Origin of the sequence: Pseudomonas sp. B21-010 (genome assembly GCF_024749325.1) — a bacterium.
Taxonomy (GTDB): domain Bacteria; phylum Pseudomonadota; class Gammaproteobacteria; order Pseudomonadales; family Pseudomonadaceae; genus Aquipseudomonas; species Aquipseudomonas kilonensis.
In genome coordinates, this window is sequence record NZ_CP087198.1 from 6,255,858 (window position 1) to 6,312,413 (window position 56,556).

53 protein-coding genes and 2 pseudogenes (2 of these 55 running past the window's edge) are annotated in these 56,556 nt (G+C 61.8%); 28 read left to right on the forward strand and 27 right to left on the reverse strand.

The window, feature by feature from the left end; all coding sequences use genetic code 11:
* Together rep and LOY50_RS28045 are read left to right on the forward strand one after the other, a co-directional pair.
* Positions 1-653, forward strand: the end of a protein-coding gene (gene rep, locus LOY50_RS28040; protein WP_014340843.1) for a DNA helicase Rep. 1,357 nt of this gene lie to the left of the window's left edge; only the last 653 of its 2,010 coding nucleotides appear in the window; its start codon lies off the left edge, out of view; it ends in the stop codon at positions 651-653.
* Positions 654-720: 67 nt separating this feature from the next.
* The gene (locus LOY50_RS28045) at positions 721-1,293 is read left to right on the forward strand and encodes a xanthine phosphoribosyltransferase (protein ID WP_253470372.1); all 573 of its coding nucleotides are present in this window, start codon (positions 721-723) and stop codon (positions 1,291-1,293) included.
* Between the two features lie 107 nt (positions 1,294-1,400).
* Here LOY50_RS28045 and LOY50_RS28050 read toward each other — a convergent pair whose 3' ends face one another.
* The 6 genes from LOY50_RS28050 to dadA form a co-directional block, all read right to left on the reverse strand.
* Positions 1,401-3,335 carry an acetyl-CoA hydrolase/transferase C-terminal domain-containing protein gene (locus tag LOY50_RS28050; protein ID WP_258689858.1) on the reverse strand — a complete coding sequence of 645 codons (1,935 nt, stop codon included), beginning with the start codon at positions 3,333-3,335 and terminating at the stop codon, positions 1,401-1,403.
* Between the two features lie 136 nt (positions 3,336-3,471).
* Positions 3,472-3,885 (reverse strand): cytochrome c5 family protein, encoded by a 414-nt coding sequence (locus LOY50_RS28055; protein WP_003206840.1) that lies wholly within the window; start codon positions 3,883-3,885, stop codon positions 3,472-3,474.
* A gap of 182 nt (positions 3,886-4,067) precedes the next feature.
* Positions 4,068-4,616: a cupin domain-containing protein gene (locus tag LOY50_RS28060; RefSeq protein ID WP_003206841.1), complete on the reverse strand. Its 549-nt coding sequence runs from the start codon at positions 4,614-4,616 to the stop codon at positions 4,068-4,070.
* A 128-nt stretch (positions 4,617-4,744) separates the two neighbouring features.
* The gene (alr, locus tag LOY50_RS28065; RefSeq protein ID WP_253470376.1) at positions 4,745-5,818 is read right to left on the reverse strand and encodes an alanine racemase; all 1,074 of its coding nucleotides are present in this window, start codon (positions 5,816-5,818) and stop codon (positions 4,745-4,747) included.
* Between the two features lie 97 nt (positions 5,819-5,915).
* A complete protein-coding gene (locus LOY50_RS28070; protein ID WP_003206844.1) occupies positions 5,916-6,269 on the reverse strand; it encodes a RidA family protein in 354 nt (117 codons plus the stop codon).
* On the reverse strand, positions 6,241-7,545 hold the full coding sequence (dadA, locus tag LOY50_RS28075; RefSeq protein WP_024618128.1) for a D-amino acid dehydrogenase: 1,305 nt from the start codon (positions 7,543-7,545) through the stop codon (positions 6,241-6,243). The genes LOY50_RS28070 and dadA overlap by 29 nt, the downstream gene beginning before the upstream one ends.
* Positions 7,546-7,700: 155 nt before the next feature.
* On the opposite strand from dadA, the gene LOY50_RS28080 reads away from it, so the two are divergent.
* Entirely contained in the window at positions 7,701-8,189 is a 489-nt protein-coding gene (locus LOY50_RS28080) for an Lrp/AsnC ligand binding domain-containing protein (RefSeq protein ID WP_003206849.1), read from the forward strand.
* 154 nt (positions 8,190-8,343) lie between these two features.
* On the opposite strand, the gene LOY50_RS28085 is transcribed toward LOY50_RS28080, so the two are convergent.
* On the reverse strand, positions 8,344-8,697 hold the full coding sequence (locus tag LOY50_RS28085; protein ID WP_092442997.1) for a YkgJ family cysteine cluster protein: 354 nt from the start codon (positions 8,695-8,697) through the stop codon (positions 8,344-8,346).
* 145 nt (positions 8,698-8,842) lie between these two features.
* Between LOY50_RS28085 and LOY50_RS28090 the strand changes: the two genes are divergently transcribed.
* Positions 8,843-10,156 carry an FAD-binding oxidoreductase gene (locus tag LOY50_RS28090; protein WP_258689874.1) on the forward strand — a complete coding sequence of 438 codons (1,314 nt, stop codon included), beginning with the start codon at positions 8,843-8,845 and terminating at the stop codon, positions 10,154-10,156.
* 133 nt (positions 10,157-10,289) lie between these two features.
* Here LOY50_RS28090 and LOY50_RS28095 read toward each other — a convergent pair whose 3' ends face one another.
* Positions 10,290-10,535: a DUF1127 domain-containing protein gene (locus tag LOY50_RS28095; protein WP_018602562.1), complete on the reverse strand. Its 246-nt coding sequence runs from the start codon at positions 10,533-10,535 to the stop codon at positions 10,290-10,292.
* Between the two features lie 179 nt (positions 10,536-10,714).
* Between LOY50_RS28095 and LOY50_RS28100 the strand changes: the two genes are divergently transcribed.
* Entirely contained in the window at positions 10,715-12,148 is a 1,434-nt protein-coding gene (locus tag LOY50_RS28100) for a PLP-dependent aminotransferase family protein (RefSeq protein ID WP_214510110.1), read from the forward strand.
* 61 nt (positions 12,149-12,209) lie between these two features.
* Positions 12,210-13,775 carry a phospholipase D family protein gene (locus LOY50_RS28105; RefSeq protein WP_258689877.1) on the forward strand — a complete coding sequence of 522 codons (1,566 nt, stop codon included), beginning with the start codon at positions 12,210-12,212 and terminating at the stop codon, positions 13,773-13,775.
* Between the two features lie 155 nt (positions 13,776-13,930).
* Here LOY50_RS28105 and LOY50_RS28110 read toward each other — a convergent pair whose 3' ends face one another.
* Both LOY50_RS28110 and LOY50_RS28115 read right to left on the reverse strand, forming a co-directional pair.
* The gene (locus LOY50_RS28110; RefSeq protein WP_258689879.1) at positions 13,931-15,073 is read right to left on the reverse strand and encodes an MFS transporter; all 1,143 of its coding nucleotides are present in this window, start codon (positions 15,071-15,073) and stop codon (positions 13,931-13,933) included.
* Between the two features lie 190 nt (positions 15,074-15,263).
* Positions 15,264-16,757 (reverse strand): aldehyde dehydrogenase, encoded by a 1,494-nt coding sequence (locus LOY50_RS28115; protein ID WP_057449428.1) that lies wholly within the window; start codon positions 16,755-16,757, stop codon positions 15,264-15,266.
* 234 nt (positions 16,758-16,991) lie between these two features.
* Between LOY50_RS28115 and LOY50_RS28120 the strand changes: the two genes are divergently transcribed.
* Positions 16,992-17,354 carry a cupin domain-containing protein gene (locus LOY50_RS28120; RefSeq protein ID WP_253470391.1) on the forward strand — a complete coding sequence of 121 codons (363 nt, stop codon included), beginning with the start codon at positions 16,992-16,994 and terminating at the stop codon, positions 17,352-17,354.
* A 174-nt stretch (positions 17,355-17,528) separates the two neighbouring features.
* On the opposite strand, the gene rpmG is transcribed toward LOY50_RS28120, so the two are convergent.
* The gene (gene rpmG / locus LOY50_RS28125) at positions 17,529-17,684 is read right to left on the reverse strand and encodes a 50S ribosomal protein L33 (protein ID WP_003177274.1); all 156 of its coding nucleotides are present in this window, start codon (positions 17,682-17,684) and stop codon (positions 17,529-17,531) included.
* Between the two features lie 11 nt (positions 17,685-17,695).
* Positions 17,696-17,929, reverse strand: coding sequence for a 50S ribosomal protein L28 (rpmB, locus tag LOY50_RS28130; RefSeq protein ID WP_003177273.1), 234 nt, complete (start codon positions 17,927-17,929; stop codon positions 17,696-17,698).
* Between the two features lie 437 nt (positions 17,930-18,366).
* On the opposite strand from rpmB, the gene LOY50_RS28135 reads away from it, so the two are divergent.
* Positions 18,367-19,953 carry an ABC transporter substrate-binding protein gene (locus tag LOY50_RS28135; RefSeq protein ID WP_258689888.1) on the forward strand — a complete coding sequence of 529 codons (1,587 nt, stop codon included), beginning with the start codon at positions 18,367-18,369 and terminating at the stop codon, positions 19,951-19,953.
* A gap of 207 nt (positions 19,954-20,160) precedes the next feature.
* On the opposite strand, the gene radC is transcribed toward LOY50_RS28135, so the two are convergent.
* Positions 20,161-20,835: a RadC family protein gene (gene radC, locus LOY50_RS28140; protein ID WP_013694555.1), complete on the reverse strand. Its 675-nt coding sequence runs from the start codon at positions 20,833-20,835 to the stop codon at positions 20,161-20,163.
* Between the two features lie 145 nt (positions 20,836-20,980).
* On the opposite strand from radC, the gene coaBC reads away from it, so the two are divergent.
* From coaBC to argB, 4 genes and pseudogenes are all read left to right on the forward strand, one after another.
* Entirely contained in the window at positions 20,981-22,189 is a 1,209-nt protein-coding gene (coaBC, locus tag LOY50_RS28145; protein WP_003206865.1) for a bifunctional phosphopantothenoylcysteine decarboxylase/phosphopantothenate--cysteine ligase CoaBC, read from the forward strand.
* A gap of 4 nt (positions 22,190-22,193) precedes the next feature.
* Complete coding sequence (gene dut, locus LOY50_RS28150) at positions 22,194-22,649, forward strand: dUTP diphosphatase (protein ID WP_003206867.1); 456 nt, start codon at positions 22,194-22,196, stop codon at positions 22,647-22,649.
* A 251-nt stretch (positions 22,650-22,900) separates the two neighbouring features.
* Positions 22,901-24,304, forward strand: a pseudogene (locus LOY50_RS28155) (phosphomannomutase/phosphoglucomutase); the annotation flags it as partial.
* 27 nt (positions 24,305-24,331) lie between these two features.
* Positions 24,332-25,237 carry an acetylglutamate kinase gene (gene argB / locus LOY50_RS28160; RefSeq protein ID WP_003206871.1) on the forward strand — a complete coding sequence of 302 codons (906 nt, stop codon included), beginning with the start codon at positions 24,332-24,334 and terminating at the stop codon, positions 25,235-25,237.
* Between the two features lie 195 nt (positions 25,238-25,432).
* Here argB and pyrE read toward each other — a convergent pair whose 3' ends face one another.
* Positions 25,433-26,077, reverse strand: coding sequence for an orotate phosphoribosyltransferase (gene pyrE / locus LOY50_RS28165; RefSeq protein WP_003206873.1), 645 nt, complete (start codon positions 26,075-26,077; stop codon positions 25,433-25,435).
* Between the two features lie 83 nt (positions 26,078-26,160).
* Between pyrE and LOY50_RS28170 the strand changes: the two genes are divergently transcribed.
* Positions 26,161-26,940, forward strand: coding sequence for an exodeoxyribonuclease III (locus tag LOY50_RS28170; RefSeq protein ID WP_013694557.1), 780 nt, complete (start codon positions 26,161-26,163; stop codon positions 26,938-26,940).
* Between the two features lie 95 nt (positions 26,941-27,035).
* Here LOY50_RS28170 and gltS read toward each other — a convergent pair whose 3' ends face one another.
* The 3 genes from gltS to rph form a co-directional block, all read right to left on the reverse strand.
* Positions 27,036-28,244, reverse strand: a complete 1,209-nt coding sequence (gene gltS, locus LOY50_RS28175) for a sodium/glutamate symporter (RefSeq protein WP_258689895.1) — start codon at positions 28,242-28,244, stop codon at positions 27,036-27,038.
* Between the two features lie 362 nt (positions 28,245-28,606).
* Entirely contained in the window at positions 28,607-28,975 is a 369-nt protein-coding gene (locus tag LOY50_RS28180; protein WP_013694558.1) for a DUF4870 domain-containing protein, read from the reverse strand.
* A 31-nt stretch (positions 28,976-29,006) separates the two neighbouring features.
* The gene (gene rph / locus LOY50_RS28185; protein ID WP_003177262.1) at positions 29,007-29,729 is read right to left on the reverse strand and encodes a ribonuclease PH; all 723 of its coding nucleotides are present in this window, start codon (positions 29,727-29,729) and stop codon (positions 29,007-29,009) included.
* Positions 29,730-30,004: 275 nt separating this feature from the next.
* Between rph and LOY50_RS28190 the strand changes: the two genes are divergently transcribed.
* The 6 genes from LOY50_RS28190 to LOY50_RS28215 all read left to right on the forward strand — a co-directional run bounded on the left by LOY50_RS28190 (position 30,005) and on the right by LOY50_RS28215 (position 35,297).
* Positions 30,005-30,868: a YicC/YloC family endoribonuclease gene (locus LOY50_RS28190; RefSeq protein ID WP_253470400.1), complete on the forward strand. Its 864-nt coding sequence runs from the start codon at positions 30,005-30,007 to the stop codon at positions 30,866-30,868.
* Positions 30,869-30,878: 10 nt separating this feature from the next.
* The gene (gmk, locus tag LOY50_RS28195; RefSeq protein ID WP_003206877.1) at positions 30,879-31,499 is read left to right on the forward strand and encodes a guanylate kinase; all 621 of its coding nucleotides are present in this window, start codon (positions 30,879-30,881) and stop codon (positions 31,497-31,499) included.
* Positions 31,500-31,666: 167 nt separating this feature from the next.
* Complete coding sequence (gene rpoZ, locus LOY50_RS28200) at positions 31,667-31,930, forward strand: DNA-directed RNA polymerase subunit omega (RefSeq protein WP_003177259.1); 264 nt, start codon at positions 31,667-31,669, stop codon at positions 31,928-31,930.
* A 60-nt stretch (positions 31,931-31,990) separates the two neighbouring features.
* The gene (gene spoT / locus LOY50_RS28205) at positions 31,991-34,096 is read left to right on the forward strand and encodes a bifunctional GTP diphosphokinase/guanosine-3',5'-bis pyrophosphate 3'-pyrophosphohydrolase (protein ID WP_053190083.1); all 2,106 of its coding nucleotides are present in this window, start codon (positions 31,991-31,993) and stop codon (positions 34,094-34,096) included.
* 24 nt (positions 34,097-34,120) lie between these two features.
* Positions 34,121-34,501, forward strand: a complete 381-nt coding sequence (locus LOY50_RS28210) for a RidA family protein (protein ID WP_003206880.1) — start codon at positions 34,121-34,123, stop codon at positions 34,499-34,501.
* A 55-nt stretch (positions 34,502-34,556) separates the two neighbouring features.
* Positions 34,557-35,297: a hypothetical protein gene (locus LOY50_RS28215; RefSeq protein WP_253470402.1), complete on the forward strand. Its 741-nt coding sequence runs from the start codon at positions 34,557-34,559 to the stop codon at positions 35,295-35,297.
* Positions 35,298-35,348: 51 nt separating this feature from the next.
* Here LOY50_RS28215 and LOY50_RS28220 read toward each other — a convergent pair whose 3' ends face one another.
* Positions 35,349-36,248, reverse strand: coding sequence for a DMT family transporter (locus tag LOY50_RS28220; protein ID WP_253470404.1), 900 nt, complete (start codon positions 36,246-36,248; stop codon positions 35,349-35,351).
* Between the two features lie 64 nt (positions 36,249-36,312).
* Here LOY50_RS28220 and LOY50_RS28225 point away from each other — a divergent pair, with 64 nt between their 5' ends.
* Positions 36,313-36,438 (forward strand): hypothetical protein, encoded by a 126-nt coding sequence (locus tag LOY50_RS28225; RefSeq protein ID WP_258689901.1) that lies wholly within the window; start codon positions 36,313-36,315, stop codon positions 36,436-36,438.
* A 56-nt stretch (positions 36,439-36,494) separates the two neighbouring features.
* Here LOY50_RS28225 and LOY50_RS28230 read toward each other — a convergent pair whose 3' ends face one another.
* The gene (locus LOY50_RS28230) at positions 36,495-37,352 is read right to left on the reverse strand and encodes an SDR family oxidoreductase (protein ID WP_258689902.1); all 858 of its coding nucleotides are present in this window, start codon (positions 37,350-37,352) and stop codon (positions 36,495-36,497) included.
* Between the two features lie 188 nt (positions 37,353-37,540).
* Between LOY50_RS28230 and exbB the strand changes: the two genes are divergently transcribed.
* From exbB to LOY50_RS28260, 6 genes are all read left to right on the forward strand, one after another.
* Positions 37,541-38,539: a tonB-system energizer ExbB gene (gene exbB / locus LOY50_RS28235; RefSeq protein WP_258689906.1), complete on the forward strand. Its 999-nt coding sequence runs from the start codon at positions 37,541-37,543 to the stop codon at positions 38,537-38,539.
* A 6-nt stretch (positions 38,540-38,545) separates the two neighbouring features.
* Complete coding sequence (gene exbD, locus LOY50_RS28240) at positions 38,546-38,974, forward strand: TonB system transport protein ExbD (protein ID WP_003206888.1); 429 nt, start codon at positions 38,546-38,548, stop codon at positions 38,972-38,974.
* Positions 38,971-39,726 (forward strand): energy transducer TonB, encoded by a 756-nt coding sequence (locus tag LOY50_RS28245; RefSeq protein ID WP_258689907.1) that lies wholly within the window; start codon positions 38,971-38,973, stop codon positions 39,724-39,726. Before exbD ends, LOY50_RS28245 begins: the two co-directional genes overlap by 4 nt.
* 320 nt (positions 39,727-40,046) lie before the next feature.
* Positions 40,047-40,967: a hydrogen peroxide-inducible genes activator gene (locus LOY50_RS28250; RefSeq protein WP_072343175.1), complete on the forward strand. Its 921-nt coding sequence runs from the start codon at positions 40,047-40,049 to the stop codon at positions 40,965-40,967.
* A 9-nt stretch (positions 40,968-40,976) separates the two neighbouring features.
* Complete coding sequence (gene recG / locus LOY50_RS28255; RefSeq protein WP_253470414.1) at positions 40,977-43,052, forward strand: ATP-dependent DNA helicase RecG; 2,076 nt, start codon at positions 40,977-40,979, stop codon at positions 43,050-43,052.
* A 79-nt stretch (positions 43,053-43,131) separates the two neighbouring features.
* Positions 43,132-44,529 (forward strand): aminoacyl-tRNA deacylase and HDOD domain-containing protein, encoded by a 1,398-nt coding sequence (locus LOY50_RS28260; protein ID WP_253470415.1) that lies wholly within the window; start codon positions 43,132-43,134, stop codon positions 44,527-44,529.
* Positions 44,530-44,695: 166 nt separating this feature from the next.
* Here the strand turns inward: LOY50_RS28260 and LOY50_RS28265 are convergent, their stop codons facing one another.
* Positions 44,696-45,073 (reverse strand): helicase, encoded by a 378-nt coding sequence (locus LOY50_RS28265; protein ID WP_214510123.1) that lies wholly within the window; start codon positions 45,071-45,073, stop codon positions 44,696-44,698.
* Positions 45,074-45,597: 524 nt separating this feature from the next.
* On the opposite strand from LOY50_RS28265, the pseudogene LOY50_RS28270 reads away from it, so the two are divergent.
* Both LOY50_RS28270 and LOY50_RS28275 read left to right on the forward strand, forming a co-directional pair.
* Positions 45,598-45,981: pseudogene (locus LOY50_RS28270) on the forward strand (DUF6124 family protein).
* Between the two features lie 943 nt (positions 45,982-46,924).
* Positions 46,925-47,887, forward strand: a complete 963-nt coding sequence (locus LOY50_RS28275; RefSeq protein WP_018603751.1) for an IS110 family transposase — start codon at positions 46,925-46,927, stop codon at positions 47,885-47,887.
* Between the two features lie 59 nt (positions 47,888-47,946).
* Here LOY50_RS28275 and tagQ read toward each other — a convergent pair whose 3' ends face one another.
* From tagQ to tagF, 7 genes are all read right to left on the reverse strand, one after another.
* A complete protein-coding gene (tagQ, locus tag LOY50_RS28280) occupies positions 47,947-48,885 on the reverse strand; it encodes a type VI secretion system-associated lipoprotein TagQ (protein WP_253470416.1) in 939 nt (312 codons plus the stop codon).
* Positions 48,886-48,971: 86 nt separating this feature from the next.
* Complete coding sequence (locus LOY50_RS28285) at positions 48,972-50,699, reverse strand: SUMF1/EgtB/PvdO family nonheme iron enzyme (protein WP_253470417.1); 1,728 nt, start codon at positions 50,697-50,699, stop codon at positions 48,972-48,974.
* Positions 50,692-51,888 (reverse strand): ABC transporter permease, encoded by a 1,197-nt coding sequence (locus LOY50_RS28290; protein WP_253470419.1) that lies wholly within the window; start codon positions 51,886-51,888, stop codon positions 50,692-50,694. Before LOY50_RS28290 ends, LOY50_RS28285 begins: the two co-directional genes overlap by 8 nt.
* Entirely contained in the window at positions 51,888-52,604 is a 717-nt protein-coding gene (locus LOY50_RS28295) for an ABC transporter ATP-binding protein (protein ID WP_258691280.1), read from the reverse strand. Before LOY50_RS28295 ends, LOY50_RS28290 begins: the two co-directional genes overlap by 1 nt.
* Complete coding sequence (locus LOY50_RS28300; RefSeq protein WP_309475805.1) at positions 52,604-55,699, reverse strand: serine/threonine-protein kinase; 3,096 nt, start codon at positions 55,697-55,699, stop codon at positions 52,604-52,606. Before LOY50_RS28300 ends, LOY50_RS28295 begins: the two co-directional genes overlap by 1 nt.
* Positions 55,696-56,427 carry a PP2C family serine/threonine-protein phosphatase gene (locus tag LOY50_RS28305; protein ID WP_053190086.1) on the reverse strand — a complete coding sequence of 244 codons (732 nt, stop codon included), beginning with the start codon at positions 56,425-56,427 and terminating at the stop codon, positions 55,696-55,698. Before LOY50_RS28305 ends, LOY50_RS28300 begins: the two co-directional genes overlap by 4 nt.
* Positions 56,428-56,556: the 3' portion of a type VI secretion system-associated protein TagF gene (tagF, locus tag LOY50_RS28310; RefSeq protein ID WP_003206910.1), read on the reverse strand. Its footprint extends 525 nt past the window's final position; the window shows 129 of its 654 coding nt (coding positions 526-654); its start codon lies off the right edge, out of view; the stop codon is at positions 56,428-56,430. It lies immediately after the preceding gene.

Below are 56,556 nucleotides of genomic sequence, written 5' to 3' on the forward strand. Positions count from 1 at the left end.
TGGCGCGCTTCAAGCGCTTCATGGACAAGGTTCGCGAACAGTGCGCCGGGGAAGATCCGATTTCAGCACTGCGCAGCATGGTGATGGACATCGACTACGAGAACTGGCTGCGCACCAACAGCTCCAGCGACAAGGCTGCCGACTACCGCATGAGCAACGTCTGGTTCCTGATCGAGGCGCTGAAGAACACCCTGGAAAAAGACGAAGACGGCGACATGACGGTCGAGGACGCCATCGGCAAACTCGTGCTGCGCGACATGCTCGAGCGCCAGCAGGAAGAGGAAGACGGCGCCGAAGGTGTGCAGATGATGACGCTGCACGCCTCCAAGGGCCTGGAATTCCCCTACGTGTTCATCATGGGCATGGAAGAAGAAATCCTGCCGCACCGCTCCAGCATCGAGGCCGACACCATCGAGGAAGAACGGCGCCTGGCCTATGTCGGGATTACCCGCGCCCGCCAGACGCTGGCCTTCACCTTCGCCGCCAAGCGCAAGCAATACGGCGAAGTGATCGACTGCGCCCCCAGCCGCTTTCTCGATGAACTGCCGCCGGATGACTTGGCCTGGGAAGGCAACGACGACACGCCGACGGAAGTCAAAGTCGTTCGCGGCAACAGTGCCCTGGCGGATATACGCGCGATGTTGAAGCGTTAGAATCGACTACTTTTTTCCACCAGGCTTTTTAAATCCAGACGCTGAAGGCGTCACCAGAGGAGGCTTCATGGAAGCCCTGCACCAGAAAATTCGCGAGCAAGGCATCGTGCTTTCCGATCAGGTCCTGAAAGTCGACGCGTTCCTGAACCATCAGATCGACCCGCAGTTGATGAAGCTGATCGGCGACGAATTTGCCGCGTTGTTCAAGGACTCGGGCATCACCAAGATCGTCACCATCGAAGCCTCAGGGATTGCCCCGGCGATCATGACCGGGCTGAACCTGGGCGTACCGGTGATCTTCGCCCGCAAGCAACAGTCCCTGACCCTGACGGAAAACCTGCTGTCGGCCACCGTGTATTCGTTCACCAAGAAAACCGAAAGCACCGTCGCCATCAGCCCGCGTCACCTGACCAGCAGCGACCGGGTGCTGATCATCGATGACTTCCTGGCCAACGGCAAAGCCTCCCAGGCGCTGATCTCCATCATCAAGCAGGCCGGCGCGACTGTCGCCGGGCTGGGGATCGTGATCGAGAAGTCATTCCAGGGCGGCCGCGCGGAACTGGATGCCCAGGGTTACCGCGTCGAGTCGTTGGCGCGGGTGCAATCCCTGGCTGGCGGGGTCGTGACCTTCATCGAATAACCCTGTGCCTCCTGTGGGAGCGAGCTTGCTCGCGATAGCGGTCTGTCAGACACATTTTGTGTACCAGATGCACCGCTATCGCGAGCAAGCTCGCTCCCACAAGGGTTTCAGGTGGGTCGCCAAGGCGCGGTGGCCTTGAGCCCGGCAAGCAACAACCGCTGAAACAACTCCTCCTTCAGCCCTTCAGGGCTGGCCAGCTGCATCCGCTCCAGATGCCCGGCAAACTCCCAGGGCTGCGGCGCATCGAGCGCGGCTTTGCCCAACTCCAGGATCTCGGTGAGCTTGAACTTGCTCTTGAGCCAGTTCAGCGCCCGCAACAGGTCGCGCTCGACCTCATCGAAATCACACCCCAGCGGGTACTCGGGAAACAGGTTCGGATGGCGTGCCTGGATCGCCTGCAAGCGTTCCGATGTGTTGTCGGCGAAGCGCGGGTCGAGGCGGAAATCCTTCGGCAACTTGCCGGCGGTTTGCGCCTGCTCGATCAACCCGGGCTGGAAGCGTGAATCGCTGATGTTCAGCAACGCCTCGATCACCGCAGCGTCGGTCTTGCCTCGCAGGTCGGCGATGCCATACTCGGTCACCACGATGTCGCGCAAGTGCCGGGGAATCGTGCAATGGCCGTATTCCCAGACGATGTTCGAGCTGATCTCGCCCCCGGCCTCACGCCAACTGCGCAGCAGCAGGATCGAACGCCCGCCCTCCAGCGCATGACCCTGGGCAACGAAGTTGTACTGCCCGCCCACGCCGCTGAGCACCCGCCCGTCTTCCAGCTGATCGGCCACCCCGGCCCCCATCAGGGTCATGGTGAAGACCGTATTGATGAAACGGGCGTCGAGGCGCTGCATGCGCTTGAGCTGTTCCTGGCCGTACAGCTCGTTGATGTAGCTGATGCGCGTCATGTTGAATTCGAGAAGACGGCTTTGCGGCAACTCGCGCAGGCGTTCATAAAAACTGCGCGGCCCGAGGAAGAATCCGCCGTGTATGCAGATGCCGTCGGGTTGCGCCGCCTCGTCGAGGGTGCCGGCGTTGGCCCGTTCCTGGGTCGGAACGTCGGGGTAGACCTTGCGCCGGACGATTCCAGCCTCGGCCAGCACCAACAAACCGTTGACGAACATTTCACTGCAACCGTACAGCCCTTTGGCAAACGGTTCGACCCCGCCCTCGCGCTCGATCAGTTGCGCCCACTGGCTAAGGTTCAGGTCCGCCAGCAGCGCCTGGTAACCGGCATTATCGGCCTGGCGTGCGAGCAGCGCCGCCGTCAGCGCATCGCCCATGGCGCCGATGCCGATCTGCAGCGTCCCGCCGTCGCGCACCAGGGTACTGGCGTGCAGGCCGATCAGATGGTCCTGGAAGCCCACCGGCATGTTCGGCGTGGAAAACAACGTGTGGCTGTCCTTCTCGTCGATCAACAGGTCGAAAGCGTCGATACCGACTTCCGCGTCGCCGGGCATGTAGGGCAAATCGCTGTGCACCTGGCCGACCAGGAGGATGGTCTCCCCGGCCGCCCGCCGCTTGGCGATCATCGGCAGCAGGTCGAGGGTGATGTCCGGATTGCAGCTCAGGCTCAGGCGATCCGGATGCTCAGGATCGCTCGCCACCAACTGCGCCACCAGGTTCAAGCCGGCAGCATTGATGTCCCGGGCAGCATGGCTGTAGTTGCTGCTGACATAGTTCTGCTGGGCCGAGGCGCTGTGCAGCAGGCTGCCGGGCTGCATGAAGAACTGCTCGACCCGTATGTTGGGTGGCAGGCTGTCCTGATGCAGGTCGGCCAGGTAATCCAGTTCGGGATAGTCACCGAAGACCTGTTCGACAAAGGGCTCGAGGAAGCGCTTCTGCAGACCATCACCCAGTTTCGGTCGGCCCAGGCTCAGGGCCGTGTAGATGGTCAACTGTCGCTCGGGCAGTTGTGCAATGCGCCGGTACAGCGCGTTGGCGAACAGATTGGGTTTGCCTAGCCCCAGTGGCATGCCGAGATGAATATGCGCGGGCAGGCGCTCGAGCACGTCATCCACCGCCTGTTCGATTGAACACAACTGCACCATCGGACCCTCCTGGACACTCCATGAATGTGGGTTGGACCGAGCTTGCCGCGTCTTGGTTGCGATGAACAGCCCTGGAGAAACCCCAGGCACAAAAAAGCCGCTCGTAAGCGGCTTTTTTACGCAAGATATCGGCGTATTACAGGCCGGACATCTCTTTGATGGCGCCCTTGAGGTCGTCATCCGAGCAATCGGCGCAGGTGCCTTTAGGCGGCATGGAGTTGATGCCGGTAATGGCCTTGGCCAGGATGCCGTCGAGGCCGCCCTGGTGATCGGCGCGCTCTTTCCAGGCTGCCTTGTCACCGATTTTCGGCGCACCCAGCAGGCCTGTACCGTGGCAAGCGTTGCAATGCTTTGCAATCACGTCAGCCGGCTTCTTGGCACCACCCGCGCCGCCAGCGGCAGTGGCAACTTCCATGCCTTTGCATTCTTTCCCCTGGACGCAGACCTGGCCAACGGGTTCGAGGCGCTTGGCGATTTCGTCGGTGGTCGCCGCTTGGGCACTGACTGCCCATAGGGCCAATACGGTTGCTGGTGCAGCCAGCATTTTCATAATTAGGTTCACGCGTACACCCTCAATGGTGGCTAGTCACGCCTGCGGCCACGGTTTGCAGGCGGGCGCAAGTATAGCGGTAAGCCCGTCACTCTGAAACAACCCCAAAGTCGCAAGGGTCTTGTTTGCAATGACGGTTCCTTCCCTGGGCGCCTTTGCCGTACGGGCCGGCGCCGCTTTTTCTAGAAATTGGCCGGTGTGGCTGCGCTGATCAGTCGCGCCGGCACGTCGAACGGATTACGGAAACGGTGGGGCTTGGTGCTTTCGAAATAGTAGCTGTCGCCCGCTTCGAGCACGAAGGTTTCGACACCGACCACCAGTTCCAGCCGCCCTTCCACCAGGATCCCGGTTTCCTCGCCCTCATGGGTGAGCATCTCTTCACCGGTGTCGGCGCCAGGCGGATAGATTTCGTTGAGAAAGGCAATCGCCCGGCTCGGGTGTGCCCTGCCCACCAGCTTCATGGTCACGGCGCCGTCGGAGATGTCGATCAGTTCGTTGGCTTTATAGACGATCTGAGTCGGTTTCTCCTGAAGGATTTCTTCGGAGAAAAACTCGACCATGGACATGGGAATCCCGCCAAGGACCTTACGCAGCGAGCTGATCGAGGGGCTGACGCTGTTCTTCTCGATCATTGAAATAGTGCTGTTGGTGACGCCCGCACGCTTGGCGAGCTCACGCTGGGAAAGGCCTTTGAGTTTACGAATGGATTGCAGTCGTTCACCGACGTCCAATGCAGGAGCCTCCAGGGAATCAGGTTGTGAGGAAAGTGAGCGTTATCATGGCGACAGCGTTCAGTATTTACAACACTTTGACCCGAATCCTGTGCGGTGAAGCGACTTTCGGTAGCCGACGCCGTACGTCAATGCCCGGAATAGAGGCGTGGCACCCGCCGCAGGTTGCAGAAAATCTGATAGGGGATCGTGTCGGCGGCCTTGGCAACGTCGCTGGCCAGGATGTTCTTGCCCCACAACTCCACGGTCGAGCCGAGCCCGGCCTGGGGGACATCGGTCAAGTCGACACACAGCATGTCCATCGACACCCGTCCGACCAGTTGGCTGCGCTGCCCATCCACCAGCACCGGCGTACCGGTGGGCGCCTGGCGTGGGTAGCCGTCGGCATACCCCATGGCGACCACGCCGACCCGGGTTGGTTGCGAGGTCACAAAACGGGCACCGTAGCCCACCGGCTCGCCAGCGGGCAATTCGCGTACGCTGATGATCTTCGACTCCAGGGTCATCACCGGTTGCAGGCGCGAGGCGACGGCGTTGGGCTCGTCAAAGGGCGTGGCGCCGTAGAGCATGATGCCCGGGCGCACCCAGTCACTGGGTATCTGCGGCCAGCCCAATACGGCCGGCGAGTTGCGCAGGCTGATCTGCGCTACCAGGCCCTGGCGGGCCTTGTCGAATACCGCTAGTTGCTCGGTGCTGCTGGGATCGTGCAGTTCATCGGCACGGGCGAAGTGGCTCATCAAGACAATCTTCGCCACCTTGCCGCTGGCGAGCAGGCGACGGTAGGCCGCCTGGTAATCCGCCGGATGCAGGCCGACCCGGTGCATGCCGGAATCGAGCTTGAGCCAGACCGTGATCGGCTGGCTCAGCGCGGCTTTTTCAATCGCTTCGAGCTGCCACAACGAATGCACTACGCACCAGAAATCGTGCTCGACGATCAACGGCAGCTCACTGGCCTCGAAAAAACCCTCCAGCAGCAGGATCGGCCCACGGATCCCCGCGGCCCGCAGCTCCAGGGCTTCTTCGATACAGGCGACGGCGAACCCGTCCGCCGTGTCCTGCAGCGCCTCGGCGCAACGCACCGCGCCGTGCCCGTAGGCGTCGGCCTTGATCACCGCAAGGGCCTTGGCCCCCGTGACTTCGCGGGCCAATTGGTAGTTGTGACGCAGGGCTTGGAGATCGATCAGGGCACGGGCAGGACGCATGGCGGCAGGCTTCTAGGCGGTCATGAATAAAAAACCGGTGCTGGCTGACAGCATGAACCACCAACAGCACCGGGAGAGGGATCGTTTGGGCCGGTATTTAAGGCAACGCGGCCACGACAGACAGCTCCACCAGGATCTCCGGTTCGCACAGCTTGGCTTCCACCGTGGCGCGGGCCGGGGCGACGCCCTTGGGCAACCATTTGTCCCAGACGGCGTTCATGCCTTCGAAGTGGGCCTCGATGTCCTTCAAGTAGATCGTCACCGATAGCAAACGATTCTTGTCGGTTCCGGCCAGGTCCAGCAAGCGTTCGATATTGGCCAGGCTTTCGCGGGTCTGCTGTTCAATACCGGCGTTCATGTCGTCGCCGACCTGTCCGGCCAGGTAAACGGTGCCGTTGTGTACGACAACCTGGCTCATGCGGTCATTGGTGAGCTGGCGCTGGATTGACATGTTTTGCAGACTCCTGGTGTTTGCTGCCATAACGGGAAATATCGAGGCCTTCGGCGCTGATCTGCGGCTTTTTCTTCGCCATCAGGTCGGCCAACAGGCGACCGGAACCGCAGGCCATGGTCCATCCGAGGGTGCCATGGCCGGTGTTCAGGAACAGATTCTTGAAGGGCGTGGCGCCCACGATTGGCGTTCCGTCCGGGGTGGTCGGGCGCAAGCCGGTCCAGAAACTGGCCTGGGCCAGGTCACCGCCCTGAGGATAAAGGTCGTTGACGATCATCTCCAGGGTTTCGCGCCGACGTGGGTTGAGGGACAGGTCAAAACCGGCGATTTCCGCCATGCCGCCTACCCGAATGCGGTTGTCGAAGCGGGTGATCGCGACCTTGTAGGTTTCGTCGAGAATGGTCGAAGTCGGCGCCATCGCCGGGTTGGTGATCGGCACGGTCAGGGAGTAGCCCTTGAGCGGATACACCGGTGCACGGATCCCGAGAGGCTTGAGCAGTTGCGGCGAGTAGCTGCCCAGGGCCAGGACGTAGCGGTCGGCGGTTTCCAGCTTGCCGTCGATCCAGACACCGTTGATGCGGTCACCGGCGAAGTCCAGGCGCTGGATATCCTGGCCGAAGCGGAATTGCACACCGAGCTTCTCGGCCATTTCCGCCAGGCGCGTGGTAAACATCTGACAGTCACCGGTCTGGTCGTTGGGCAGGCGCAGGGCGCCGGCCAGGATGTCGGTGACATTTGCCAGGGCCGGCTCAACCCGAGCAATGCCCTCGCGGTCGAGTACTTCGAACGGCACACCCGACTCTTTCAGCACGGCGATGTCTTTTGCCGCGCCATCGAGCTGGGCCTGGGTGCGGAACAGCTGGGTGGTCCCCAGGCTACGGCCTTCGTAGGCAATGCCGGTTTCGGCGCGCAGCTCGTCGAGGCAGTCACGGCTGTACTCGGACAGGCGCACCATGCGTTCCTTGTTGATCGCATAGCGGCTGGCGGTGCAGTTGCGCAGCATCTGTGCCATCCACAGGTATTGGTCAATGTCGGCAGTGGCCTTGATCGCCAGCGGCGCGTGGCGCTGCAGCAGCCACTTGATGGCCTTGAGCGGTACACCCGGTGCGGCCCACGGCGAGGCATAACCCGGCGACACCTGGCCGGCGTTGGCGAAACTGGTTTCCATGGCAGGCGCTGGCTGACGGTCGACCACCACCACTTCAAACCCGGCACGGGCCAGATAATAAGCACTGACGGTGCCGATGACGCCGCTACCCAAGACCAGAACGCGCATGTTGATGCCCTCATCGCGGATAACCGCTGACGTTTGTTGTACATAGCTTTGATGGTCGCAGTGTAAAAAAGATCAGCCAGTGCTTTTCACTATATAAACGCCTATATTTGGCGAGAATTCTCGGCAAAAACCCTTTTCACGGAGGCGCATCACCTGTGCGTACCAACACCCAGACCAAACGTGAGCTGGACAAGATCGACCGCAATATCCTGCGCATTCTCCAGGCGGACGGACGCATCTCCTTCACCGAGCTGGGGGAAAAGGTCGGCCTCTCCACCACGCCCTGCACCGAGCGGGTACGGCGCCTGGAGCGCGAAGGCATCATCATGGGCTACAACGCCCGGCTCAATCCGCAGCACTTGAAGGGTAGCCTGCTGGTGTTTGTCGAGATCAGTCTCGACTACAAATCCGGCGACACGTTCGAAGAGTTCCGACGCGCCGTGCTGAAACTGCCTCACGTGCTGGAATGTCACCTGGTGTCAGGGGACTTCGACTATCTGGTGAAAGCACGGATTTCCGAGATGGCTTCGTACCGCAAGCTGCTGGGCGACATCCTGCTCAAGCTGCCCCATGTGCGCGAATCCAAGAGCTACATCGTGATGGAAGAGGTGAAGGAGAGCTTGAACCTGCCAATTCCGGATTGAAGACAGCTTCCAAGGCAAGAGTCGTCTGGACGGCCGCTATCGCGAGCAAGCTCGCTCCCACACCGGTCAGAGGTGGATACACTCTTGTGAGCAACGGAGATCCATTGTGGGAGCGAGCTTGCTCGCGAAGGCCGCGACTCGGTATCCCTGCCTGCTAGACCAACACCTGGCGAGTGCTGGCCATGTATTCATGAATCTGCTTCTCGACCCGCGGATGGATCAATTCCACCGGCCGCCGGCCATTGGGACACGGCAAGGTCGCGGTGGTGCCGAACAACCGGCAGATCAGCGGGCGCTCGTCGTAGACGGTGCAACCGTCGGGCCCCAGGTGCACGCAGTCGAGTGCGTCCATGGCCGCGTCCTGTTCGGCCCGGGTCTTACGGGGCAAGCGGGCCATTTCCTCCGGCGAGGTGGTCACCGGACCACAGCAGTCATGGCAGCCCGGTACGCACTCGAACGAGGGAATCTGCTGGCGTAGCGTGCGAATTTTTTGACTGTTGCAGCTCATCGAGGCGGTTACCGAAGGAGACGGTCCAGGATTCTGCCTTAAAAGCCGCGCACCAGACAGCGCCAGCCGACCGGTGTTGCCCAGTAAGGAATCGCCAGCTTATGCTCCGTAAAATTTCTCAAACACAAAAATCAGGATTACGCACATGAACGCCCGTGTTCAGCAACCTGTCCCGAGCCACGCGCACGCCGCCTCTTATTACGCCGCCAGCAGCCTGCCGCAACCGGACCATCCGCTGCTGCAGGGTGAATTGCTGGCGGATGTCTGCGTGGTCGGCGGCGGGTTCTCCGGGTTGAACACGGCGATCGAACTGGCCGAGCGCGGCATGAGCGTGGTGCTGCTGGAAGCGCACCGGATCGGCTGGGGGGCCAGCGGGCGCAACGGCGGCCAATTGATTCGTGGCGTCGGCCATGGCCTCGATCAGTTTGCGCCGATCATCGGCGCCGACGGCGTGCGCCAGATGAAGCTCATGGGCCTTGAGGCCGTGGAAATCGTCCGACAGCGCGTCGAGCGTTTCCAGATCCCGTGCGACCTCACCTGGGGTTACTGCGACCTCGCCAACAAGCCCAGCGACCTGGAGGGCTTCGCCGAAGACGCCGAAGAACTGCGCAGCCTGGGTTATCGCCATCCGACCCGACTGCTGCAAGCCAACGAAATGCACAGCGTCGTGGGTTCGGATCGCTACGTCGGTGGGTTGATCGACATGGGCTCGGGGCATCTGCATCCGCTGAACCTGGCCCTGGGTGAAGCCGCCGCCGCGCAGCAACTGGGGGTCAGGCTGTTCGAGCAATCGGCGGTCACACGGATCGACTACGGTCCTGAAGTGAAGGTACACACCCAGCAGGGCTCGGTCCGCGCCAAGACGCTGGTGCTGGGCTGCAACGCTTACCTCAATGGACTCAATCCGCAACTGGGCGGCAAAGTGCTGCCGGCCGGCAGCTACATCATCGCCACCGAACCTTTGAGCCAGGCCGAGGCACAGGCGTTGTTGCCACAGAACATGGCGGTCTGCGATCAACGCGTGGCCCTGGATTACTACCGGCTTTCGGCGGATCGACGCTTGCTGTTTGGCGGGGCCTGTCACTATTCCGGCCGCGACCCACAGGACATCGGCGCGTACATGCGGCCGAAGATGCTCAAGGTCTTCCCGCAATTGGCGGAGGTGAAAATCGATTATCAATGGGGTGGGATGATTGGTATCGGCGCCAACCGCTTGCCACAGATCGGTCGGCTCAAGGACCAGCCCAATGTGTATTACGCCCAGGCCTATTCCGGCCATGGGGTGAATGCCACGCACCTGGCTGGCAAATTGTTGGCCGAAGCCATCAGCGGGCAGCACAGCAGCGGTTTCGATCTGTTCGCCCAGGTCCCGCACATGACGTTCCCTGGCGGCAAGCACCTGCGCTCGCCGCTGTTGGCGCTGGGGATGTTGTGGCATCGGTTGAAAGAGCTGGTCTAAAGAACTTCAGCACTACGGATGACGCTATCGCGGGCAAGCCTTGCTCCCACAGGTCAATTTCAAATCTGTGGGAGCAAACAAATCTGTGGGAGCAAGGCTTGCCCGCGATAGCAATCTCAGAACCCACACCGCTTCAAAGCCGCCAGAACGGCTTCAAGCCCTCCTCTCGCGCCTGCTCCCGACTCAGCCCGATGTCACGCAACTGTTCGGGTGTAAGTTCCAGCAAGGCTTGGCGTGTATGCAGACGATGCCAGAACAGGGCCCAACGGCTCAGGCCGGATGGCGGCTTGCGCAACATCGCACTACGCAGCCCCCTCTCCTGCCCTGCCGCCAGTTCCTGACTGTGTAACGTCAGCCGCACATCGCTCAAGCCGTTCATTTTGATCGCTCCTGTTTACTTGGGTAGCCAGAGGTTTCATGATGCGCGGACGGCCAAAAGCAATACAGATTCAACTCATTTTTTTTATAAGCATACAGATTCGGTATTTCCGGCACTGAATTGTCATTTTCCACCCCAACTGTATCGGTTGCCGTGGTCCATCTCATCGGGAGCACACCATGACCCTCTACGTGAACCTCGCCGAATTGCTCGGTACCCGCATCGAACAGGGTTTCTACCGTCCCGGCGACCGGCTGCCGTCAGTGCGGGCATTGAGCACGGAACATGGGGTCAGCTTGAGTACGGTGCAGCAGGCCTATCGCGTGCTGGAAGACAGTGGGCTGGCGATGCCGAGACCCAAGTCCGGCTATTTCGTCCCCGTGGGCCGCGAACTGCCGGACCTGCCGGTGGTAGGCCGTCCGGCCCAGCGCCCAGTGGATATTTCCCAGTGGGACCAGGTGCTGGAGCTGATCCGCGCCGTACCGCGCCCGGACGTGGTGCAACTGGGACGCGGCATGCCGGATATCAATTCGCCGACCATGAAACCGTTGCTGCGCAGCCTGGCGCAGATCAGCCGCCGACAAGACATGCCCGGCCTGTATTACGACAACATCTACGGCAACCTCGCGCTACGTGAACAGATCGCCCGGCTGTCGCTGGACTCCGGCTGCCAGCTGGGGCCCAACGATTTGATCGTCACCACCGGTTGCCATGAGGCCCTGTCGGTCAGCATCCGCGCCACCTGCGAACAAGGCGATATCGTCGCGGTGGACTCACCCAGTTTTCACGGGGCCATGCAAACCCTCAAGGGCCTGGGCATGAAGGCTTTGGAGATCCCCACCGACCCGCTCACCGGCATCAGCCTGGATGCCCTGGAACTGGCGCTGGAGCAATGGCCGATCAAGGCCATACAGTTGACCCCCAGCTGCAATAACCCGCTGGGCTACATCATGCCCGACGCTAATAAACGCGCCCTGCTGACCCTGGCACAGCGCTTCGACGTGGCGATCATCGAAGATGATGTGTATGGCGAGTTGGCCTACACCTACCCTCGCCCGCGCACCATCAAGTCCTTTGATGAAGACGGCCGCGTCCTGCTCTGCAGTTCTTTTTCCAAGACCCTGGCGCCAGGGCTGCGCATTGGCTGGGTCGCGCCGGGCCGGTATCTGGAGCGGGCGCTGCACATGAAATACATCAGCACCGGCTCCACCGCGCCACAACCGCAGATCGCCATTGCCGAATTTCTCAAGGGTGGCCATTTCGAACCCCATTTGCGCCGGATGCGTACGCAATACCAGCGCAATCGCGACGTGATGATCGATTGGATCAGCCGCTATTTCCCACCAGGCACCCGGGCCAGTCGCCCGCGAGGCAGCTTCATGCTGTGGGTCGAATTGCCGGAAGGCTTCGACACGCTGAAGCTCAATCGGGTCCTGCTGGACCAAGGCGTGCAGGTCGCTGTCGGCAGCATCTTTTCGGCATCGGGCAAGTACCGCAACTGCCTGCGGATGAACTACGCTGCCAAGCCAACGGCCCAGATCGAAGAGGCCGTACGCAAGGTCGGAACCGCCGCTATGGCGTTGTTGAACGAAACCCAGCGCGACATCGTCTGAACTTTACCCAGAGAAGCAGCACCCAACAGCCGATCAACGTGAACAAGCGGAACGATCCTACGTGAGATCCAGACCGATCCTGCCTGCGCTGCTGTTAGTCGCCTCACTGCTGAGCGGCTGCGCCAGTCTTGATGTCACCCGCGAGCCCTCCCAGGCCTTGCCGGCCGCCGAATCTTCGTTCGGCCGCTCGGTCCAGGCCCAGGCTGCCGCCCATGAAGGGCGCTCGGGCTTTCGGCTGCTGTCGGACAGCACCGACGCGTTCATCGCCCGGGCCGAGTTGATTCGCCACGCCCAAGGCAGCCTGGATTTGCAGTACTACATCGTCCACGACGGCATCAGCACACGGATGCTGGTGGATGAATTGCTCAAGGCCGCCGACCGGGGCGTGCGCGTACGGATCCTGCTGGACGACACCACCAGCGATGGCCAGGATCAGATCATCGCGACCCTCGCCGCTCATCCGCAGATACAGATCCGCCTGTTCAACCCGCTGCACCTGGGCCGTGCCACCGGCGTGACCCGCAGCCTCGGACGCCTGCTCAACCTGTCGCAGCAACACCGCCGGATGCACAACAAGCTGTGGCTGGCGGATAACAGCATGGCCATCGTCGGCGGTCGCAACCTGGGCGATGAGTATTTCGACGCCGAACCCAACCTGAACTTCACCGACATCGACCTGCTCAGTGTCGGCCCGGTGGCCGAACAATTGGGGCACAGCTTCGACCAGTACTGGAACAGCGCCCTGAGCAAACCCATCGAACAGTTCCTGTCCCATCGCCCCACGCCCAAGGACCTGGCCAACAGCCGCCTGCGCCTGCAAGAATCCATGGAGCAGACCCAAAAGGAAAATCACGCGCTCTACCAGCAGTTGACCGCCTACAAGACCCAACCGCGCCTGGACACCTGGCGCGACCAGTTGATCTGGGCCTGGAACAAGGCGCTGTGGGACGCGCCCAGCAAGGTGCTGGCCAAGGACGAGCCGGACCCGCAGCTATTGCTGACCACGCAACTGGCGCCGGAACTGACCGGGGTCAGCAAGGAACTGATCATGATTTCCGCCTACTTCGTCCCCGGTCAGCCAGGCTTGGTCTATCTGACCAGTCGCGCCGATGCTGGCGTGTCGGTGAGCCTGCTGACCAACTCCCTGGAAGCCACCGACGTGCCCGCCGTGCACGGCGGCTATGCGCCGTACCGCAAAGCCCTGCTGCAACACGGCGTACGCCTGTTCGAACTTCGCCGACAACCGGGCGACAAAGGCAGCAGCCCTCACCTGTTCTACAGCAAGTCCTACGGCCAATCGGACTCCAGCCTGCACAGCAAGGCGATCATCTTCGACCAGCAGAAATCGTTCATCGGCTCGTTCAATTTCGACCCGCGCTCGGTGCTGTGGAACACCGAAGTCGGCGTGCTGGTGGACAGCCCTGAACTCGCCGGCCAAGTGCGCGACCTGGCCTTGCAGGGCATGGCGCCAGCCCTGAGCTATCAGGCCAGGCTGGAGGATGGAACGCTAGTATGGACCACCGAAGACAACGGCCAGACGCACGACCTGGACCGCGAACCGGGCAGCTGGTGGCGCCGATTCAATGCCTGGTTCGCCACGACCGTCGGACTGGAGCGGATGCTTTAGGGGGCGACCGCTTTCATGGCAACCCGCTTTTGGAGGCAGCCCGCTTTTGTGGCGAGGGAGCTTGCTCCCGCTGGACTGCGAAGCGGTCCCGGCTTTTGCGGTTGCTGCGCAACCGAGCGGGAGCAAGCTCCCTCGCCACAGGGGTTTCGGGGTTTTCAAGCGGGTTCTGTCGCCCCAAACGCCCCTTGACGCAACAACAGGATCACCAGCCCGAACGCCCCGGCGGCCATGAACAAAGGCAGCGCATGCCCGCTGACCCACTGGCTGCCTGCTCCCGCGGCCAGTGGGCCGATCAGGCAACCAAGGCCCCACAGTTGCGCGACGTGGGCGTTGGCCCGCACCAGCGCATCGTCGCGGTAACGTTCGCCGATCAGGATCAGCGACAACGTGAACAAACCGCCGGCACTGGCGCCGAACAGCACCCACAGCGGCCAGATCAACAGGGTATCGATCAACAGCGGAACCGCCAGGCTCGACAACGTCAGTGCCACCGCGCAACCCGTCAACAGCGCCCGGCGAGACACGCGATCGGCCAGGGCGCCGATGGGCAACTGCAACAGGGCATCACCGACCACCACGGTGCTGACCATCGCCAACGCGATGTCGGCGGTGAAGCCCTGGCGCAGACAATACACCGGAAGCAACGTGAGGATCATGGCCTCGAACGCGGCGAACAACGAGACCGCCCAGGCAATCGCCGGCAAGCCTCGGCAAAACGTCCACAAGTCGCCAAACGTAACGCTGCCGGCCTCGCTGCTCGGCGCACCGCTACGGCCCAGCAACAGCAAGGGTGCGATCAGCAGCAAACCGACGCCCACCCAGAACCCGTAGTCATGATCGGTCCCCAGTGCGCCCAGCAGCAGCGGGCCGGATAACTGGCTCAGGGCGTAGCTGCTGCCGTACAGCGCCACCAGTCGCCCACGCCATTTCTCAATGACCAGTTGATTGATCCAGCTTTCACCCAGAATGAACACCAGGGTCAGGACCACGCCAATCACCAGGCGCAACAGCAACCAGACCGGATAGCTGGGCAACAGCGCCAGCAACCCGATGGACACCGCGCCGCCCCACAGGCACAGACGCATCAACGCCGCCGTGCCAAACCGCGCCGCCAGCCGGCTGGACACCTTGGCCCCGAGCAACACCCCCACGGCCGGCATGGCGGCCATCACGCCAATGGCGAACGAGCCATAGCCCCAGCCCTCCAGGCGCAGCGACACCAGCGGCATGCTCACGCCCAGGGCCAGGCCGACACTCAGGACAGACGCCAATACGGCGAAATAGGTCGCCCAACGCATTTCCACGCTCCTGTGGAGGGTCATCAATCTCAGCCATCCCCAAAAACACTGTGGGAGCGAGCTTGCTCGCGATAGCGGCGCAACATTCAACAAAGTCGTCGACTGTCATACCGCTATCGCGAGCAAGCTCGCTCCCACAGGGGGGATCAGCGCTGTTTGAAGCCCCGGACAGGATCCGGGGCCATCATCTTCAGAGCTTGATCCAGGTCGACTTCAGCTCGGTGTACTTGTCGAACGCATGCAGCGACTTGTCGCGACCGTTGCCCGACTGCTTGAAACCACCGAACGGCGCGGTCATGTCGCCGCCGTCGTACTGGTTGACCCAGACGCTACCGGCGCGCAGGGCCTTGGCGGTCAGGTGGGCCTTGGAGATGTCCTTGGTCCATACCGCAGCGGCCAGGCCGTACGGCGTGTCGTTGGCAATCTCGATGGCCTGCTCGGCGGTGTCGAAGGCAATGACCGACAACACCGGGCCGAAAATCTCTTCCTGGGCGATTTTCATCGCGTTGCTCACACCATCGAAAATCGTCGGCTCGACGTATGTACCGCCCGTTTCCTCAAGGATGCGCTTGCCGCCGGCCACCAGTTTGGCGCCGTCGCTGTGCCCGGCCTCGATGTAGGACAGCACGGTGTTCATCTGCTGGGTATCGACCAGGGCGCCGACGTTGGTGGCCGGGTCCAGGGGATTGCCCGGCTTCCAGCCCTTGAGGGCTTCGATCACCAGTGGCAGGAATGTGTCCTTGATGGAACGCTCCACCAACAGCCGCGAGCCGGCGGTGCAGACCTCGCCCTGGTTGAAGGCGATGGCGCTGGCGGCGGATTCCGCGGCGGCTTGCAGGTCCGGGGCATCGGCGAACACGATGTTCGGGCTCTTGCCGCCAGCTTCCAGCCAGATACGCTTCATGTTGGATTCGCCGGAGTAAATCATCAGTTGCTTGGCGATCTTGGTAGAGCCGGTGAACACCAGCGTATCGACGTCCATATGCAGGGCCAGGGCCTTGCCGACGGTGTGGCCATAGCCTGGCAGCACGTTCAGCACGCCTTTCGGAATGCCGGCCTCGATCGCCAGTGCGGCGATGCGGATAGCGGTCAGCGGGGATTTTTCCGACGGTTTGAGCACCACCGAGTTACCGGTGGACAGCGCCGGGCCGAGCTTCCAGCAGGCCATCATCAACGGAAAGTTCCAAGGCACGATAGCGCCCACGACACCCACCGGCTCACGGGTTACCAGGCCCAACTGATCGTGCGGAGTAGCCGCCACTTCGTCGTAGAGCTTGTCGATGGCTTCACCGCTCCAGCTCAAGGCTTGCGCCGCGCCGGGAACGTCGATGTTCAGGGAATCACTGATCGGCTTGCCCATGTCCAGGGTTTCGAGCAGGGCCAGTTCTTCGGCATGCTGCTTGAGCAGGCCGGCAAAACGAATCATGGTGGCTTTGCGCTTGCTGGGTGCCAGGCGCGACCAGACGCCGGAACTGAATGTGGCGCGGGCGTTTTCGACCGCACGCTGGGCGTCGGCGACGTCACAGCTGGCGATCTTGCCCAGCAGGCGGCCATCGACCGGGCTGAGGCAATCGAAGGTTTCGCCGGACACCGCATCGGTGTACTCGCCGTTGATGAAGGCGCGGCCTTCGATCTTCAGGTCGCGGGCGCGTTGTTCCCAGTCGGCACGAGTCAGGGTGGTCATGCGTGTGTCCTCCTCTTATTGAGTACGAACGCCGCGCGGTGCGCAGCGCTCAAAAGAATTCTGCCCAACCAGCCTGGTTTCGGCGCCGTTTTCGGCATAGGGCACCCGCCACCCTAAACCAGCGGCTGGTCATGTTTCAATATATTTGACACAACGCTGGCAAACGACCTTGCGATGTTCGTTTTAATAAACATAGACTCGAGGCCTTCCAAGCGATCACTGGGGATCACCCGCATGAGCATTCAGGACATCGTCGATTTCAGCCAGGCCAATACCGCCGCCGAACGTTATCGCCCGGACCCGGCCAAGGTGTTCAAGGGCGATCCCGAGCAAACCGTGTTCAACCACTACAGCAGCCCCTGCGGGCAAATGAACGCGGGCGTATGGGAAGGCGCCGTCGGCCAGTGGACGGTCAATTACACCGAGCATGAATATTGCGAGATCGTCCAGGGCGTTTCCGTGCTGCGGGACGACGATGGCAATGCCAAGACGTTGCGAGCCGGCGACCGTTTCGTGATTCCAGCGGGATTCAAGGGCACTTGGGAAGTGTTGGAACCGTGCCGCAAGATTTACGTGGTGTTCGAACAGAAGGCTTGAGGATTTGTGCGGCCTGTGAGGGCCTCATCGCGAGCAAGCTCGCTCCCACAGGAATCTGAGGTGTCATAAGGTCCAGTGTGGGAGCGAGCTTGCTCGCGATGAGGCCCTCACAAGGCAACAAAAAAGGCCCGTATCTCGCGATACGGGCCTTTTTCGTAAGAAGGGAAAAATCAATTACTTGATTTTGCCTTCCTTGTAGATCACGTGCTTGCGAACAACCGGATCATATTTCTTGATCTCGATTTTGTCCGGGGTAGTACGCTTGTTCTTGTCGGTAGTGTAGAAGTGACCAGTACCGGCGCTCGAGATCAAACGAATCAATTCACGCATGATTAGCTCCCTTAAACCTTGCCATCGCGACGAAGTTCGGCCAGCACGACACTGATGCCACGCTTGTCGATGATACGCATGCCCTTGGCAGATACGCGCAGACGCACAAAACGTTTCTCTTCTTCAACCCAGAAGCGGTGATGCTGCAGGTTCGGCAGGAAACGACGACGGGTTTTGTTGTTTGCGTGGGAAATGTTATTCCCAGTCACCGGACCCTTACCGGTAACTTGACAGACTCTCGACATGCCTCAGCCCTCTAAAACCACATGCCCAACCCGGCATGGGTTGGCCGCTTAATCTCTCAGTCATTTGGCGCCAGGCGCCGCGTTTCTTTAAGGGTCTTACCGGCTACACCTACAGTGAAGGAACCGGGCCCCTAGAAAAGAGCGCTGCTTTATACCAGAAAGACCACGGTGCAACAACAGCCGATGTGATTTGTCTTCATGGCGAATCATCGGCCAACCGCCCCGGGCGGCGGGGGCAGAGGCTGGCGCAGCCCCTTACCGCTCGTCGCTGCACACAGGTTTTTTTCTCCCGCGGCGATTTTTAGTCCTTCAACGCGCCGGCGCAGAGTGCCGGAAAATGCAAAAAGGGGATAGTCATTTAGCGGCGAGCCCACTAGGGTAGGCCTTTTCCAGACTGCACTCGCAGATGGGCCTTCGACTTGCACAGGAAACCGACCATGCGCCTCGCTGCCCTACCATTGTTGCTCGCCCCTCTGCTGATCACCCCGCAGGCCTTGGCCGCCGCCCTGAGCGTCTGCACCGAAGCCAGCCCGGAAGGGTTCGATGTCGTCCAGTACAACTCCCTGACGACCACCAACGCCTCCGCCGACGTGCTGATGAACCGCCTGGTGGACTTCGACACCGCCAGCGGCAAAGTGGTCCCCAGCCTGGCCGAGCGCTGGGAAGTCTCCACCGATGGCCTGGCCTACGTGTTCAAGCTGCGGCCACAGGTCAAGTTCCACCACACCGACTACTTCACGCCACGCCGCGACCTGACCGCCGAGGACGTGAAGTTCAGCTTCGAGCGCATGCTCGACCCGGCGAACCCCTGGCACAAGGTGGCGCAAAGCGGCTTCCCCCACGCCCAGTCCATGCAACTGCCAGCGCTGATCAAGAAAGTCGACGCACTGGACCCGCTGACCGTGCGCTTCACCCTCGATCACGCCGACTCGACCTTCCTGGCGACGTTGAGCATGGGTTTTGCCTCCATTTATTCGGCCGAATACGCCGATCAGTTGATGAAGGCCGGCACGCCGGAAAAGCTCAACAGCCTGCCGATCGGCACCGGCCCGTTCATTTTCGGCCGGTTCCAGAAGGACGCCTCGATTCGCTACAAGGCCAACGACACCTATTTCGGCGGCAAGCCCCAAGTGGACCCGCTGGTCTTCGCCATCACGCCGGACGCCAACGTACGCCTGCAGAAATTGCGTCGCAACGAATGTCAGATCGCCCTGTCGCCCAAGCCGCTGGACGTACAAGCCGCCAAGCAAGAACCTACGCTGAAGGTCGAGCAGACCGACGCGTTCATGACCGCGTTCGTGGCGATCAACAGCCAGCATCCGCCGCTGGACAAGCCTGAGGTGCGCCAAGCCATCAACCTGGCCTTCGACAAGGCCAGCTACCTGAAGACCGTCTTCGAAGGCACCGCCGAAGCCGCCAATGGCCCCTACCCGCCCAACACCTGGAGCTACGCCAAAAGCCTGCCCGGCTACGCCCATGACCAGGCCAAGGCCCGCGACCTGTTGGCCAAGGCCGGCTTGAAGGAAGGCTTCCAGACCACCATCTGGACCCGCCCTTCCGGCAGCCTGCTGAACCCCAACCCCAGCGTTGGCGCACAACTGCTGCAGTCCGACCTGGCGCAGATCGGCATCCAGGCCGAGATCCGGGTGATCGAATGGGGCGAACTGATCCGTCGCGCCAAGGCCGGCGAACATGATTTGCTGTTCATGGGTTGGGCCGGCGACAACGGCGACCCGGACAACTTCCTCACGCCACAGTTTTCCTGCGCGGCGGTCAAGTCCGGCACCAACTTCGCCCGCTACTGCAACGCCGACCTGGACAAACTGATCAGCGCCGGCAAGACCACTGGCGAACAAGGCGTGCGGGCCAAGCTCTACGAGCAGGCCCAGGCCCAGATCCAGCAACAGGCCCTGTGGCTGCCCCTGGCGCACCCGACCGCGTTCGCCCTGACCCGCAAGGATGTGCAGGGTTATTCGGTCAGCCCGTTTGGGCGCCAGGATTACTCCAAGGTCAACATCAAATAACCCCTGCCCCACAGCGCCCCTCCTGTGGAGCTGTGGAGCTGTGGGAGCTGTGGGAGCTGTGGGAGCTGTGGGACTGTGGGACTGTGGGACTGTGGGAGCAAAGCTTGCTCGCGATGACGTCGTCACATACAACATTTCTGTTGGCTGTAAAACCGCTATCGCGAGCAAGCTTTGCTCCCACAAGGGATTATTCAAGCCTGATCGCGCCTACATCCACCCACGCTCCGCCATCGACAACGGCTCCCCATCGCCAACGATGAAGTGGTCGAGCACCCGCACATCGATCAGCTCCAACGCCTCCTGAAGCCGCTCAGTGAGCACCCGGTCGGCCTGGCTGGGCTCGGTGTTGCCGGAGGGGTGGTTGTGGCACAGGATCAACGCGGCGGCGTTGTGGGCCAGGGCGCGCTTGACGACCTGCCGGGGATGGACACTGGCGCTGTCGATAGAGCCGCGGAACAGCGCCTCGAAGGTCAACACCTGGTGCTTGGAATTGAGAAACAGGCAACCGAAAACCTCGTGGGGTTCGTGGCGCAGCATCGACTTCAGGTACTCACGCACCGCGAACGGGCTTTCCAGCGACGTTTTTTCCCGCGCCTGCTCAGCCAAATGCCGACGACTCATTTCCTGAGCCGCTTGCAGCTGGGCAAACTTCGCCGGCCCGAGCCCCATATGATTACTGAATGTGATCTGATCGGCTTCAAGCAGCGCGCGCAGGCTGCCAAATTGAATCAATAGTTGTCGCGCCAGATCCACCGCGCTTTTGCCCGACACGCCGGTTCGTAAAAAAATCGCCAGCAGCTCGGCGTCCGATAGACTCCCCGCCCCTAGCGCCAATAACCGCTCCCGTGGCCGCTCGGCCGCGGGCCAATCGCGAATACTCATGGCATCTCCCTGATTGTGGGCGCCGCTGTTCCGTAGCGGTCGCTGTGATATCGTAGCCCATCTTTTTTGCAGGCGATTTGCACCCTGGCAGGCGGCTGCCAAGGGGTTCGCCCTGCACTGACCACTGAAATCGAAAGGCAGGCCTATGCAGCGGCTGTATCGGAAACGCATCGTTCTGGGCGTCGGCGGCGGCATTGCCGCCTACAAGAGCGCCGAGCTGGTTCGCAGGCTTATCGACCAGGGCGCGGAAGTGCGGGTCGTCATGACCCGCGGTGGCAGCGAGTTCATCACCCCGCTGACCATGCAAGCCCTGTCCGGGCACCCGGTCCACTTGGATTTGCTCGACCCGGCGGCCGAAGCCGCCATGGGTCATATCGAATTGGCCAAGTGGGCCGACCTGGTGCTGATCGCCCCGGCCACGGCCGACCTGATCGCCCGCTTGGCCCAAGGCATCGCCGACGACCTGCTGACCACCCTGGTGCTCGCCACCGACGCAGTGGTCGCCGTGGCGCCGGCCATGAACCAGGCCATGTGGCGCGACCCGGCCACCCAGGCCAACCTGCAACTGCTGGAAAGCCGCGCCCTGAAAGTCTTCGGCCCGGCCTCCGGAAGCCAGGCCTGCGGCGATGTCGGCATGGGCCGCATGCTCGAAGCCACCGACCTCGCCCAGTGCGCCGCCGACTGCTTCCAGCGCCAGGCCCTGACCGGCAAGCACGTGCTGATCACCGCCGGACCGACCCAGGAAAACATCGACCCGGTGCGCTACATCACCAACCACAGCTCCGGGAAAATGGGCTTCGCCCTGGCCGAAGCCGCCGTGGAAGCCGGCGCCCGGGTGACGCTGATCACCGGTCCCGTGCACTTGCCGACCCCGGACCGGGTCACGCGCATCGACGTGGTCAGCGCCCGGGACATGCTCGCAGCCTGTGAAGCAGCCATCCCCTGCGACCTGTTCATCGCCTCGGCGGCGGTGGCGGACTACCGCCCCGAAGTCGTTGCCCCGCAAAAATTGAAGAAAGACCCTACAAGCGGCGACGGCCTGCTACTGCAAATGGTGCGCAACCCGGACATCCTGGCCAGCATCGCCACCCGCCCCGACCGCCCGTTCAGTGTCGGCTTTGCCGCCGAGACCGAACACCTGCTCGATTACGCCGCACGCAAGCTCAAGGACAAGAACCTCGACTTGATCGTCGCCAACGACGTGGCCAACCCGAGCATCGGCTTCAACAGCGAAGAAAACGCCTGCAGCGTGATCGACCGCCAGTTGCACGCCACACTTTTCGCCCAGACCAGCAAGAGCAAGATTGCCCGTCAGCTGATCACCTTTATCGCCGAACGTCTGAACCAGGTTTAATGTCATGCACGCCCTACAAGCCAAGATCCTCGACCCACGCATCGGCAACGAATTCCCGCTGCCGCAATACGCCACACCGGGCTCCGCCGGCCTCGACCTGCGGGCGATGCTCAAGCAGGACACGATCCTGGAGCCGGGCCAGACCCTGCTGATTCCTACCGGCCTGTCGGTGTACATCGGCGATCCGGGCCTGGCCGCGCTGATCCTGCCGCGTTCGGGCCTGGGCCATAAGCACGGCATCGTGCTGGGCAACCTGGTAGGCCTGATCGATTCTGACTACCAAGGCGAACTGATGGTGTCGTGCTGGAACCGCGGCCAAACAGCCTTCAACATTGCCGTGGGCGAACGCATCGCGCAGCTGGTGCTGGTGCCGGTGGTCCAGGCCCACTTCGAACTGGTCGAAGAATTCGACGAAAGCCAGCGCGGCGCGGGTGGTTTCGGGCACTCCGGCAGCCATTGACCGGTGGTTACAGGCCGGGCGTCCTGCCCGGCTCGTTTGTGAAGCTTGTGTTTCAGGACAAAAAATGCGCAATGGCTTTCTGCTAGGTTTCCCACCCGGAATCAATGTATTAGGCGAGCGAGGCCAGGGTAACGCTGTCTCATGGCACTTTCCCACCACGAACTCTCTGTCAAAAACGCCGTCATACCCTTCAGCTTGAGCCTGCCGACGCTACCCGTCGGCCTGTCCAGTCACTTTCCTGATAGAGCGCCCCGCCCATGAACACCCCAGCCGCAATCGCCCCGATCTTCCCTGACAGCATCTTCCGCGCCTACGACATCCGTGGCGTGGTACCGGAAACCCTCACCGCCGAAACCGCCTACTGGATCGGCCGCGCCATCGGCTCCCAAAGCCTGGCCCAGGGCGAACCGAATGTGAGCGTCGGCCGTGATGGCCGCTTGTCGGGCCCCGAGCTGGTCGAACAACTGATCAAAGGCGTTGCCGACAGTGGCTGCCACGTCAGCGACGTAGGCCTGGTGCCGACCCCGGCGCTGTACTACGCCGCCAACGTGTTGGCCGGCAAGTCCGGGGTGATGCTCACCGGCAGCCACAACCCATCGAACTACAACGGTTTCAAGATCGTCATCGCCGGCGACACCCTCGCCAACGAGCAGATCCAGGCCCTGCACACCCGCCTCAAGACCAACGACCTGAGCAGCGGCCAGGGCAGCGTGACCAAGGTCGATATCCTTCCTCGCTACAACGACGAGATCGTCAAGGACGTGAAACTCGCCCGTCGCCTGAAAGTGGTGGTCGATTGCGGCAACGGCGCGGCTGGCGTGATCGCCCCGCAACTGATCGAAGCCCTGAACTGCGAAGTCATCCCGCTGTTCTGCGACGTGGACGGCAACTTCCCTAACCACCACCCGGATCCGGGCAAGCTGGAAAACCTCGAAGACCTGATCGCCAAGGTCAAGGAAACCAACGCCGACCTGGGCCTGGCCTTCGACGGCGACGGCGACCGCGTGGGCGTGGTGACCAATACCGGCAGCGTGGTGTTCCCCGACCGCCTGCTGATGCTGTTTGCCAAGGACGTGGTGTCGCGCAACCCGGATGCCGAGATCATTTTCGACGTCAAATGCACCCGTCGCCTGGTGCCGCTGATCAAGGAATATGGCGGTCGCCCACTGATGTGGAAAACCGGTCATTCGTTGATCAAGAAGAAAATGAAACAGAGCGGCGCCCTGCTGGCCGGCGAAATGAGCGGCCACATCTTCTTCAAGGAACGCTGGTTCGGTTTTGACGACGGCATCTACAGCGCCGCGCGCCTGCTGGAAATCCTCAGCAAGGAGAAATCCACGGCCGAAGAGCTGTTCGCAACCTTCCCGAACGATATTTCTACGCCAGAAATCAATATCCATGTGACCGAAGAGAGCAAATTCAGCATCATTGATGCACTGCACGACGCTCAATGGGGCGAAGGCGCCGAACTGACCACCATCGATGGTGTGCGGGTCGACTATCCCCACGGCTGGGGCCTGGTTCGCGCATCCAACACCACACCGGTGCTGGTACTGCGTTTCGAGGCCGACAACGAGGCCGAACTGCAGCGCATCAAGGATGTGTTCCACACCCAACTCAAACGTGTTGCACCTGATCTCCAACTACCGTTTTGATTTTTTGAAGCACTACCGGAGCCCTGAATGACCCTCGAACGCGAAGCCGCCGCCAACACCGCCAAGGTCCTGTCCGAAGCGTTGCCTTATATCCGACGCTACGTCGGCAAGACCCTGGTGATCAAATACGGCGGCAACGCGATGGAAAGCGAGGAGCTCAAGACCGGCTTCGCCCGCGACATCGTGCTGATGAAGGCCGTGGGCATCAACCCGGTGGTGGTACACGGTGGTGGCCCGCAGATCGGTGACCTGCTCAAGCGCCTGTCGATCGAAAGCCACTTCATCGATGGCATGCGCGTGACCGACGCGCAGACCATGGATGTGGTGGAAATGGTCCTGGGTGGCCAGGTCAACAAGGACATCGTCAACCTGATCAACCGTCATGGCGGCAGCGCCATCGGCCTGACAGGCAAGGACGCCGAGCTGATCCGGGCGAAGAAACTCACCGTTACCCGCCAGACACCGGAGATGACCCAGCCGGAAATCATCGACATCGGTCATGTGGGCGAAGTGGTCGGCATCAACACCGACCTGCTGAACCTGCTGGTCAAGGGCGACTTCATCCCGGTCATCGCGCCCATCGGCGTGGGCGCCAACGGTGAGTCGTACAACATCAACGCCGATTTGGTGGCGGGCAAGGTTGCCGAGGCACTGAAAGCTGAAAAGCTGATGCTGCTGACCAACATCGCCGGCCTGATGGACAAGTCGGGCAAAGTCCTGACCGGACTGTCGACCCAGCAGGTCGATGACCTGATCGCCGACGGCACCATCTACGGCGGCATGCTGCCGAAGATTCGTTGCGCACTGGAAGCGGTACAGGGCGGCGTCGGCAGCTCGCTGATCATCGACGGCCGGGTACCGAATGCGATCCTGCTGGAGATCTTCACCGACACCGGCGTGGGTACGTTGATCAGCAATCGCAAGCGTCCTTAAGCGATACCGGTAAAAAAAGACCCCGCTCAACCTGGTTGAGCGGGGTCTTTTTTTACACCTCTTTTCCAGATGATGCTTTTGTGGCGAGGGAGCTTGCTCCCGCTCGGTCGCGCAGCGACCGCAAAAATGTTGGGGCCGCTGCGCAGCCCAGCGGGAGCAAGCTCCCTCGCCACAAGATCAAAATCAGCGGGCTTCTTAGACGCCGAACTGCGCCCGATAAGCCTCAACCGCCGGCAAATGCTGCTTGAGCTGCGGATCGTCGGCCAAAAACTCCAGCACCTGGTTCAGCGAGACAATGCTGATCACCGGAATACCGAAGTCGCGCTCCACTTCCTGGATCGCCGACAGCTCACCGTTGCCGCGCTCCTGGCGGTTCAGGGCAATCAGCACGCCAGCGGCCTTGGCGCCTTCCTGAGAGCCGATGATCTGCATCACTTCACGAATGGCAGTACCGGCAGTGATGACGTCGTCGATGATCAACACGTCGCCGGTCAGCGGTGCACCCACCAGGCTGCCGCCTTCGCCGTGGGCCTTGGCTTCCTTGCGGTTGAAGCACCAAGGCAGGTCGCGGCCGTGGTGTTCGGCCAGGGCGACGGCAGTGGTGGCGGCCAGCGGGATGCCTTTGTAGGCCGGGCCGAACAGCACATCGAACGGGATACCGCTCTCAACGATGGCCGCCGCATAGAAACGACCCAGTTGCGCCAGGGCGGAACCGGTGTTGAACAGGCCGGCATTGAAGAAGTACGGGCTGGTGCGCCCGGACTTGAGGGTGAACTCACCGAAGCGCAAAACGCCGCGATCGATGGCAAAGCGAATGAAATCGCGCTGATACGCCTGCATGAAAAAAAGCCTCAAATACCGCGGATTTAGCTAAATAGGTACACGGCGTGTATCATACACGCACGTGATTTTTGGGGCCATTTATGCGGATCATCAGTGTGAACGTCAATGGTATTCAGGCTGCAGTCGAGCGTGGTTTGCTCAGTTGGCTGCAAGCACAGAATGCCGACGTCATCTGCCTGCAGGACACCCGTGCCTCCGCCTTTGAACTGGACGATGCAGCCTTCCAACTGGATGGTTACTTCCTTTATGCCTGCGATGCCGAAGTCCCCGCCCAGGGTGGCGTGGCTTTGTACTCGCGGCTGCAACCGAAGGCTGTCATCAACGGTCTCGGTTTCGAGACGGCGGACCGCTACGGGCGCTACCTGCAAGCCGATTTCGACAAGGTCAGCATCGCGACCTTACTGCTCCCTTCGGGGCAGAACGGCGATGAAGATTTGAATCAGAAATTCAAGTTGATGGACGACTTCGCCCGTTATCTGGATAAACAGCGGCGCAAACGTCGCGAGTACATCTATTGTGGCTCGCTGTACGTGGCGCAACAGAAACTGGATATCAAGAACTGGCGTGACAGCCAGCAATCTCCTGGTTTCCTGGCGCCGGAACGGGCCTGGATGGACGAGATCATTGGCAACATGGGTTATGTCGACGCCCTGCGTGAAGTCAGCCGTGAAGGCGACCAGTACAGCTGGTGGCCGGACAACGAACAGGCCGAGATGCTCAACCTTGGCTGGCGCTTCGACTACCAGTTGCTGACACCTGGGCTGCGCCGCTTCGTACGCAGCGCCCGCCTGCCGCGCCAGCCACGGTTCTCGCAGCATGCGCCGCTGATCGTGGATTACGACTGGACGCTGACCATCTAAACGTCCCGGCGACATCCCCAGGTCGACCGACCAAAGAAAATGCCCGTATCGCAAGATACGGGCATTTTTTATGGCGAACGCTACCGCGCAGAACCTCAAGCCACGGCAAAAAACGGCAGGGCAAGGTACAACTTGATGACGATGACGTTAATGATATCGATGAAGAACGCTCCCACCATCGGCACCACCAGAAACGCTATCTGTGAAGGCCCATAGCGCTGCGTCACTGCCTGCATGTTGGCGATGGCCGTCGGCGTGGCGCCCAACCCAAAACCGCAATGCCCTGCCGCCAAGACGGCTGCATCGTAATGACTGCCCATGATTCTGAACGTCACGAAAATCGCAAACAGCGCCATGACCAATGTCTGGGCCGCCAGGATAATGAATATCGGCAAGGCCAGCGACGCCAGGTCCCACAACTTGAGTGACATCAAGGCGATCGCCAGGAACAGTGACAGGCTGACATTGCCAAGTACGGACACTTCTCGCTCAAAGACCTGATACAAGCCGAGTGCCGAAAGTCCATTGCGCAGGACCACCCCCACGAACAAGACACAAACGAATGTCGGCAACTCGAATGCGGTGTCGTGGAGCTGCCCATTCAAGAGCGTACCGACCAACAGGCTGACCGCAATCAGCGCCAGCGTCTCGATAAACGAAAACGGTGTAATCGAGCGCTCTTTGTTCGGCTGTTCGAAGCCCTTGGGTATCCGGGGCTTTTCTGATTCAAGGCCGCCGGGTGACTGGACACGCTTGATGAGCAGGCGCGCAACCGGTCCACCGATCAAGCCACCCAACACCAAACCAAACGTCGCGGAAGCCATCGCAAGTTCTGAGGCGGAAGCCAGACCGTACTTCTCACTGAACACCGTCCCCCACGCCGCGCCGGTACCGTGACCGCCCGCCAAGCTGATCGAGCCAGTCAGCAACCCCATTAACGGATCGAGCCCCAGCGCTTTTGCGAGCCCGATGCCCATGGCATTCTGGACCACCAACAGGCCGACGACCGCCAGCAGGAAAATCCCAACTACGCGCCCGCCTTTCTTCAGGCTCGCGAAGTCTGCGCTCAGGCCAATCGTGGCAAAAAATGCCAGCATCAACGGTGTCTGCAATGAAGTATCAAATCGAACTTCAACTTCAAGCCCCCGCAAAGCCAGGAGCACCAGGGCAACTACCAGCCCGCCCGCTACAGGCTCAGGGATATTGTAGGCGCGTAGAAAACCAACACGTGTAACAAGTCCGCGCCCCAGCAAAAGCACTAGAGAGGCGGCGACAAGTGTTCCATAGAAATCGAGCTGAAACATGAGTGTTTATTCTTTGAACATATATTCAGGGGCGAACTTTTTACCTGGACACGCCTCTTGAACAGGTTGATTGCCTCAACACTGATTGGCTTTGAATTCAAGGACCTTCAATGGTCTGAATATATCGAAATATTTCTGGAGGAATATAACTTGGCGCAACTCTATCAATCGAAGTGTCTTATTGCCAAGCATAGAGACCGCACTAAAACTGTGCAGTTGTGACTAGAAGTGTAAGAGCGGAATATGCGCACACTCACTCGCTACGCAATGGAAGATTGCACATAAAGAGAAACATTCATGACTTCAAAAAAGACAATGCCCCGATAAGCCGGGGCATTGTCCTTGAATCGCAGCGCTGATCGTTACTTGACCAAGCGCCAGGTAAACGGATACCGATACGGCTGCCCTTCATTGGCCTTCACGCCACCAATGATCGTCAGCACCAGCGCACCGATGGCCACCAGGCCGAACAGGAAGAAGCCGATCACCACGACCATCAGCAGCAGGCTGATCGCCGAGGCAATCGCCACGGTGATCTGGAAGTTCAGCGCTTCCTTGCCCTGGGCATCGATGAACGGGTCGGACTCACGCTTGAGCTGCCAGAGCACCAGCGGCCCGATCAGCGTGCCGAACGGAATCCAGATCCCCAACAAGGCGGACAGGTGACAAAACATTGCCCATTGACGCGCCTCTTTGCTCGGCTGGGGCAGTAGGATTTGCTCATCACTCATGACGCTCTCCTTGTCTTGAAGCGGGAATCGATCAGTCAGCCAAGGCGGCCTTTTGCAGTTCGAAGATTTCGTTCATGCCTTTCTTCGCCAACTCCAGCATAGCGTTCAATTCTTCCGGCTGGAACGGTGCGCCCTCGGCGGTGCCCTGGACTTCGATGAAACCGCCGGCACTGGTCATGACCACGTTCAGGTCAGTCTCGGCAGCGGAGTCTTCCAGGTAATCCAGGTCCAGCACCGGCTCGCCCTGGTACATGCCCACGGACACAGCGGCGATCATTTGCTTGAGCGGGTCGCCGCCCTTAAGGCCGCCGCGCTTCTTGATCACTTTCAAGGCATCGACCAGGGCGACCATAGCCCCGGTGATGGAGGCAGTACGGGTACCGCCGTCGGCCTGGATCACGTCGCAATCGACATACAGCGTTACGTCGCCCAACTTGGACATGTCCAGGGCAGCACGCAGCGAACGGCCGATCAAGCGTTGGATTTCCAGGGTACGGCCGCCTTGCTTGCCACGGCTGGCCTCACGCTGGTTCCGCTCACCGGTGGCGCGCGGCAGCATGCCGTATTCGGCCGTCAACCAGCCCTGGCCCTGACCCTTGAGGAACCGTGGCACGCCGTTTTCGACACTGACAGTGCAGATGACTTTGGTATCACCGAATTCGACCAGTACAGATCCCTCGGCGTGTTTGGTGTAGTTGCGGGTAATGCGGATCGAGCGAAGCTGATCGGCAGCGCGACCACTTGGACGTTTCATAGGGAATACCTGTACGGAGGACGGAAAACTGCCGAGCATTATAGAGCCGTGAATCGTCATAGGGCAGTTAAACGTCGCTCGGTTCTAAAAAGCCGGCGCGAGCGAGGCCGCGCAAAGGCCCGCCCGACGGGCTGCTGCGCTTTGTCGCAAGCGCGGTTGGGGGCATGCGCTTCACTGCGCTACAATCCTGCGCCTTTGCTGCCCTTCGGCTTTTATTCACAGATTCCAGGCCCCACGACCACCCGTTGTGGCCGCCTGCATTGCGAGGATCCTCCATGGTGCACAGCATGACCGCCTTCGCCCGCGTCGAAAAAGCCGGGGCCCAAGGCACGCTGAGCTGGGAACTGCGCTCGGTCAACAGCCGCTACCTGGAGCCGCACCTGCGCCTGCCCGAGTCTTTCCGCGACCTCGAAGGCGGCGTGCGCGAGGCGCTGCGCCAGGGCCTGTCCCGGGGCAAGCTGGAATGCACCCTGCGCTTCACCGAAGAAAACACTGGCAAAGCCTTGCAGGTGGACCGCGAGCGCGCCGCGCAACTGGTCGCCGCCGCCGAAACCGTCGCCAGCCTGATCAAGCACCCTGCCGCCCTGAACCCACTGGAAGTCCTGGGCTGGCCCGGCGTGCTGGTGGGTGACGCGAGCGACCCGCAGGCGCTGAACGCCGAGGCGATGGCGCTGTTCAATGAAGGACTCAAGGAACTCAAGGCCGGCCGCGAGCGCGAAGGTGCGGAGCTGGCCCGGCTGATCAACGAGCGCCTGACCTCCATCGAAGAAGACGTCAGCACCCTGCGCGAACTGGTCCCGCAGATGCTCGCCACCCAGCGCCAGAAGGTCCTCGACCGCTTCACCGACATGAAGGCCGAGCTGGACCCGCAACGCCTGGAACAGGAAATGGTCATGCTCGCGCAAAAGAGCGACGTGGCCGAAGAACTGGATCGCCTGAGCACCCACATCATCGAAGTTCGCCGGGTGCTCAAGTCCGGCGGTGCGGCCGGTCGCCGCCTCGACTTCCTGATGCAGGAGCTCAACCGCGAGGCCAATACACTGGGCTCCAAGGCCTTCGACCCGCGCAGCACCCAGGCGGCGGTCAACCTCAAGGTGTTGATCGAACAAATGCGCGAACAAGTGCAGAACATTGAGTAAGGCTAACGACATGACCCACAGCACCGGCACCCTCTACATCATTTCCGCGCCCTCGGGCGCCGGCAAGACCAGCCTGGTCAAGGCACTGATCGATGCCGAACCGCAGATCCGCGTCTCGGTCTCGCACACCACCCGCGCCATGCGTCCGGGCGAAGTGAATGGTGTGAACTATCACTTCGTCGACCGCGAAGAGTTCGTGAAGATGGCCGAACACGGCGACTTCCTGGAGCGCGCCGAAGTTTTCGGCAACCTTTATGGCACTTCGCAAAGCTACTTGCAGCAGACCCTGGACGAAGGTCACGACCTGATCCTGGAAATCGACTGGCAAGGCGCCGAGCAGGTGCGCAAGCTGATGCCCCAGGCCCGTTCGATCTTCATCCTGCCGCCGAGCCAGCAGGCCCTGCGCCAGCGCCTGACCAACCGTGGCCAGGACAGCGACGACATCATCGAGGGCCGGATGCGCGAAGCGGTCAGCGAGATGAGTCACTACGTCGACTATGATTACCTGATCATCAACGACGATTTCGCCCACGCGCTGGACGACCTGAAGGCGATTTTCCGCGCCAGCCAGCTGCAGCAGAAACGCCAGCAGCAACGTTTCGGCAAATTATTGGCCGAATTGTTGGGCTGAACAGCTCTTCCCAAAACCGCTGCGACGGCTTTACATTGGTAGTCGCAGCGCGCCGAGGGGTTTGGTTAAAAAATCAGCGCTTCCCTAAACGCTGGTGTTTTTTTAAACTGTCGAGTCCGCTCGCCCAACCGGGCAGCGCGCATATTGCATTCGCTCCGAGGAATACCATGGCCCGCGTAACCGTTGAAGACTGCCTAGAACACGTGGAAAACCGCTTTGAGCTGGTCATGCTCTCTACCAAGCGTGCCCGTCAACTGGCCACCGGTGGCAAAGAGCCGTTGGTCCAGTGGGAAAACGACAAGCCTACCGTAGTAGCGCTGCGTGAAATCGCCGAAGGCCTGATGAGCTACGAGTTCATCGCCAACGCTGAAATCGTCGAAGACGAACCGCTGTTCGCAGCGTTCGAGGACGAGTCCAACGAGGCGGTCTAAGCCTATGCCTGGTCGACGTAGCACGGCGCGGGGTCACAGCAAACGGCAGGAGTCATCATCATGCCGAGCATAGACGCCCTCGCCGATCGCTTATCGGCCTACCTCGGCACGGACCAGGTCAACCTGGTCCGCCGAGCCTATTTCTACGCCGAACAAGCCCACGACGGCCAACGCCGCCGCAGCGGCGAGGCGTACGTCACGCATCCCCTTGCGGTGGCGAATATTCTTGCCGACATGCACATGGACCATCAGAGCCTGATGGCGGCGATGCTGCATGACGTGATCGAAGACACCGGCATTGCCAAGGAAGCGCTGCAAGCGCAGTTCGGCGAAACCGTGGCCGAACTGGTCGACGGGGTCAGCAAGCTGACCCAGATGAACTTCGAGACCAAGGCCGAGGCCCAGGCCGAAAACTTCCAGAAAATGGCCATGGCCATGGCTCGCGACATTCGCGTGATCCTGGTCAAGCTCGCCGACCGCCTGCACAACATGCGCACCCTGGAAGTGCTGTCCGGCGAAAAACGCCGGCGCATCGCCAAGGAAACCCTGGAAATCTACGCCCCCATCGCCAACCGCCTGGGCATGCACGCGATCCGCATCGAGTTCGAAGACCTCGGTTTCAAGGCCATGCACCCGATGCGTTCGGCGCGGATCAACCAGGCCGTCAAGCGCGCCCGGGGCAACCGCAAGGAAATCGTCAACAAGATCGAAGAGTCCCTGAGCCACTGCCTGGCCATCGACGGCATCGAAGGCGAAGTCAGCGGGCGGCAGAAACACCTCTACGGCATCTACAAGAAAATGCGCGGCAAGCGTCGGGCCTTCAACGAGATCATGGACGTCTACGCGTTCCGGATCATCGTCGACAAGGTCGATACCTGCTACCGCGTGCTGGGCGCTGTACATAATTTGTACAAACCGTTGCCGGGGCGCTTCAAGGATTACATCGCGATCCCCAAGGCCAACGGCTATCAGTCGCTGCACACCACGCTGTTCGGCATGCACGGCGTACCCATCGAAATCCAGATCCGCACCCGCGAAATGGAAGAGATGGCCAATAATGGCATCGCCGCTCACTGGCTGTACAAATCCAGCGGTGACGAACAACCCAAGAGCACCCACGCCCGTGCCCGGCAGTGGGTCAAGGGCGTGCTGGAAATGCAGCAGCGTGCCGGCAACTCCCTGGAATTCATCGAGAGCGTGAAGATCGATCTGTTCCCGGACGAGGTCTACGTCTTCACGCCCAAGGGCCGGATCATGGAGCTGCCCAAAGGCTCCACGGCCGTGGACTTTGCCTATGCGGTGCACACCGACGTCGGCAACAGTTGCATCGCGTGCCGGATCAACCGCCGCCTGGCACCGTTGTCCGAACCGCTGCAAAGCGGCTCCACGGTTGAAATCGTCAGCGCCCCGGGCGCACGACCCAACCCGGCATGGCTCAATTTCGTGGTCACCGGCAAGGCCCGCACCCATATCCGTCACGCCCTGAAACTGCAACGCCGCTCCGAATCCATCAGCCTCGGCGAACGCCTGCTGAACAAGGTGCTGAACGGTTTCGACAGCTCGCTGGACAAGATCCCGGCCGAGCGCGTGCAACTGATGCTCCACGAATACCGTCTCGAATTGATCGAAGACCTGCTCGAAGACATCGGCCTGGGCAATCGCATGGCCTACGTCGTTGCCCGTCGCCTGCTCGGCGAAGGCGAACAGTTGCCAAGCCCCGAAGGCCCGCTGGCGATTCGCGGCACCGAGGGCCTGGTGCTCAGTTATGCCAAGTGTTGCACGCCGATCCCGGGCGACCCGATTGTCGGCCATTTGTCCGCCGGCAAAGGGATGGTCGTGCACCTGGACAACTGCCGCAACATCAGCGAAATCCGGCACAACCCGGAAAAATGCATCCAGCTCTCCTGGGCCAAGGATGTCACCGGCGAATTCAACGTCGAGCTGCGGGTCGAGCTGGAGCACCAGCGCGGCCTGATCGCCCTGCTGGCCAGCAGCGTCAATGCCGCCGACGGCAATATCGAAAAAATCAGCATGGATGAACGCGATGGCCGCATCAGCGTCGTTCAATTGGTGGTCAGCGTACACGACCGTGTGCACCTGGCCCGCGTGATCAAGAAACTGCGCGCCCTGACCGGCGTTATCCGCATCACCCGCATGCGCGCGTAGCCCATTCGTTATCAGGAGTCATTCATGACCAAGACTGTTATCACCAGCGACAAGGCCCCGGCCGCCATCGGTACTTATTCCCAGGCGATCAAGGCTGGCAACACCGTGTACATGTCGGGCCAGATTCCACTGGACCCCAAGACCATGGAGCTGGTGGAAGGCTTCGAAGCCCAGACCGTGCAGGTGTTCGAAAACCTCAAGGCCGTGGCCGAGGCCGCCGGTGGTTCGTTCAAGGACATCGTCAAGCTGAACATCTTCCTCACCGACCTGAGCCACTTCGCCAAGGTCAACGAGGTGATGGGCAAGTACTTCGACCAGCCTTACCCTGCCCGCGCCGCCATCGGCGTGGCTGCCCTGCCCAAGGGCGCTCAGGTTGAGATGGATGCCATCCTGGTCATCGAGTAATAAGGCCGGCGCGGCCTCCCCTGCTGCGCCGTTTTCGTCTTGAAAGGATTCCACCATGCGCAAAGCGCTTGCTCTCTCGCTGGCTGCCCTGCTTCTGGGCGGCTGCGCCAGCGACCCTGCCGACCGTGACATCAGCGGCACCTGGATCAACCAGGCAGCCATCGACGCTGCCGCCAAGGGCGGCCCGCTTCGCGAAGCGCTGCAGGGCTATGGCCCGAACCTGGAATGGGACGTCAACACCCGGGCCGGCCAGGCGCGCTACACCAACGGCTTTGAAAACGTCGAAGGCAAATTGCTGGGCGAAGAAGACGGCGCCTGGAAAGTCGACTTCTACGGCAGCTCCGCCAGCGAACTCAAGCGCGACGGCGACCAGTTGAGCCAGGCCGCCACCGAGAACGAACCGCAGCAGGTGTTCGATCGCGCACAAGTCCAGGTCCCGGAAGGCGCGCCCATCGGCGCCAGTTTCGAGCGTGCGCTGTATGCCGCCTACCTGGGCGGCACCTGGAACATCGCCAGCGGCCCCGGCCAGGGCGCCACCGTGCAATTCCAGCCCGACGGCCAGGTCAGCGGCCTTCCGGGTGCCGATCGCTATGCCTTGTGCCTGGCCGGCGATTGCGCCTCCATGAGCGGTGGCAACGACAACATCTGGCTGCAACAGAACGGCCAGGGCAACACCTGGATCTTTGCCCGCGACGGCAAGAAGCTGGAGATCTTCCAGACCGTCAACGCCGCGCTGGCCGATGAAATGCCTTCGTTCACGCCGGGCACTCGGCAGTGGTTGCTGGAAAAGCAGTAAGAGACAGGGCGCCTTGAAGTAACTGTACGAGCGCCCCCTCCCGGCAAAGGTTCACGCGCGAGACGGAACTGGCTTTTTTCTACCCAGGCGGATCAGCTCATTGGAGAAACACAGCCCAATGATGATCAGCAGTGCGCCCGGGTACAGGCTTTCGCGCGGCACCTCATTGAGCACAACAAATGCCAGCAGTGCGGCGAACAGTGGCTCGGTCAGCTCCAAGGCTTGCACCTGGGATGGCTTGAGGTACTCGATTGCCTTGGTGGTGCAGAAAAAACCGAGGATGGTCGGCAGCGCGGCCAACGCCAGCAGTGCGCCAATCGCCCAGGGCGACAGCTCACCGATCACAAAGCCGTCGGCCGAAGCCGGCATCAGCAAGTACAGGCTGCCGAAGAACAGCAACTGACGAGTGAAGTGCAGCCCACCGGACACGCCCATCCGCTTCATGGCTACCGAAAACGCCCCATAGCCGCAGCCCGCCATGGACGCGAGCGCAACGCCCTGGAGCGTGAAGCCCTGCTGCAGATCGGCGCCAAAGATCACCGCGATTCCGGCGATCGCCAAGGCGGCACCCACAGTGGCGTTCGCGGTGATCGGATCCTTGAGGATTATGCGTCCGAGCACAATCGAGGAAATGGAAGCACTGGCCATCAGCATCACGACTACACCCGCCGCAGCGTAATGCCGATAGGCAGCCGTTTCGAAGTGGAACAGCACAAAGATACCGAGAAACGCGCAGATCGCCGCCTGGGTCCATTTGGCCGTCGTCGCCGGACGCTTGATAAACAGCAGCAAGGCCGAGAGCAGCAGACAACCCAGGACTGTCTTTATGACGGCGACACTGCTGGCGGTGAAACCATTGCTCATGAGCACTTTGCTGAGCACGCCTATCGTGGCGTTAAGTGCGGCGGCGGAGAGTGCAAAGATAACGCCTTTGCTGAAACTGGCTTGCATTGATGACGGTCCTTGTCGCTGTTAGGTCGTTCGATAGGATGTTGGCTCACCGACGACGCAAAAGATGACTGAAACGGTTGCGGGTGGCCTGCAGATCACTCTTGGCTTCGGCAAGCAGCGGATAATGCTCGGCGAGCTCGATGAACCAAGTCAAGACCTGGAAGGTACTCAGGACGGCAAGAGCCCATAGAGGACTAGCCCTTGGCGCCGACCCCCATCATCGAGCACATGCCGAGCAGGCCCGTGTCAGCAGCGCCCTTCCAGAATCGCCGCATACCCCTCGCGAAAACTCGGATACCGCGGCGTCCAGCCCAAGGCCTTCGCCCGGGCATTGCTGCAGCGCTTGCTGCCGGCACGACGCACGCTGGCGTCTTCGGCCCACTGGGTGACGCCCATGTATTCACGCAACCAGCCCACCACCTCGGCCAGCGGCGCAGGGGCGTCGTCGACGCCGATGTAGCAATCGTCCAGCACCTGGCCCTGGCGATCGGCCTCCAGCAGGAACGCCAGCAAGCCGGCCGCATCATCGGCGTGGATGCGATTGGCGTACAGCGGTGGGTCGATCACGACGCGATAGCCTTGGCGCACCTGGCTCAGCAACCATTCCCGACCCGGCCCATAGATGCCGGTCAGGCGCACGCGACTGGCCGGGATGCCACTGTCCAAGGCCACTTGCTCGGCTTCGAGCATCAGGCGACCGGAATACCCGCCGGCCACGGTTGGCGAAGTTTCATCCACCCATTCGCCCTGCTGTTGCCCATACACACTGCTGCTGGACACAAACAGCAGACGCTTGGGCTGCTGCCCATGCTGCTTCAACCAGCTCAACACGTGCTGCAACCCCTCGACATAAGCCGTGCGATAACCCGCTTCGTCATGGTCGGTGGCCGCGGCGCTGTACACCAGGTAATCCAGTGACCCGGTGGGCCAGGCGGCGGGGCATTGCTCGCTGAACAAATCCCCCGCCACCCCGATGACGCCCGCCGGCAGGTTCGAAACCGTGCGCCGCAGGCCATGGACTTGCCAATGTTCGGCCACTAACTGGCTGGCCAGGCGGCCGCCGATATCACCGCAGCCGGCGATCAAAACAGAAGGCGCGGACATCAAGAACTCCTCTGGCAAAGCCGCAGACTAGCCTTCGCAGGGGACGAGCGGCTAGCCATGGGACAAAAAAAGTAACTGTATTACTTTTGTTAACAAGAATTAATTGCAATAATGCCCACCACTTTTGTTCTCGGCCCCCGAGGCCTGGAAGAACATCAACCTTCTTTTTTCTCTCAGGTCCGGCCAGCATGAAACGCTCTCTATCCCCCGCTTCGCCAACCAATCGACCTCGCGCCTGGAGCACGGTAGCCGCCCTGCTGTTCAGCCTGCTGCTGGCGCCTGCCGCCGCATTCGCCGATCAAGCGTCCGCTCCCGCAACCACTAGCGAACCCGCTGCAAGCACGCCGCAAGTACCGCGCAACCCTGACGGCAGCGTGGACACCTCGTCACTTCCTCCAGAAGTCCAAAAGGCATTGTCCGAGCTCGGCGAAACGGCGAAGCTGATGGAACAAGACCAGCAAAATGCCGACAACTCCCTGGGCATGGCTCACGACCTGTCGCCATGGGGCATGTACAAGAACGCCGACATCATCGTGAAAATCGTGATGATCGGCCTGGCCATCGCCTCGATCATCACCTGGACCATCTGGATTGCCAAAGGCTTCGAGCTGCTGGGTGCCAAGCGTCGCTTGCGTGGTGAAATCGCCGCCCTGAAAAAAGCCACCACCCTCAAGGAAGCCAGCGCCACCGCCGCGAAGGCAGGCACTCTTGCCAACCTGCTGGTGCATGACGCACTCGAAGAGATGCGCCTGTCGGCCAACAGCCGCGAGAAAGAAGGCATCAAGGAGCGCGTGAGCTTCCGCCTCGAGCGCCTGGTTGCCGCCTGTGGTCGCAGCATGAGCAGCGGCACCGGCGTGCTCGCCACCATCGGCTCTACCGCGCCATTCGTCGGCCTGTTCGGCACCGTGTGGGGCATCATGAACAGCTTCATCGGCATCGCCAAGACCCAGACCACCAACCTCGCCGTCGTCGCACCCGGCATCGCCGAAGCCTTGCTTGCAACGGCCTTGGGCCTGGTCGCAGCGATCCCGGCCGTCGTGATCTACAACGTTTTCGCCCGCTCCATTGCCGGCTACAAGGCCCAGGTCTCCGATGCTTCGGCCGAAGTCCTGCTGCTGGTCAGCCGTGACCTCGACCACCAGCCGACCGAGCGCAGCTCGCAACCGCACATGGTGAAAGTGGGGTAATCGGCCATGGGCCTGCATTTGAAAGAAGGCGCAGACGACGATCTGGCCGAGAACCACGAAATCAACGTCACGCCGTTCATCGACGTGATGCTGGTGCTGTTGATCATCTTCATGGTGGCCGCCCCGCTCGCCACCGTGGACATCAAGGTTGACCTGCCAGCGTCGACGGCCAAGCCTTCGCCACGGCCGGAGAAACCGGTGTTCCTCAGCGTCAAGGCTGACCAGCGGCTGTTCCTGGGTGAAGACGAGGTCAAGGCCGAAACCCTCGGCGCGACCCTCGACGCCAAGACCCAAGGCAAGAAAGACACGACGATCTTCTTCCAGGCCGACAAAGGCGTGGACTACGGCGACCTGATGAGCGTGATGGACGCGCTGCGGGGCGCCGGCTACCTGAAGGTCGGTTTGGTCGGACTCGAGACGGCGCCCAAAAAATGATCACGACGCGCCAAAAGCTGACGCGTTACAGCGGTAGCCTGGCAGTGGTGCTGGGCGTGCATGCGCTCGCCATCGCCCTGGCGCTGAACTGGACATCGCGCCCGCCCATCGAATTGCCTCCCCAGGCGATGATGGTCGAGCTGGCGCCGGTACCAGCCCCGCCGCCACCGGCACCGCCCAAAGTCGTCACACCGCCGCAACCTCCCGAGCCGGTCGAAGAATTGCCGCTGCCCAAGCTTGCCGAAGCGCCGAAGCCGGAGATTTCCGTGCCCAAGCCGGTCAAGCCCAAGCCAAAGCCGCAACCGCCCAAGCCCAAACCGGTGGAGAAAAAGCCCGAGCCGCCGAAGGAACAGCCGTCGGAGCAGAAGCCCAGCGACACCCCACCAACCCAGTCAGTGGCCGAGAAGTCCGCGCAACCGGCCCCTGGCCCGTCGCCTGCACAATCGGCTGCCAAGGCCAATTGGCAGGGCACGCTGCTGGCGCACCTGGGCAAGTACAAGAAGTACCCGCCCAGGGCCCAGCAGATGAACAAGGAAGGCACCAACCGCCTGCGTTTCGTGGTGGATGCCGAAGGCAACGTGTTGTCATTCGAACTGGTGGGCAGCTCCGGCACGGACTCGCTGGACAAGGCCACCCTGGAAATGATCCGCAAAGCCCAACCGCTGCCCAAGCCACCGGCCGAGCTGCTGACCAACGGCACCATCGAACTGACGGCACCGTTTGTGTACTCCATCGACAAGCGCCGGCGCTGATCCCAATTACCAGCCCCTGTAACAGGGGCTTGCTGTTCCTGGCAAGCGTTTTGGAGCACAGGGGATTGGGAGCAAAGCCATCTGTGGAGCCAGGGCATCTGTGGGAGCAAAGCTTGCTCGCGATACAGGCACCTCGGTTCCAGCGAACACCGCGTTAACTTCATCGCGGGCAAGCCTTGCTCCCACAGACAACTCCACATTCTTAAATAACCCCTGACCACACAGACATTGGACAGTGTCACACCCCGCCCCCAGTCTGATAACGTGCGTCTATCGATTGCAGCCGGTATGCTTGGCTCGCAACTTCACGGACGCTCGCCATGACCCTCACAGAATTACGCTACATCGTGACCCTCGCCCAAGAGCAGCATTTCGGCCATGCGGCCGAGCGTTGCCACGTCAGCCAGCCGACGCTGTCGGTGGGCGTGAAAAAGCTTGAAGACGAACTCGGTGTGCTGATTTTCGAGCGCAGCAAAAGCGCCGTGCGCCTGACCCCCGTGGGCGAAGGCATCGTGGCCCAGGCACAAAAGGTCCTGGAGCAGGCCCAGGGCATTCGCGAACTCGCCCAGGCCGGCAAGAACCAACTGACCGCCCCGCTGAAAGTCGGCGCGATCTACACCGTCGGCCCGTACCTGTTCCCGCACCTGATTCCGCAACTGCACCGGGTCGCCCCGCAGATGCCGTTGTACATCGAAGAAAACTTCACCCATGTGCTGCGCGACAAGCTGCGCAACGGCGAGCTGGACGCGATCATCATCGCCCTGCCGTTCAACGAAGCCGACGTCCTGACCCTGCCGCTCTACGACGAACCGTTCTACGTCCTGATGCCGGCCCAGCACCCCTGGACCCAGAAAAAGACCATCGACGCCGCCCTGCTCAACGACAAGAGCCTGCTGTTGCTCGGCGAAGGCCACTGCTTCCGCGACCAGGTGCTCGAAGCCTGCCCAACCCTGACCAAGGGCAGCGAAGGCGCCAAGCACACCACGGTGGAGTCCAGCTCCCTGGAAACCATCCGCCACATGGTCGCCTCGGGCCTGGGCATTTCGATCCTGCCGCTGTCGGCGGTGGACAGCCATCATTACTCCCCGGGCGTGATCGAAGTCCGCCCGCTGACGCCGCCCGTGCCGTTCCGCACCGTCGCCATCGCCTGGCGCGCCAGTTTCCCGCGGCCCAAGGCCATCGAGATCCTCGCTGACTCGATCCGTCTGTGCTCCGTGGCCAAGCCGCCCGCTGGCAAGTAAGCCACGGCCATGACGGAGCTGTCGAAAGTGCCGGTCACGACACTCAAGGGTGTCGGTGAAGCCATGGCCGAAAAACTGGCCAAGGTCGGCCTGGAAAACCTCCAGGACGTGCTGTTCCACCTGCCCCTGCGTTACCAGGACCGCACCCGCGTGGTGCCCATCGGCCATTTGCGCCCGGGCCAGGATGCGGTGATCGAAGGCACCGTCAGCGGCGCCGACGTGGTCATGGGTCGTCGGCGCAGCCTGGTGGTGCGCCTGCAGGACGGCACCGGCGGGCTCAGCCTGCGCTTCTATCATTTCAGCAATGCACAAAAGGAAGGCCTCAAGCGGGGCACCCGCGTGCGCTGCTACGGCGAGGCACGGCCCGGTGCGTCGGGGCTGGAGATCTATCATCCGGAATACCGCAGCATTACCGGTGACGAACCGCCGCCCGTGGATGAAACCCTGACCCCGGTCTATCCGCTCACCGAAGGCCTGACCCAACAACGTCTGCGCCAGCTCTGCCAACAAACCCTGACCTTGCTCGGCCCCAGCAGCCTGCCCGACTGGTTGCCCACGGAACTGGCCCGGGATTACCACCTGGCCCCCCTGGCCGACGCGATCCGCTACCTGCACCATCCGCCCGCCGATGCCGACGTCGACGAACTCGCCCTCGGCCATCACTGGGCCCAGCATCGCCTGGCGTTCGAAGAACTGCTGACCCATCAACTGTCGCAGCAACGCCTGCGCGAAAGCCTGCGTTCCCTGCGCGCCCCGGCCATGCCCAAGGCCAGGGATCTGCCGGCCCGCTACCTGGCCAACCTCGGTTTCGCCCCCACGGGCGCCCAGCAACGGGTCGGCAACGAAATCGCCTACGACCTGAGCCAGCCGGAGCCGATGCTGCGGCTGATCCAGGGCGATGTCGGCGCCGGCAAGACCGTGGTCGCCGCCCTGGCGGCGCTGCAGGCCTTGGAGGCCGGTTATCAGGTGGCGCTGATGGCGCCCACCGAGATCCTCGCCGAACAACATTTCATCACCTTCCAGCGCTGGCTCGAACCGCTGGGCATCGAAGTCGCCTGGCTGGCCGGCAAGCTCAAGGGCAAGAACCGCGTCGCCGCCCTGGCACAGATCGCCGAAGGCGCACCGATGGTGGTCGGCACCCATGCGCTGTTCCAGGATGAAGTGCAGTTCAAGAACCTGGCCCTGGTGATCATCGACGAACAGCACCGCTTCGGCGTGCAACAGCGCCTGGCCCTGCGGCAGAAAGGCGTGGGTGGGCGGATGTGCCCTCATCAATTGATCATGACCGCGACGCCAATCCCGCGGACCCTGGCGATGAGCGCCTACGCCGACCTCGACACCTCGATCCTCGACGAACTGCCGCCCGGCCGCACACCAGTCAATACCGTGCTGGTCACCGACACCCGACGAGTGGAGGTGATCGAGCGCGTGCGTAGCGCCTGCGCCGAAGGGCGGCAGGCTTATTGGGTGTGCACGCTGATCGAAGAGTCGGAAGAACTGACCTGCCAGGCGGCCGAAACCACCTATGAAGACCTCACCGCCGCCCTCGGCGAGTTGAAGGTCGGGCTGATCCACGGCCGCATGAAGCCCGCCGAGAAAGCCGCCGTCATGGCTGAGTTCAAGGCCGGCGCCCTGCAACTGCTGGTCGCAACCACGGTGATCGAGGTGGGCGTCGACGTGCCCAATGCCAGCCTGATGATCATCGAGAACCCCGAGCGCCTGGGCCTGGCGCAGCTGCACCAACTGCGCGGCCGGGTGGGCCGGGGCAGCGCCGCCAGCCATTGCGTCCTGCTCTATCACCCGCCGTTGTCGCAGATCGGCCGCCAGCGGCTGGGGATCATGCGCGAAACCAACGACGGTTTCGTCATTGCCGAAAAAGACCTCGAATTGCGCGGCCCCGGTGAAATGCTCGGCACACGCCAGACCGGTCTGCTTCAATTCAAGGTAGCCGACCTGATGCGCGACGCCGATCTGCTCCCCGCCGTACGCGACGCCGCCCAGGCCCTGCTGGAACGCTGGCCCGACCACGTCAGCCCGCTGCTGGATCGCTGGCTGCGTCATGGGCAGCAATACGGCCAAGTGTGAGCACGCGCTCAGTTTTCAAGACCCGCGTGCCGGACAAGCTGGTTATACTGACCAACTTGTATGAAAACGGATACAGACCATGACAGAAGCTGCCCTCGTCCCCGAAGCCCCGCACGCTCCGTCTGTTATTCGGCTGTTGCTCGAGAAATTGGGCATCGGCTATGACGAAGTACTCGAACGCCCCGGCCTGAACCCAGCCCGCAAAGTACAGGCGGTGTTGCTGCACGATGCCGTTGGCGCGCTGATGGTGCTGTTTCCGCAAAGTCAGCTGCTGGACCTCAACCGCCTGGCCGAACTCACCGGACGCAAGCTCACGGCGGTGCCGACCGAACGCCTGGAGCGCATGCTCGGCAAACATAGCCTGAGCCTGCTGCCCGGCCTGCCGGCGCTGACCAGCTCACCGTGCCTGTACGAAGAAAGCCTGCTGCGCGAACCGAAGTTGCTGATCAACTCCGGTGAGCCGGGGCTGTTGCTGGAAGTCACCAGCGAAGCATTCAAGACCATGCTCACCAAGGCCAGCGCCGCGACGTTCGGCGAAGCCGTGAGCAACATCACCCCCAACCTGGACCGCCCGCACGACGACCGCAAGGAAATCACCCAGGCTGTACAGGCGTTCACCGCCCGGCGTATCCAGCAACGGCTGGAAGAAACCATCGAGATCCCGCCGCTGGCCGAAACCGCGCAGAAAATCATCAAGCTGCGGGTCGACCCCGACGCGACCATCGATGACATCACCGGCGTGGTGGAAACCGACCCGGCCCTGGCCGCGCAAGTGGTGAGCTGGGCCGCCTCGCCCTACTACGCATCACCCGGCAAGATTCGTTCGGTGGAAGATGCCATCGTGCGGGTGCTGGGCTTCGACTTGGTGATCAACCTGGCGCTGGGCCTGGCCCTGGGCAAGACCCTGAGCCTGCCCAAGGACCATCCGCAACACACCACGCCGTACTGGCACCAGTCGATCTACACCGCCGCCGTCATCGAAGGCCTGACCCGCGCCATGCCGCGCGCCCAGCGTCCCGAAGGCGGCCTGACCTACCTGTCCGGCCTGCTGCACAACTTCGGTTATCTGCTGCTGGCCCACGTGTTCCCGCCGCACTTCTCGCTGATCTGCCGGCACCTGGAGGTCAACCCGCACCTGTGCCACAGCTACGTGGAACAGCACCTGCTGGGCATCAGTCGCGAACAGATCGGCGCCTGGCTGATGCGCTACTGGGACATGCCCGACGAACTGGCCACCGCCCTGCGTTTCCAGCACGACCCGCACTACGACGGCGAATACGCCGCCTACCCGAACCTGGTATGCCTGGCCGTACGCCTGCTGCGCTCGCGAGGAATCGGCTCCGGCCCGGACGAGGAAATTCCCGATGCATTGCTCGAGCGCGTAGGCCTGTCTCGGGACAAGGTCAACGATGTAGTCAGCAAAGTGCTGGAAGCGGAAGTGCTGCTGCGGGAACTGGCTTCGCAGTTCAGCCATTGATTGCTGACGCAGGCAGCTGAGCTTTTGTGGCGAGGGAGCTTGCTCCCGCTCGGCTGCGCAGCAGACGCAAAACCTGCCGACGCGATCCGCCTGGAGGACCGCGTCAATCCATTTGGGGCCGCTTCGCAGCCCAGCGGGAGCAAGCTCCCTCGCCACAGGGGAATCACTAGGCTTTAGGCTTCCTCGGCTTCAAATACTTGGTCAGCCCCTGGAACCAGATCACCAGTGCCGGGTTGCCCTTGATCTGGATCGACTTGTCCTGAATCCCCGTCATGAACGCCAGCTGCTTGTTCTTCGCCTGCATCGTGGCGAAGCCATAGGCGGCGTCCTTGAAGGCGATGGCGAACGCAGGCTCCGGGTAAGTGCCGGACTGGCTAGTGATCCGCTGGTTTTTCACCGTGAAATGCCGGGCGACCTTGCCGTCCAGGGTTTGCAGCTGAAACACCAATTCCTTGTCGCCCAACTGCTGCTGGAACGCCGGATTGGTCCGACTGGCCTTGCCCATCAACAACCCCAGCATCCACAGCAGAAAACGAAATTTCATGGGCACAGCCTCGTGATGAAAGATGATTGGCTGGCAGTTTAGCGATTCTTCGGCGTAACGCCATCATCGGATCGCTTTAGCGGAAGATAAGCTTGTTTTCGCGAAAGATGACTGCCAAGTCACAAAACTCAAAAACAAAAGATCGCAGCCTTCGGCAGCTCCTACATCGATTTCCGTAGGAGCTGCCGAAGGCTGCGATCTTTTGATCTTTTTGCTCTCCTGTTCCTCGGACATTTCCTTCAACACGCCGGGCTGTTCATGAACTAGGCGCGGTGGGCGTGGGCCGCTAACCTCTGTTCGTCACCAAAAAACGGTGACACGGACGTGCAAGTCCGACCTGGAGCACAATTGGTTATAGCTATTGGACGAGCATTTTTTTATGCTCGCGCCCCGTTATGGCAACTGTGCGTGGGAGACCTTCGGGTCTGCCGGATACTCCGGGCCGGTCTTGCACACTTACGCACAGTTGCCACCCTTTTCGAATGCAAGCGAGAGGATGTCAGCCCCAATACCGGAAAAATAATATGTTCAAGGTCACTCCCAATCCGCCGTAAAACGGCCACAAATCCCGCGTCCAAGCGCAGGAAGAAAAAAAGCTCGATGACGCCGCCACCCGCGCCCTCGACTACTACCTCAACCCAAAGCCCGCCTCACCGCCAGAACCCGACAGCACCAAACTGTTCATCGTCGCCCCCCACATCGACACCGAAACCCTGCTGGCCAACGCCTCCGAAGACCTGCTCTCCATCAGCACCATCGCCGCCGACCTGGCTGACGACGTGGATGACTCGCGCCGCTGTGTCGCCCTGGCGATCAGTCGCATGGCCGATGGGGTGCAGTTGTTGGTTGAGCGGGCGTTGGATCATCTGGAAACCAAGGAGGCGGTGGCGCCCGGCGCCAAGGTATAGAGCTTTGCATTGATGCAGGCTGAACCGGCGCCATCGCGAGCAAGCTCGCTCCCACAGTTGAATTGGGGTAAACCGGAGAACCAGGTCGGCTGTCAGGCCGCCTCGCGAGCAAGCTTTGCTCCCACAGGTCCTGCTCAAACAGATCTGACGGGGGTACGACCGGGAGAGATAGGTCGGCTGTCAGGCCGCCTCGCGAGCAAGTTTTACTCCCACAAGTCCTGCTCAAACAGATCTGACGGATGTACGACCGAGAGAGCCAGGTCGGCTGTCAGGCCGCCTCGCGAGCAAGCTTTACTCCCACAAGTCCAGCTCAAACAGAGCTGATGGGTGTACGACCGGGAGAGCCAGGTCGGCTGTTAGGCCGCCTCGGCGTGGACGTTGATCTCGGCGCCCCGTTAACCACGCTGGCCGAACGCAGGCATTGTGGAGTGGGCATCCCGGCATGGATGCCGGAATAGCCGCGCTGGGCCATGGATGGCCCTTCGCGGCGGGCCCACGGAGCAATGCCGGAGTGAGGGCATGCCGAGCCTAAGCGAGGCACCAAGTGGTGGGGCATAAAGCGCTTTGGTTACTTTCGCGCTTTTCGAAAGTGACCCGCTGTAAGAGCGGAACCCTAAGTAGCCGTTACCGCAACAACGGATATGCCCCCAAAAACAACAGTGGGAGCGAGCTTGCTCGCGATGGCGCCGGTTCAGTCGACATTAATGCCAACTGAACCGACGCTATCGCGAGCAGGCTCGCTTGTATGTTTAGACTTGAAGGGGTGGGCGGGACTAAAAGCTCGATTCCGACTCTAGCCAGTACGGACCGTGGGAGACTTCTCGTCCCGCCCTTTCTACCCAAAGCGCCAATAAGGAATTCATCGGTAAAACCGACGATAGAGACAAGCCAGCGCAAAGGTAGACCCCAACAAGCACCTAAACCCTAGCTCCGAGGATTCGTCATGACAATCCTTACCTCGCAGACGGTTGTTGGTATCGATATAGCCAAGGCCGAAATTGTTGTTTATCGCTCTGATCTGCAAACCATCGACACTATCAAGAATGATCGAACAGCCCTCAAGCGCTGGCTAAAAACGTTGCCCGCCCAAAGCGCTCTTGCCGTTGAAGCCACCAATATCTATCACCTGGATACCGTCGAGCTGGCTCACGCGATGGGTCATCAGGTCTATGTCGTGGATGCTTACCGGGTGAGCAACTATCGTCGCGGCATCGGCCAAAGAGCTAAGAACGATCCTTGTGATGCCCGTCTGCTGGCGCGGTATTTGACCAATGAACAGCACGAACTGCGGCTCTGGAACCCGCCACCGAAGGCCTACACGACATTAAAAAGCCTGCTTCATCGGCGCGCGACGCTGGTCAAGAATCACGCGGGTCTTATGTTGAGCTGGGCCGACGAACCCTTGTTAAAAAAAGCGCTGATTGCTCAGCAAAAAGCGTTTAAAGAGGCGATTCAGGCCATCCAGAAGTTGCTACAAAAAGTCAGCAAAGAGTCGGGAATTGAGGCGAATATCGACCGCTGCAAAGCCATCGAAGGCGTTGGTGAACTGGTCGCAACTGGGTTGGCGACGAGTTTTATGCGAGGTGATTTTGCGGACAGCGATGCATTTATCGCGTTTTTAGGGATGGACCTGCGGGTCGATGATTCTGGAAAAAAGAACGGTCCCCGGTACCTGAGTAAAAAGGGGGATCCAGAAATACGCCGCTTAGCTCATATCGCTGCAATGACGGCATGTCGCTCGCCTAGATGGAAACCGTTTTATGAGTCGTACCTGGTCAGAGGTTTCTCAAAAACCCAGGCATTGGTGGTGCTTGCTCGCAAGCTCTGCCGGGTGGCATTTGCCTTGATGAAAAATCAGAGCGAATACCAGCCGAAGCCTATGTTGCAGGGTTGCCCTGCAACATAGAATCTCCCACAAGGTTTTGGGTTTTGGCTGCTGATCAATGACCAGCAACCATCACTCAATCAAACATTCGGGCAAGGAACCGGTGCCCAGTCGCCCAGGTCCGGGTTTTTGCACATGCTGTTGACCTGAGTGGTACCCGCGCTGGCAACCTGCTTGCTTTCATCCTGCTTGGCCTTGGCGGTCTGCAGGGTTTTCTCGGTGGTCACCGCTTCTTTCGGCACGGTTGGCAGTTCTTTCTTCTTCGCCGGCGTCACTTTCTTCTTGGTCTTGGTGGTGGTCTGAGCCACGACCGGTGTGGTATCGGCAGTGGCCACGGTCACCACGTCAGTACGCTGCACACCCACTTGCTGCAGATCTTTCTCGTAAGCCTGGGTGTAGTTGTTCAGGTCTTCGGACGCTTTACCGTTGACCGCGACGATCAGGTCGTTCGACTCTTTCAGGCCGGCGACGATTTCTGCCAGGCGCTTGCGGCCTTCAGTGTCGTTGACAGTCTTGGCCTTGCGGTCGGCAACCAGTTTGCTGAACGCGTTCTGGTAGCACTGCTGCGACGTCTTGGCGTAGGCCGTGCTGCGGTCGATGTCGGTGACGCTTTTGTTGACGTCGGCGGCGTAGGACGCGATGCGCTGGTTGTCATCGGCGATCTGCTTCTGGCGCTCGGTGTAGTAACCGGCTGCACCACCGGCCAGGGCGCCGCCCGCGGCACCAATGGCGGCGTTGCGGCCACGGTCTTCCTTATCGGCGGTCAGGACGCCCAGCAGTGCACCGCCGACGGCGCCGACGGCCGCGCCGGTGACTACCGACTTGGTCATGTTGCCTTCGGTGGAGCGCAAGTGCTGCACCGGCTCGTAGCAGTTCGGGTAGTACTCGACTTTGGTGCTCGAGGCGACCTTGGAGGTCGGCGACGTGGCGCAGCCGGTCAGCACGGTGCTGAAGCCGACAGCGACCATCAGCAAGTGACGCTTGGAACCCGAAGCAAAAGGTTTACGGGAGAAAAGCATAGTTGTGTTCTCGTTTTAAGTTTTGACCAGCTCAGCGCAGCCCTATCGCCGCCTGAGTCCCTTCCAAGCTCGCTGACAGCGAACGCTCAAGACCGCTGAGCGTTCGATGCGAGCAATTCCTTCAATATCGCCGCCGGGTCGGCTCGTTTTTGCTGACGATAATCCCCGACATGACGAACGAATAACGTTGCGCGCGCCACCAGGCTCTTGCCCAATACCGGCTTGCGCTCCAACTCTTCCTTGATGCGTTGAAACTGCGCCTGGATCACGGCATCGGTGTAGCGCGTGCCGGTCGCCAGGTTGTCGATATAAATCGCCACCGCGCCATCGAGCGCGCTGCGACCGTTATCGATGGCCGTGGCGAACAGCGTGGCGCTGGCCTCATCCTTGGCGTCCAGGGCGGCTTGCCGACTGTTCTGCAGATTGGTCAGGCGAATGTTGTAGTTGTTGACGGTCTCGGCCACCAAGGCCGACGACTGAATCAGGTTGCCCGCCGCTTCTTCACGCTGCTGGGCGATGAGCGAGACGTTGCGCTTGAGCTCTTCGTTGACCAGGCCCAGTTCGGCTTGCAGGCGCGGGTCGACGCTGGCGGCGATGATGCTGTCCAGGCGCTTGGTCGGGTCATCGGCATCGTCGATGGCGTCGGTCAGCGACGCGAGCCGACCTTCTTTCTGCCATTGGACAAACAATTCCTTGTAGCGCGAACGCGGCGCCGACAACGCACCGACGGCCACGCGAAAGCCGGTGGTTTCGTTGCTTTGCTCGGTGCCGTCGGCGGCGAACAACGGGTATTCGCGGCGCATGCCGGTGAACAGCGTGCCCTCGCCTTCCAGGTAGTTGCCGCCCTTGACCACGAAGCCGCCATAGGCGCCCTGACGGCGACCGGCGTGCACCAATTGGAAGGATTCCTGGACCATCTCGGCGGCGTTGCCGACCACGTCGAACAGGCCAATCGGGTTCGGCAACTTGGTGCCAATGGGCATCAGCCGCGCCGCCTGGCCTGTGCCACCGGCGACCTGGTTGAACACCGCCCAATCGGCCAGCGGCCCGTCGCTTTCACTGCCTTCCAGGCGCCGCGGAAACAGGCGCCCTTCCAGGTCCTGGCGACTCACGGCCTGCCCGCCACGGGCGGCGAATTCCCACTCGACTTCCGTCGGCAAGCGCACAAAACCCAGCCCGCCGTCTTCGGCGGAAGTCCCGCGACCGCTCACCGGCAGCAGGTCCTTGTGGTATTTCATCAGCCAGGCGCTGTACACCGCCGAGAAGCGCTCGGCCTCGAACCTCGACAGTTTCACCTTGGGCAACCGCCCCGCCACGCCTTGGGGCAAATCGGCTTGCAAGGTTTCGCAGGCCGGCGCCGCTTCGCCGCTGGCCAGCGATTGCGCCTGGGCCATGACCTGGGCGTATTGCCGGGCCGTGACCTCGTACTTGCCGATGAAGTACAGCATCGGCTTGAGCGGCGTCTTGGCGTCGGTCTTGGGCATCAACGGCGTGATGGTCTTGTTCCAATCCCCGGGCAGATCCTTGAGGGTGAACTGGCCGTTGATGAAGTCGCGCCGGTAGCCGGAAATGAACGACTGTTGATAGCCCGCCTCGTCTTCGCTGAACGGGTAACCGAGGCTGATCTCGCGGTCGTCCAGGGTGCCCTGGGCGAGGATGTAGACGTAGCGAAACACCATCTGGCCTTCGCACGGCAGCGGCAGGCTGACGTCGTCGGGCAACGGCTTGGGGTTGTCCAGCTTGTCCGTGCCTTCATCAGCCCAGACCAAACCGGCGAGGCTCAGCGCCACGGCGGCGCCCAATAACTTATACATCGCGAATTCCTTCACACGCCTGGATGCGCGCCACCCGCCAGCCACCACACGCCGCCGCGACGGCGCTGACGCCGAGCACGGCCACCAGGGCCAAGGTGTAGTGACGCACCAACAGATGACTGGCGTATTCACCGGGCATCTGTGCAAATAAATAATTCAGGCCCGACTGCGCCAGGCCATACAGGCCGGCACTGAGCAGGGCCGCAAGTGTGGCGCTGTAGAGCGCCTGCAACACCACGAACAACAACAGCGCCGCGGTGGAAACCCCCAGCAGGCGCAACACCGACAGCTCCCGGCGCTTACGCTCGACTGCTGCCAGGGCACCAGCAAAGATCGCCGCGAACGCCCCGGCCAAGGCCAACCCGGCGATGATCCAGAACACGATCGACAGATTGCGGCTCAGCGATTGCACTTGTGCGATGGTCTGGGCCTGGGTCGATACCAACAGGTTTTGCCCAGCGAAATACTGGCGCAGCGGCTCGACATCGCCGAGGCTGCGGGCATACAAACGAAACGCCGGGTAGACCCGTTGCCCGGCCACGCCCACCGCATCGCCCGGCCAGCCGAACGCGGGCACGGCACGGCCATCGCGGTAATCCTCCGCCGCCTCCAGCAACGCCAGCGGGGCAAACAGGCCGTCGCGGGCGAAGGCTTCCAATGGCAACACGTGCAGCACCTGCACGCGCGTGCGCTGCGCCTCGCTGCGACCGGCCACCTGCCGACCGAAACTGGCCTGCAACCAATCGCCGGCCCTGGCGCCGAGCTTTTCAGCGGCGGTCTGGCTGAGCACCACTTGATCCAGGCCTTGCGGCACCGGCAAATGATCGAACAAGGGATCGCTGGCCGCGGTGGGAATCATCTCGACCGTGACGACCGACGCATCGCCGCTCAAATCCGCCGTGGCGGCGATCTGCCGGGTGCGCGGCAAAGCAAAGGCCACGTCGCTGCGCTGGCTCAATTGTTCGACGAACTCGGCACTGAAGCGCCCGCCGCCCAAGGGGATGATTTCCCGGGTGGCCGGGTCGTTCTGCAAGCGTTCGGTGAGGCTGCTGACCAGGCCGAACTTCAGGCCGAACAGCACCAGCAACGGCGCCACCACGGCCACCAGCGCCAACACCGAGCAAGCCGACAGCCAGGCATCGTTGCGGTAATCCTGCCAGGCCAGGGAAGCCACCAGTGCGCCGCGCATCAGCAAGCCTCCCCGAGGGTGGCGGTGACACCGCCGTCGACATCGCGACGGCAACTGATGCGCCGCACCTGCAAGCCGCTGGCGCGGGCCAGCGCCTCGTCGTGGGTCGCGACCACACAGCACACGCCGTGCTCACGCGCCTGGGCCACCAGCAACTGCATGACGCGCTCGGCGTTCAGCGGGTCGAGGGCGGCGGTCGGTTCATCGGCCAGCAGCAAACGCGGCCCATGGGCCAACGCCCGGGCACAGCTGACCCGCTGACGTTGGCCGACAGACAAGTCCGCCGGTTTCTTGTCCAGTTGATCGGCAATGTCCAACTGCCCAGCCAGGCGCGTCACGCTTGCGTCATCCTTCAAGCCCAGCAATTTGCGCGACAACGCGATGTTGCCGCGCACGTCCAGGAAGGCCAATAGGCCGCCGGTTTGCAGAACATAACCCAGGTAACGACTGCGCAGCTCGGCCAAGGTGCCCTGTTGCGACGCACGCCACAATTTGGCGATGTCCAGCGGCGTGTTGGCCGGCGTGAAGTCGAACTGCCCGGCCTGATCCGGCGCCAGCACCAGCGCCAGCAGGTCCAGCAAGGTGCTCTTGCCGCAGCCGCTGGGGCCGACCACCGCCAGTTGTTCACCGCCGCGCAAATGCAGGCGTGGAATCACCAGGCTGTAGCGCTGGCTGCCGGCGCCCCGGCTTTTATGCACGGCGTTCAGGGTCAGCATCACGGCAGCGTCGACAATGGAACGCGGTACAAGGCGTCACCCGGCTCGGCATCGCCGAAGCGCACCCAGTTGGCGAGGTCGTTGTGGAAGGTTTCGTAGAGACGGATTTTCGAATCCAGCTCGTCGATGAAGTCTTCCTGCTCGGCCACGCTCAAGGACAGCCACAGATCCTGGGTCATGTTCAGCGACTTGCTGCGGTACGGCAGCCCTTCGAGGTACTCGCCGAGAATCCCGCCGTCGGCCAGGTTGCCGCCCTTGCGCAGGGCCGACGGGTCGCGGCTCATGTAGGCACTGGCGCTGGCGATTTCCTGGAAGAAGTCCTTGGGCGAACTCTGGGTCTTGCGGGCCGCGTCGACGATCAGCTTCAGCGATTGTTGCAGGTCGTTGAGTTGCAGCTTGGTCAGCATCACGCAGACCTGGAACGCCGGCAGTGCCGGGTTGGTTAGGTCGCGGTCGGCGGTCCAGGCGCTGACCAGTTGCGGCGCCTGGCTGGCGGATTTACGCCCCAAAAAGTCCATGTGCATCGCGTAGCCGACCGCGGCCGACTTGTCGGCCAGGCTCGGCGCGGCGCTCAACAGCGGCACGCTTTGCGCCTTGTTGCTGCGCACCTGATGCACCAGGTCGGCGAACACCGAACCGATCTCGTCGACGCGCTCACCAAACTTGCGCACGTCGGCGCCCGGCACCGGAATGTACAGGTCGCCGATCTGCGGGTTGGCGTCGGCGGTCAGGGTGCGGTACTGGCTCTGGGCGCCGGCGTGGGTTTTCTTGCCGGCGTCGCTGAGCAGGTGCAAGGCGTAGATCTTGATCTGCTTGCCCAGTGCGGCCTGGCGCACTTCGGCCTCGTTCATTTGCGTGGCGGCAAATGGATCGTTCTTGCGCAGGGCCCCAGCGTCGGTGACCAACAGGATCAAACGCCCGCCGTAACCGGACCAGTCCATGCCTTCGACGGCTTCCATGACCCCGGCAAACGCATCTTCGTTGAACGAATGGCTCGACACCGTCGATGCCTTGACCTGCCGCGCCAGCTCCATGAAGCGTTGCGGGTCGCGGCCCTGCTCCAGGGTGATCAAGGTCTTGGCGACGTATTCCAGGCCCGGGGTTTTCTTGATGCTGCTGCGGAAACCCACCATGCCGAAGCTGACGCTGTCCAACTCGCCGCGCTCGGCGATGCGGGTTTGCAGTTCGTGGACCACGTCGCGGACCTGGTCGATGTAGGGCTGCATCGACACGGTAGTGTCCACCACCAGCACCACAGCCGTGCGGAACGCATCGGCGTTGGCGGTGGTGATCGGTGTGTTGCTCGACGCCTTGGGGGTGTTACCCGGGTCGATGGACGCCACGTTCAGCAACTGCACCGGCTGGCCGTTTTCATCCAGGCTTTCGCGGGAATCGAAGATCGGCAACAGGTAGAACTGGCTCTGCGGCACCGCGCTGGCGGCCGGCTCCAGGGCCAGCACTTGCTGGTCCTCCTGCGGGCTCTGCTGGGCCTTGAGCAACACGTTCTTGGCGGCCGAAGGGTTAGCCAAGAGCTTTTCCACTTCACCGGCCTGACGCAGGAACATCACCGGCGCACGGCCGGAACGTTCGGTGAACTTGAGCACCAGGCTTTGCTTCCAGTCGCTGACCTGGGCGGCGGGCAACCAGCCGTCGCTGCGCCCGTCAGTGGCCGCACCGACCCGCACCCACGAACCGCCGTCGACGTCCTTGCGCTGGTACACGTACAGCACGGAAAACGCCGGCAGTGCCTTGCCCGGTGCGGCGCCCGGCGCATCGGCGAGCTTCGCCCCCGGTTTGCTGAGCACGCGCTGGAACAGGGTTTTCTTGCCGGCCATCAACAGCGGACGCTGGCCGCCGTCGGCTTCGGTCGCCACGGGCGGCTGAGCCGGCGGGGCAACGGGCGGCTTGACCGCTGGCACTTCGGGGGTCTTCGGCGGCTTCACTTCCGCAGGCTTGACCGAGGTGGTCGCGGCCACTGGCGTCTTCACGTCTTTGCCGTCATCACCGGACAACCACCAATAACCCGCGCCACCCAACGCCAGCGCCACGGCGACCGCAACGGCAGCCAGGGCGAACACCGGCCCCTTGCGTTGCTCCGACACCGAGGATTGAACCGTCGGTTTTATCGGCGGCACAACGGGCTTGGGCTGCGATTGTGGTGGTGGCGAGTAAGCCGGGCCGCTGGGAATGTCGATGGACATGGGCGTCAAACCCGCCAAGTCATCCACCGGTTTCGGCGTCTCCGGCAGTTGCAACGACAACGGCCGGATCAGCGTTGCTTCCGCCGATTCCTCAGGCAGGTTATCCAACGCCCGCAGCAACGCCGCCGCATCCGGGAAACGCTCCGCCGGATCCTTCGCCAGCAGCTTGCGCAACACGTCCTGGTAACGACCGTGGTGCACCGGCAATTCCGGCAACGGTTCGGTCAGGTGCGCCAGGGCCGTGGACAGTGCGTCGTTGCCGGTATACGGCAGTTTGCCGACAAGGATTTCGTAGAGCACCACGCCCAGGGCGTACAGGTCGGCGCGGCCGTCGATGTCTTGGCCACGGGCCTGTTCCGGGCTCATGTAGCTGGGCGTGCCGACGGCAAAGCCGGCCTGGGTGAACTGGGTGCGGTCGTCCAGGGACTTGGCGATGCCGAAGTCCGAAAGCACCGCCGTGCCATCGGCGCGGAACAGGATGTTGGCCGGCTTGACGTCACGGTGGACCAGGCCCAGCCCGTGGGCATAACCCAGGGCCGAGGCGATCTGGCGGATGTAGGTCAGGCCCTGCTCCGGCGTCAGGCCCGCGGCAATGCGTTCCTTGAGTGTGCCGTTGGGCAGGTACTCCATCGCCATGTAATACAGCTCACCGACGTTGCCGATGTCATGGATGGTGACGGTGTGCGGGTGCGACAGGCGCGCCAGGGTCTTGCCTTCGCGCAGGAAACGCTCGCAGAAGGTCGGGTCGGCGGCCAGGGCTGCGGCCATCACTTTCAACGCTACCTTGCGTTCCAGCGAACGCTGGGTCGCCAGGTACACGCTGGCCATCGCGCCTTCGCCGATCGGCCCTTCGATGTCGTAGCCGGGGATGACAATGTTCAGGGTCAAGCTCATGACGGCACCTTCACGACCACCACGGTGATGTTGTCCGGCGCGCCGCGCATCAGGCCCAGGGACACCAGGCTGCTGGCGATTTCGCCGGGCTCGTCGTGGCTCAGCACTTCGCGGATTTCATCGTCCTCGACGGTCTTGGTCAGCCCGTCGCTGCACAACAGGTAACTGTCGCCGGGCACCAGCAGCAGCTCGGTCAGCGCCAGGTTCAGTTGCCCCTCGACGCCAATGGCCCGGGTGACAATGTTGGCCCGTGGATGCACCCGCGCCTCGGCTTCGCTGAGCAGGCCGCTGTCCTGCAGATCCTGGACGTAGCTGTGGTCCCGGGAGATGCCTTCGAGCACGCCGTCGCGCAAGCGGTACAAACGACTGTCACCGGCCCACAGGCACATGCCGCGCAGGTCGCGGGCGACCAATACCACCACGGTGCTGCCCATCATCGTCACGCCACGGTTGGCGGTTTCCTCGCGCACGGCGGCGTTGACCCGCAGCAGGTCGCTTTGCAGCGCCGCGACGTATTCGTCCAGCGAACGCCCCACGGCAATGCCGCGCAGGCTGTCGACGATCAGGCTGCTGACGTAGTCGCCCGCCGCGTGCCCGCCCATGCCGTCGGCCACCACCCAGAGGCCGTTTTCCGGCAGGTCCAGGCAGGCGTCTTCGTTGACCTGGCGGACCATCCCGACATGGCTCTTGCTTGCAGACTTGATTGCTTTTCCGGCACTTGGACGCATCTACACAACACCTTCTTGGCCGAGCAAAAATTGCGCAAAATCAGCCGCCGCCGGCAATCCCTGGCAGCGCATCAAACCCGGGGCAATGCGTTCCGATCCCTGGCCCCACCACAGGCTTGCGCCTTCGCA

Coding starts and splice junctions, on each gene's coding strand:
- LOY50_RS28045 (WP_253470372.1), top strand. CDS start 721: ATGGAAGCCCTGCACCAGAAAATTCGCGAGCAAGGCATCGTGCTTTCC.
- LOY50_RS28050 (WP_258689858.1), bottom strand. CDS start 3,335: ATGGTGCAGTTGTGTTCAATCGAACAGGCGGTGGATGACGTGCTCGAG.
- LOY50_RS28055 (WP_003206840.1), bottom strand. CDS start 3,885: ATGAAAATGCTGGCTGCACCAGCAACCGTATTGGCCCTATGGGCAGTC.
- alr (WP_253470376.1), bottom strand. CDS start 5,818: ATGCGTCCTGCCCGTGCCCTGATCGATCTCCAAGCCCTGCGTCACAAC.
- LOY50_RS28070 (WP_003206844.1), bottom strand. CDS start 6,269: ATGTCAATCCAGCGCCAGCTCACCAATGACCGCATGAGCCAGGTTGTC.
- dadA (WP_024618128.1), bottom strand. CDS start 7,545: ATGCGCGTTCTGGTCTTGGGTAGCGGCGTCATCGGCACCGTCAGTGCT.
- LOY50_RS28085 (WP_092442997.1), bottom strand. CDS start 8,697: ATGAGCTGCAACAGTCAAAAAATTCGCACGCTACGCCAGCAGATTCCC.
- LOY50_RS28090 (WP_258689874.1), top strand. CDS start 8,843: ATGAACGCCCGTGTTCAGCAACCTGTCCCGAGCCACGCGCACGCCGCC.
- LOY50_RS28095 (WP_018602562.1), bottom strand. CDS start 10,535: ATGAACGGCTTGAGCGATGTGCGGCTGACGTTACACAGTCAGGAACTG.
- LOY50_RS28100 (WP_214510110.1), top strand. CDS start 10,715: ATGACCCTCTACGTGAACCTCGCCGAATTGCTCGGTACCCGCATCGAA.
- LOY50_RS28110 (WP_258689879.1), bottom strand. CDS start 15,073: ATGCGTTGGGCGACCTATTTCGCCGTATTGGCGTCTGTCCTGAGTGTC.
- LOY50_RS28115 (WP_057449428.1), bottom strand. CDS start 16,757: ATGACCACCCTGACTCGTGCCGACTGGGAACAACGCGCCCGCGACCTG.
- LOY50_RS28120 (WP_253470391.1), top strand. CDS start 16,992: ATGAGCATTCAGGACATCGTCGATTTCAGCCAGGCCAATACCGCCGCC.
- rpmG (WP_003177274.1), bottom strand. CDS start 17,684: ATGCGTGAATTGATTCGTTTGATCTCGAGCGCCGGTACTGGTCACTTC.
- rpmB (WP_003177273.1), bottom strand. CDS start 17,929: ATGTCGAGAGTCTGTCAAGTTACCGGTAAGGGTCCGGTGACTGGGAAT.
- LOY50_RS28135 (WP_258689888.1), top strand. CDS start 18,367: ATGCGCCTCGCTGCCCTACCATTGTTGCTCGCCCCTCTGCTGATCACC.
- radC (WP_013694555.1), bottom strand. CDS start 20,835: ATGAGTATTCGCGATTGGCCCGCGGCCGAGCGGCCACGGGAGCGGTTA.
- coaBC (WP_003206865.1), top strand. CDS start 20,981: ATGCAGCGGCTGTATCGGAAACGCATCGTTCTGGGCGTCGGCGGCGGC.
- dut (WP_003206867.1), top strand. CDS start 22,194: ATGCACGCCCTACAAGCCAAGATCCTCGACCCACGCATCGGCAACGAA.
- argB (WP_003206871.1), top strand. CDS start 24,332: ATGACCCTCGAACGCGAAGCCGCCGCCAACACCGCCAAGGTCCTGTCC.
- pyrE (WP_003206873.1), bottom strand. CDS start 26,077: ATGCAGGCGTATCAGCGCGATTTCATTCGCTTTGCCATCGATCGCGGC.
- LOY50_RS28170 (WP_013694557.1), top strand. CDS start 26,161: ATGCGGATCATCAGTGTGAACGTCAATGGTATTCAGGCTGCAGTCGAG.
- gltS (WP_258689895.1), bottom strand. CDS start 28,244: ATGTTTCAGCTCGATTTCTATGGAACACTTGTCGCCGCCTCTCTAGTG.
- LOY50_RS28180 (WP_013694558.1), bottom strand. CDS start 28,975: ATGAGTGATGAGCAAATCCTACTGCCCCAGCCGAGCAAAGAGGCGCGT.
- rph (WP_003177262.1), bottom strand. CDS start 29,729: ATGAAACGTCCAAGTGGTCGCGCTGCCGATCAGCTTCGCTCGATCCGC.
- LOY50_RS28190 (WP_253470400.1), top strand. CDS start 30,005: ATGGTGCACAGCATGACCGCCTTCGCCCGCGTCGAAAAAGCCGGGGCC.
- gmk (WP_003206877.1), top strand. CDS start 30,879: ATGACCCACAGCACCGGCACCCTCTACATCATTTCCGCGCCCTCGGGC.
- rpoZ (WP_003177259.1), top strand. CDS start 31,667: ATGGCCCGCGTAACCGTTGAAGACTGCCTAGAACACGTGGAAAACCGC.
- spoT (WP_053190083.1), top strand. CDS start 31,991: ATGCCGAGCATAGACGCCCTCGCCGATCGCTTATCGGCCTACCTCGGC.
- LOY50_RS28210 (WP_003206880.1), top strand. CDS start 34,121: ATGACCAAGACTGTTATCACCAGCGACAAGGCCCCGGCCGCCATCGGT.
- LOY50_RS28215 (WP_253470402.1), top strand. CDS start 34,557: ATGCGCAAAGCGCTTGCTCTCTCGCTGGCTGCCCTGCTTCTGGGCGGC.
- LOY50_RS28220 (WP_253470404.1), bottom strand. CDS start 36,248: ATGCAAGCCAGTTTCAGCAAAGGCGTTATCTTTGCACTCTCCGCCGCC.
- LOY50_RS28225 (WP_258689901.1), top strand. CDS start 36,313: ATGACTGAAACGGTTGCGGGTGGCCTGCAGATCACTCTTGGCTTCGGC.
- LOY50_RS28230 (WP_258689902.1), bottom strand. CDS start 37,352: ATGTCCGCGCCTTCTGTTTTGATCGCCGGCTGCGGTGATATCGGCGGC.
- exbB (WP_258689906.1), top strand. CDS start 37,541: ATGAAACGCTCTCTATCCCCCGCTTCGCCAACCAATCGACCTCGCGCC.
- exbD (WP_003206888.1), top strand. CDS start 38,546: ATGGGCCTGCATTTGAAAGAAGGCGCAGACGACGATCTGGCCGAGAAC.
- LOY50_RS28245 (WP_258689907.1), top strand. CDS start 38,971: ATGATCACGACGCGCCAAAAGCTGACGCGTTACAGCGGTAGCCTGGCA.
- LOY50_RS28250 (WP_072343175.1), top strand. CDS start 40,047: ATGACCCTCACAGAATTACGCTACATCGTGACCCTCGCCCAAGAGCAG.
- recG (WP_253470414.1), top strand. CDS start 40,977: ATGACGGAGCTGTCGAAAGTGCCGGTCACGACACTCAAGGGTGTCGGT.
- LOY50_RS28260 (WP_253470415.1), top strand. CDS start 43,132: ATGACAGAAGCTGCCCTCGTCCCCGAAGCCCCGCACGCTCCGTCTGTT.
- LOY50_RS28265 (WP_214510123.1), bottom strand. CDS start 45,073: ATGAAATTTCGTTTTCTGCTGTGGATGCTGGGGTTGTTGATGGGCAAG.
- LOY50_RS28275 (WP_018603751.1), top strand. CDS start 46,925: ATGACAATCCTTACCTCGCAGACGGTTGTTGGTATCGATATAGCCAAG.
- tagQ (WP_253470416.1), bottom strand. CDS start 48,885: ATGCTTTTCTCCCGTAAACCTTTTGCTTCGGGTTCCAAGCGTCACTTG.
- LOY50_RS28285 (WP_253470417.1), bottom strand. CDS start 50,699: ATGTATAAGTTATTGGGCGCCGCCGTGGCGCTGAGCCTCGCCGGTTTG.
- LOY50_RS28290 (WP_253470419.1), bottom strand. CDS start 51,888: ATGCGCGGCGCACTGGTGGCTTCCCTGGCCTGGCAGGATTACCGCAAC.
- LOY50_RS28295 (WP_258691280.1), bottom strand. CDS start 52,604: ATGCTGACCCTGAACGCCGTGCATAAAAGCCGGGGCGCCGGCAGCCAG.
- LOY50_RS28300 (WP_309475805.1), bottom strand. CDS start 55,699: ATGAGCTTGACCCTGAACATTGTCATCCCCGGCTACGACATCGAAGGG.
- LOY50_RS28305 (WP_053190086.1), bottom strand. CDS start 56,427: ATGCGTCCAAGTGCCGGAAAAGCAATCAAGTCTGCAAGCAAGAGCCAT.